Genomic DNA, 55,413 nt, shown 5'->3' on the forward strand with positions numbered 1-55,413 from the left:
GCTCTTCGAACTGCTCTACGGCTCCGGGCTGCGCGCGACCGAGCTGGTGTCGCTGCCGCGCGCCGCGATCCATCCCGACCGCCCGTTCCTGATCCTGAAGGGGAAGGGCGGGCGCGAGCGGCTGGTGCCGATCTCCGACCGTGCGCGCGCGGCGGTGGCGGCGTGGCGCGTCCACGTGCCGCTCGACCGCGCGTTCCTCTTTCCCTCCGGCGCCACGCACCTCTCGCGCGTGCGGCTGTTCCAGCTGGTCCGTGCGCTCGCCGCCGAGGCGGGGATCGCGCCCGAGCGGATCAGCCCGCACGTCCTGCGCCACGCCTTCGCCACCCATCTGCTGGAAGGCGGCGCGGACCTGCGCGCGCTCCAGACGATGCTCGGCCATGCCGACATCGCGACCACCGAAATCTACACGCATGTCGACAGCCGCCGGCTGGTCGAGCTGGTCAACGAACGCCACCCGCTCGTTGACGCGTTGCGAAAGCGCGCCTAGCTGCGCCCGATGCGAATTTTCCTCGACTTCGAGAAGCCCATCGCCGAGCTGCAGGCGCGCATCGACGAACTGCGCGAGACCGGCGCCGAGGGCACCGTCGACATTTCCGCCGAGATCGCCAAGCTCCAGGCGAAGTCCGACAAGCTGCTGCGCGATACCTTCGGCAAGCTGACCCCGTGGCAGAAGACGCAGGTCGCACGCCACCCCGAGCGTCCGCACTTCAAACATTATGTCGCCGCGCTGTTCGACGAGTTCGTGCCGCTGGCCGGCGACCGCGCGTTCGGCGACGACCAGGCGATCCTCGGCGGCTTTGCCACCTTCCGCGGACAGCGCGTGATGGTGCTGGGGCATGAGAAGGGCGACGATACGGCCAGCCGGCTGCGCCACAATTTTGGCATGGGCAAGCCGGAGGGCTATCGCAAGGCGATCCGGCTGCTGGAGCTCGCCGATCGATTCGCGCTGCCGGTGGTGACGCTGGTCGATACCTCGGGTGCCTTCCCCGGCATCCAGGCCGAGGAACGCGGCCAGGCGGAGGCGATCGCGCGCTCGACCGAGGCGTGCCTCGCGCTCGGCGTGCCGCTCGTCTCGGCGGTGGTGGGCGAAGGCGGCTCGGGCGGTGCGATCGCGCTGGCCAGCGGCAACCGCGTGCTGATGTTCGAGCATGCGGTCTACTCGGTGATTTCGCCGGAGGGCTGCGCCTCTATCCTGTGGCGCACCGCCGACAAGGCGCCCGATGCGGCGGAGGCGATGAAGGTCACCGCGCAGGACCTGAAGGCGCTGGGCGTGATCGACGCGATCGTGCCTGAGCCGCTGGGCGGCGCGCATCGCGACCATCCGGGCGCGATCCGCGCACTGGGCGACGCGATCGAGCGGAGCTTGCGCGATCTGAGCCCGCTGACCGCCGATGCGCTGCGGCAGGACCGCCGGACGAAGTTTCTGAAGATGGGGCGGCTCGGATAAGCCGAAAATGAGAAGGGCGGCGGAACCGAAATCCCGCCGCCCTTGCTATATCAGGTCGTTGCCGATCAGCCCGGGTTGTTCTGCATCTTGGTCTGCACGTTGCTGAAGGTGTTGTTCAGCTGCGTGCCGATGCCCTTCATGGCGGCGATCGCGGCAACGGCGATCAGCGCAGCGATCAGGCCGTATTCGATCGCGGTCGCGCCCTTGCTGTTCTTCAGGAACGAACGAATCTTCTGCATGTCGGTCTCCGTTTGACTTCGTAGATTTCAGTACCCGCCGACGTCCCGTTCACAGGTCCATCAAGGATGTTTCTAGGGGCGCAGGGTTGATAAAGACTTAAGTGAGTCCGTAGATTTTTGTCCGAACCTTTCAGCGTGCGGAGAGCAGATTGGCGCTGATCGATGCGAACATGCCGGTCACCGGCGCGCCGAGTGCCGACAGCGCCCCGGCGGCGCTGAGCGCGATCACGGCGACGATCAGCCCGTATTCCACCGCCGTCGCGCCGCGTGATTCCCGTAGCGCGAGCAGGAGGGCGACAGGCGAGCGAAAGAGGGGCATGCGCGGCATGGGCGCACGATAGCGGCGAAGGGTTAAGGAAGGATCGAACGCGATGCTGGTGGTCGCCGCCGCACTGATCGACGATCACGGTAAGTGCTTGATGCAGCAGCGTCCCGCCGGCAAGCACCACGGGGGGCTGTGGGAGTTCCCGGGCGGCAAGGTCGAGCCCGGCGAGCATCCCGCCGCCGCGTTGGTCCGCGAACTGGCCGAGGAACTGGCGATCACCGTCGCCCGGGACGCGCTGGTGCCGCTCGGTTTTGCGACCGACATGCCGGTGACGATGCTGCTGTATCGATGCCGCCGCTGGACCGGCACGCCGCGCGCGCTGGCCGCGCAGGCGCTGCGCTGGGATCTGCCCGCTGCGCTCGCGGCGCTGCCGATGCCGCCGGTCGACGTGCCGCTGCTCGCCGCGCTTGCCGCCCCCGCGCTGCCGGCAGCGCTTGCTGAGCCCGCGCCGCACGGCTAGGCGGGGCTGGCGATCAGGAAAGGGAATCCGGCCGGAGCCGGAGCTGCCCCCGCAACTGTGACCGGCGAGCCCTTCGCCCCCCGTGCGCCACTGGATCGCTCGCGATCCGGGAAGGCCGGGCGAAGGGCGGCGACCCGGGAGCCAGGAAACCTGCCCGGTCGCGGTTGTCCTTCGCGCGGACGGGGTGTGCCGGGCGATCGGGGGAAACCCGTGCGACGACGAACGGCGCGGGGGTGATGGCATGATTCGAAAAGGGCTGACGACGGCGAGTTTGTCCTTCACTCGCCCCTCGCAGAGCGGAGAGGGACGGGGAGACCTGGGCTTTGCGCAGCAACGTCTCGGTCGAAGCCGGGTGAGGAATGGCGCTCGCGAACGCGAGCGCGCGAGCTTGTGGCTCGCTCGACCCCTCACCCAAGCTGCGCTGGCCGGCGAGTTGGCAAGCTCCGCCAAGCCCTTCCCTCGTCCGGGACACCAACCCCCGTTCGTGCCGAGCCTGTCGAAGCACGGGTCACAGGCGGCGTGCCCGGCGAACGATGCGCCTCGCGGCACGTGCTTCGACAGGCTCGGCACGAACGGTCGGTCGGGTGCGCGCCACGCGGACGATGCCGGACGTTGCGCCCCCACCCGCCGCGCCCTCCGCGCCGCCGCCACCCTCGCGCTCGCCGCGCCCCTGCTGCTCGCCGCCGCGCCGCCGCACACCCCACGCGTCGTGTCGATCAACCCGTGCCTCGACGCCATCCTGATGCAGGTCGCCGACCCGGCGCAGATCGTCGCGATCAGCCATTATTCGCAGGACCCCCGCGCGACCTCGATCCCGCTCGCGCAGGCGAAGCGCTTCGCGGTCACCGCGGGCACGGCCGAGGAGGTGGTGGCGCTGCGCCCGGACATCGTGGTCGCCGGCGGGCATGTCGCGCCTGCCACCGTCGCCGCGCTGGCGCGGCTGCGTGTGCATCTCGTCCAATACCCGGTGCCGGTCACGGTCGAGGAAAGCGCGCAGCAGGTGCGCGAAGTCGCCGCCGCGATCGGACACGCCGACCGTGGACGCGCGCTGGCCGACCGCATCCTCGCCGCCGCGCGTCCGGCGGCGGGCGCACCCGTGCCCGCGCTGATCTGGGGGGCGAGCGGGCTGGTGCCCGGCGGCGGCACGTTGCCCGACGATCTCCTGCGCCGCGCCGGCTTCGCGAACGCCAGCGTCGCTTACGGCCTGAAGAGGTGGGACGTGCTGCCGCTCGAATATCTGGTCGCGCGTCCGCCGCGGGTCCTGCTGTCGGTCGCCGCGGCGGAGGGCGGGGGGGAGCGCGGCGAGCGCCACCCCGCGCTCCGCCGCCTCGCGGGGCGCGTCGCGGTCGCGCCCTTCGCCGCGCGGTTGATGAATTGCGGCGGCCCGTCGATCATCGCGGCAATGGCGCGGCTGCGCAGCGTTCGCGCGAGGGTGGCACGATGACGCGCATCTGCTGGTGCTTGCTGGCGGGCGTGCTGCTCGCCGCCGCGCTGTCGCTCGCGGCGGGCAAGGTGTGGGTGCCGCTGGACGCCTGGACCGCCGCCGACCCGCGCTCGATCATCATCGTCGAACTGCGGCTGCCGCGCACGCTCCTGGCCCTGGCGGTCGGCGCGGCGCTCGGGCTGTCGGGTGCGGCGATGCAGGGCTATCTCCGCAATCCCTTGGCCGACCCCGGACTCTTCGGTGTCTCGTCGGGCGCTGCGCTCGGGGCGGTCTGCGCGCTCTATTTCGGCTATGCCGCGCAGGCGTGGCTGCTGCCCGGCTTCGCGCTGGCGGGCGCCGGCATCACCATGGCGGCGCTGGCGGTGATCGCGGGTCGCTCGGGCAGTCTGATCCTCTTCACCTTGGCCGGCATGATCCTGACCAACATCACCGGGTCGTTGACCGCGCTGGCGATCAGCCTGGCGCCGACGCCGTTCGTCGCCTCGGAGATCGTGACGTGGCTGATGGGCGCGCTCACCGATCGCAGCTGGAACGACGTGCGCGTCGCAGTGCCGCTGATTGCGGTCGGCGTTGCGGTGCTGGCGCGGACGGGACGCGCGCTCGATGCCCTGACGCTGGGCGAGCAGGCCGCGCGCTCGATGGGGGTCGATCCGCGCCGCTTGCAGCTGATGATCGTCGCCGGGATCGCGCTGGCGGTGGGCGCGTCGGTGGCGGCGGCGGGCGTGATCGGCTTCGTCGGGCTGATCGTGCCGCATCTGGTGCGCCCGTTCGCCGGGCATCGCCCGTCCGCGACGCTGCTGCCCGCCGCCTTGGGCGGGGCGCTGCTGCTGACGCTCGCCGACAGCCTGGTGCGGCTGGCACCTACCGTCAGCGAGCTACGGCTCGGGATCGCGATGTCGATGCTGGGCGGGCCGTTCTTCCTCTATCTCCTGATCGCGATGCGGAGGCGACTGGCATGAGCGTGCTTGCGGCACACGGTCTGTCGCTCTCGCTAGGCGGCAAACCGGTCCTCGACGCGGTCGACGCGCAGTTCGCGAGCGGGCGGGTGACCGCGCTCCTGGGGGCGAACGGTGCTGGCAAGAGCAGCCTGCTCGCCTGTCTCGCCGGCCTGCGCCATCCCGATGCGGGAGAGGCGAGGCTGGGCGGCGACGATCTGCGCGCGATCCCCGCGCAGCAGCGCGCACGCCGGATCGGCTTCCTTCCGCAGGCCGCCGACGTGCACTGGAACGTCGACGTCGCCACCCTGGTCGGGCTCGGCCGGCTGCCCTGGCGCGGGCGCTGGGGCGAGACCACTGCGGATCGTGCTGCGGTCGATGCGGCGCTGGCCGCGACCGGCATGACCGCCTTCGCGCGGCGCGGGGTCGAGCATCTGTCGGGCGGCGAGCGCGCACGCGCGCTGCTCGCGCGCGTGCTCGCCGGCACGCCAGAGTGGCTGCTGGCGGACGAACCGCTCGCCAGCCTCGATCCCGCGCACCAGCTCGAGGTCGGCGCGCAGCTGCGCACGGTGGCGGCCGCCGGGGGCGGGGTGGTGCTGGTCGTCCACGACCTCAACCTCGCCGCGCGGCTGGCCGACGATGTCGTGCTGCTGCGCGACGGCGGCGTGGTGGCGGCGGGACCGGTCGATGCGACGCTGGATGCGGAACGGATCGGGCGGACGTACGGTGTGGCGGTCGAAACCGGCACCACCGCGACCGGACAGCGCTATATCGTCCCGGTCCGCGCGTCCTAGACTGCCATTTTTGGGCGAGTCCGCGCACCGGGCGGTACCGGACCTTGGAAAGACGGTGGAGGCCCGACCGGGAATCGAACCCGGGTGCAAGGATTTGCAGTCCTCTGCGTCACCACTCCGCCATCGGGCCTCGATTGCGGTGAGCGCGGGCCAATGCTGGGGATTTCGAGGCGCGTCAAGCCCCGATCACCGCGCGCGCCTCCGCCGCGGTGCGCGAGCGCGGCTTCAGCAAGCGGATCAGCGGCCCTTCCACGACGAAATAGCTCAGCGCCGAACCGACAATCGCCAATACCGTCAATAGCATCAACAGCGCATCCGGGGGCACGTCGGTCAGCAGCCCGCGCTTCAGCACATTGCCGGCCACCAGCATCGCGAACGGATGCGCCAGGTAGATCGTGTAGGAGGCGGTGCCGAAGAACAGCAGCACGCGGTTCGTCCGCGACCGGGCATCGATCGGGATCAACAGGCTGCCGGCGACCAGCAGGACGCCCGGAATGCCCCACCACAGCACCCGCGCCTGCATCGCGTCGGAGACGGTCGCGGAAGCGGCGAACACCGCGATCGCGGCGAGGATCATCGCCCAGCCGGCACGCGGCGCGACACGGCCCGCGACGAAGCGCGCGAGCGCCACCCCGGCCACGAACTCCAGCAGCAGCGGCGAGGCGAGCACGCCGCCAGCGACCGATGCCGCGCCGGCGGTCGTCGTCGTGACGGCGGCGACCACGCCCAGTGCCGCCAGTACCCACGGCCAGATTCGGCGGCCGCCGGCAAAGGCGATGATGACCGTGCAGATCGCGTAGAAATACATTTCGAACGTCAGCGTCCAGCCGACGTCGAGGATCGGGTGGTAGCTGACATGCCCGTCCAGCGTCTGTTTGGGATAGGGGATCAGCAACAGCGACGAGGCGACCAGCCCGAGGGTGACCCGCAATTCCTTGAAGCCGACGCCGACCAGCCAGAGCAGCAGCAATGCCGCGGTGAAGACCCAATAGGGCGGCAGCACGCGCAGGATGCGGCGAAGCGCGAAGGTGCCCGCCGCCGGCAGCCCCGGCGGGATCGCACGCGCGGCATAAGCGATCACGACGCCGCTGATGCAGAAGAAGATATCGACGCCGCCCGCGCCCAGCTCCGCCAGCCCGCGCTGCCCGGCCAGCACCGAGCGCGCCGGGTGGTAGGTGTTGATAACCCAACAGGCGTGATGGAACACCACCATGGCGGCGGCGATCCCGCGCAGGACCTGAAGCCCCTCGAACGTCATGCGTGCGGCCGGGCGATCGCCGCCGGTTTGAATGCCCCCTGTCGGCATGGATGCCTGTCCTTTTGCGCGATCGCCGCCGATGCTGCGGCGCGGCGGCGTACCATGGCGCCTCCGCTTTTGCCTAGCGGCGCAACCGTGTGCTTTCGCCGCACATCTTGCCGCGCCATCAACCGGCGTTGGTTGACAACCATGGAACGACACATCCAGTGCCGTGTTCAAGCGTTGGTCGCGGGGATTATCAACATGCCACAAGTCGGTTACCCTGGCGTCGCGAGCGGTCGGGCGGCGTCGTCGAACAGGGGGCGGGTGGCTTCCTATCAGCAGCGCGCACGCGGCTTCGTCGGGATGTATGCGCTGCACTTCCTGCTGGCGGGCATCGCGGCGTTCGGATCGCAGGCGCTGCCGTCGGCCGCCTGGGCCTATGCGGCGCTCGCGATCTACATATCGCTTTGCCTGGGCATTCTGCGCACCTCGCCGGCCACGTTCCTGCTGTTCGTCCCGCTGCTCGCCAACCGCGCGACCGAGTTCATCTCGGGGGGTGCGATCGAGAGCGGCGCCTATATGATCGAGACGACGACCACCGGTCAGCCGACCGGTGCGTTCACGCGGCTGCTGCTGATCTACATGCTCTTCCTGCTGACCGCGACGTTCGCGGTGGAGGCGATGTGGCCGCGGCTGAAAGCGATGTTCCGCGACGCGCCAGCGCGTTGGGAGCGGCAGGCGCCGCTGATCTGGAAGGGGCTGCTCGCGGTCGTCGTCGTGGTGTCGCTGTACTTGATCCGGCTCGGCATCAACAACGGCTTTCCGTTGTTCAGCGGGATCGATCGGTTCGTCTACCTCGAAAAGCTCGACTCGCCACTCTATCAATCGTGGATGTCGAACCGGCTTGTCGTGGTGCCATTCGTGGGTGCGCTGTTTGCGCTTCCGGCCTATCGCGCGCGCGCCGGCCTCGTCATTCTGTGGATGCTGGCGACGTCGATCATCTTCGGCGAAAAATTCGGGTCGCTTCTGATGATCCTGAGCGTCTTCGGGATCCCGGCGGGCCTGGTGCATATCGCCAACGACCGCAAGATCCCCTTCAACTTCATCGCCGGGGTCTGCACGGCGATCATCGTCACCACCATCCCCGCGGTGCTGATCGCCTATGGCGCGCTGAACGATTTCGATGCGGCGGCGGAGCGATACGGACAGCGCGTTGCGCTTCAGGGTCAGCTGTGGTACGTGACCGACCTCAAATATATGTCGGCGACCAATTTCGACGACCGTGCGCTTGCGGCCGACATGTCGACGTGGTTCGATCCCGGGGCGCAGGAATCGACAAAGGCGGGAACGCGCTTCGGCCTCTATTACGTGATGCAGCGGTTCGCGTCGTCGCGGTTGCTCGGCTGGACGATGGAGGGCGGCAACGGCTTCATCGGTTCGCTCTACCCCTATCTGCTGATGACGATGGGCGTCGTGGGCATGCTGATCCTGTCGTCGATCATCGCGCTGTACCATGCCGTGGTCATGCGAATGCTGGCGGCGTCGTTCGCACAGTCGATCTGGATCGCAGGCTTGCTGTACAGTCGCGTCATGTCGTCCTTCTACGCGACCTATACCACCGGTTATTTGTGGAACATCTTCGGAATCAAGACGATCGCGACGTTGCTGGTCGCGCTGTTCCTGACCTGGGAATATGGTCGATCCACCAGCGTCAGCCGCCGATGGCTGGCCAAGGGGGCCGCAGCGAGCGCTCGGTCGCGTCGAGCGGCATGATGACGCCGCCACGCGATCGGCGCTCGTCTGTCGCCTGAAGCGACGCTCCGACTGGTCGCGACGGCGATCGCCTTGCATCCCAGCGCAGATTCACTCCGTTAGCGCGGGGTTCATGCGCCGCCGGTCCGCCGGCATCGTCGGTCGGCAAACGCGCCGAGTCGCGTAACACCCCGTAGGCATAGTTTGGGTCTGCTCGCCGATTGCAAAGCACGGCCGGCGCGCGATACAAGCCGGACAGCGCAACGTGTGTTGCATCCATAAAACAGCTATGCCACAGGATGGTTCATGACCCTCTCCGCCCCCGCTCTCCGCAACGACGATTTCACCGCGATGCGCCAGGCGATGGTCGCCAGCCAGCTGCGCACCACCGCGGTCACCGACCCCCGTGTGGTCACCGCCATGGCGGAGGTGCCGCGCGAGCGCTTCGTTCCCGCGCACGCGGTTTCGGTCGCCTATATGGATCGCCCGATCGATCTAGGGCAGGGGCGCGCGCTCAACGTGCCGCTTGCGACCGCGCGGCTGCTGGTGCAGGCGCGACTGCTGCCGACGGACCGCGTGCTGCTGATCGGGGCGGCGGGCGGCTATGCCGCCGCGGTTCTGGCGTCGCTGGTGGCGGAGGTCGTCGCGGTGGAGGCCCTCCCGGCGCTGGCGGCGCATGCGCGCGAGGCGATGGCGGGAACGCCGAACGTCACCGTGATCGAGGGTCCGCTGGAGCACGGCCATCCGGAGGGCGCGCCCTATGACGTGCTGATCGTCGATGGCGCGATCGAGGAACTGCCTTCCACGCTCGCCGGCCAGGTCAAGGACGGCGGGAGGATCGTAAGCGGGGTGATCGAGCGCGGCGTATTCCGTCTCGCGTCCGGCACGCACCGCGGCGCCGCGACCGCGCTGACGCCGTTCGCCGACATCGATTCGGTCCGCCTTCCCGGCTTCGCGCGCCCGCGCGGCTTCACCTTCTAAGGATCACGCCCTTGCGCCTTCGCCTGTCGTCGCTGTTGTCGTCGGTTGCGGTTCCGCTGGTGCTGGCCGGAGCGTTCCCGGCCGCGGCGGAGACGCTGCGCGAGGCGCTGGTGCGCGCATACCGGGACAATCCGACGCTGAACGCGCAACGCGCAGCGCAGCGCGCAAATGACGAGAACGTGCCGATCACACGCGCGCAGGGACGGCCGAACATCAGCGCGCAGGGCGGGCTCACCGACAATTTCCTGCGTGGCGGCAACAGCTTCACCACCCCGGAGCGCCGCCTCGACGCCCAACTCGGCGTCACGGTGCCGCTGTACCAGGGCGGGCGGGTGCGCAACGGCGTACTGGCGGCCGAGACGCGCGTCGATGCCGGTCGCGCCAACCTGCGCGGGACGGAGGCGACGACCTTCACCGATGTGGTCAGCGCCTATAACAACGTGATCCGCGACGAGGCGATCGTCGGGCTCAACACCCAGAACGTCCGCGTGCTGGAAACCAACCTGCGCGCCAGCCGCGATCGCTTCGAGGTCGGCGACCTCACGCGCACCGACGTGGCACAGTCCGAAGCGCGCCTCAGCCTCGCGCGCGCGCAGCTGCAATCGGCGCAGGCGACGCTGATCTCCAGCCGCGAGAATTACGTGCGGCTGGTCGGGACGCCGCCGGGGACGCTGGAGCCGCCGCCGCCGCTACCGCAATTGCCCGGCTCGCCGGACAACGCCGTCGACGTGGCGTTGCAGGACAATCCGAACCTGATCGCCGCGCGCCGAGTCCGCGACGCCACCGATTACGACATCCGAGTCGCGCGCGCCAACCGCCGCCCGACCGTTAATGCGACGCTGGGGCAGAACTACTTCAACTTCCTCGGTTCGCTGGGGCAGGGCAGCGCGGCGGGGCTGGGCAGCGTGCAGACCGGCAACGCGAGCAGCGCGGGCGTGACGCTGAACGTGCCGCTCTACCAGGGTGGGCGTCCCGGTGCACTGGTGCGGCAGGCGCAGGAATTGCGCGGACAGGCGATCGAGCAGGCGACCGCAGCCGAGCGGCAGGTGATCGCCTCGGCCCGATCGGCCTATGCGGTGTGGCGCTCCTCGCTGGAGGTGATCGCGTCGGCGGAAGCGGCCGTCAACGCCAACAAGCTGAGCCTTGAGGGCGTGCGCGCCGAGAACAGCGTCGGCACGCGCACCGTGCTCGACATCCTCAACGCCGAGCAGGAACTGCTCAACAGCCAGGTGACTCTCGTCTCGGCGCGCCGCGACGCCTATGTCGCCGGCTTCGCTTTGCTGGCGGCGATGGGGCACGCGGAGGCGGAAGACCTGGGACTGGACGGCGGGCCGCTCTACGATCCGACGATCAACTATGCGAAGGTGCGTGGCAAGCTGAACGACTTCGATGATGGTCGCCGTGCCGAGCCGGTGTCGAGCAGCACCGCGAACAGCGTGGCGCAGACCGCGGTGGTGACGCGCCCGCTCGACCCGCTGCTCGAAAGCAATGTTGACAGGACGCCCGCATTGACGACAGGTGTCGACACACCCCGTCCGTAAGGCATGGGGCCCGTGAGGTACGGGGGCAGCGTTGTGAGGACGACCCGATGGCGGATTTGAGCGGCGAGCCGTCGATGGAAGACATTCTCGCCTCGATTAAGCGGGTCATCAAGGAAGGCGAGGCGCCTGCATCGCGCCGGCCTGCCGCGCCCCCGGCGCCTGCGCCGCGTCCCAGCATCGACGATGACGAGGGGGCGGGCGATCAGATCCTAGAACTGAACGAGCCGCTGTCGCCACCGCCGCCGGAGTTTCCGCCTGCGCCGCCATCGGTCGCGCCGCGCGGAATGGAAACGTTCGCCGAGCAGCGGGCCGCGCCGCCGGTGGCGCCGCCGCCCGCTCCCGTCGCCGCCCGGACGCCCACGCCTACGCCGGTGCCGACGCCAGCACCGGTCGCGTCCGCCCACGACGACGATGCGCCACCGGTCGTCTCGCCCGCGACGCTCGAGGCGACGCGTGGGGCGCTCGGGGCGCTGTCGCGGCTGATCGTCAAGCCCGAACCGGAGAGCGACGGGACGCTGGAGGGGCTGGTGCGCGACATGCTGCGCCCGATGCTGAGCGACTGGCTCGACCAGAATCTGCCGCGGCTGGTGGAGCAGATGGTGGCGCGCGAGATCGCAAAGATCACGCAGCAGAACTGATCGGGTGGCTCCCTCTCCCTGGTGGAGAGGGGTGACGCCGATTGTCTCGCGTGCGACCTTCTGCTCTATTTCGCGCCATGAAGACCTTTTCCGTCGCGACCCTGCTCGCGCTTTCCGCCTTCGTTGCCGCACCTGCCGTCGCGCGGCAGCTCACCATCGACGACGTCGCCGCGCTGAGCCGCGTGGGTGCGCCCGCCGTGTCGAAGGACGGGCGCTGGCTGGTGTGGGCGCAGCGGGAAACAGACGTCGCCGCGAATCGCGGTCGCTACGATCTGTGGCGTCTCGATCTGTCTCGCGCGAATGCGAAACCGGTGAAGCTGGCCGCCGACCCGCAACTCGACGAGAACGACCCGCAGCTGATCGGCGACATCGTCTATTTCACCGCCGATGACGCGATCTGGTCGGTGCCGGTCACCGGCGGGACCCCTCGCCGGCTGACCGACTTCAAGGGCGGCTTCGGCGGCTTCAAGGTCGCGCCGACCGGTGACCGGCTCCTGATCTGGGCCGATCGTCGCCCGGGGGCGCCGACGCTGGAGCCGGCGACCGACAAGAAGGCCGCGAACGCCGGGGCTGGGCGCACCTACGACCAGCTGTTCGTCCGCCATTGGGATACATGGGCGGACGGGACGCGCTCGCAGCTGTTCGTGCTGCCGCTGACCGCCGCGGGTGCGCGGGGCAACGGGCGCGCGCTGGCCCCGACGTTGCTGGGCGACACGCCTTCCAAGCCGTTCGGCGGCGGCGAGGAAGTGACGTGGAGCCCGGACGGCCGCACCGTCTATTTCGCGTTGCGCGAGCCGGGGCGGATCGAGCCGCTGTCGACCAATCTCGATATCTTCGCAGTGCCGGCGGACGGCAGCGCGGCCCCGACCAATCTCACCTCCGCCAACCAGGCGACCGACACGCAGCCAGCCGTCTCGCCGGACGGACGCAAGCTGGCGTGGCTCGCGATGCGGCGGCCCGGGTATGAGGCGGATCGCTATGTGGTGACCGTACGCGATCTGGCGACCGGCAAGACGGTGTCGCTGACCGAGCGCTGGGACCGCTCGCCGGCGTCGCTGCAATGGGCACCGGATTCGCGATCGCTGTATGTCACTGCCGACGATACGCAGGAAACGCCGCTGTTCCAGGTCGATGCCTCCGACGGGCAGGTGACCCGGCTGACCGCTGAAGGACATGTGTCGGGCGTCGCGATCGGCGCGCGCAGCGTCGTGATCGCGATGAGCAGCCTGACGGCGCCCGACGATTTCTTCCGCGTCGGCCCACAGCGAAGCACGACGCGGCTGACCAGCGTCAATGCGGCGAGGCTGGCGGGGATCGACATGCCGACGGTCGAGCGCTTCAGCTTCAAGGGCGCGAACGGCGACACCGTATGGGGCTACGCGGTGCAGCCCTATGGCGCGCAGGGGAAGGTGCCGGTCGCGTTCATGGTGCATGGAGGGCCGCAGGGGTCGAGCAACAACAGCTGGTCGTACCGTTGGAACCCGGCGGTGTTCGCCGGGGCCGGCTACGGGCTGGTCGCGGTCGATTTCCACGGCTCGACGGGGTACGGGCAGGCGTTCACCGATGCGATCCGCAACAACTGGGGAGGGTGGCCGCTGGAGGACCTCCAGAAAGGGCTGGCCGCCGCGACGACCCGGTTCTCATGGCTCGACGGCGACAATGCCTGCGCGCTCGGCGCCAGCTACGGCGGCTATATGATGAACTGGATCGAGGGGCGGTGGCCCGACCGCTTCAGGTGCATCGTCCAGCACGACGGCGTCTTCGATGCGCGCGCGATGGCGTACGAGACCGAGGAGTTGTGGTTCGACGAGTGGGAGCACGGCGGAAAGGCGTATTTCGAGGACCCACAGGCGTTCGAGAAGTGGAACCCGGTCAATTACGTCGACAAGTGGAAGACCCCGCAACTGGTTATCACCGGCGAGAAGGACTTCCGTATCCCCTATACGCAGGGGCTGGCGGCGTTCACCGCGCTCCAGCGGCGTGGCATCCCGTCGCGGTTGCTGGTGTTCCCGAACGAGAACCACTGGGTGCTCAAGCCGTCCAACTCGCGGCAGTGGTACGGCGAGGTGATCGGGTGGATGGATCGCTGGACGAAGGGCGCCGGCGCGCGCTGATCCGCGGTCAGGCGGCGGTGAGGCGCGGGTGCAGTTCGCGCTCCTCCCACGCCAGCCGCATGCGCAGCCGCCGCTGGAGCGTGTGAACCGCGTCGCAATAATCGTCCCATTCCGCCGGGATTCGCGCAGGCGGCCACGCGCCGATGTGCGCGCTATAGTCTCGCAGGATCGCCTGCATGTCGGTCGTCATCGCCTCGGCGAGCGGCGCGCCGGGCAGCGCAGCCTGCGTCTGCGCCTCCTCGTCCGCACGGTGGCGTTGCAGCAGTTGCGAAAAGGCGAGACGTTCGCGCAGCATCGCGGCGCCGGTCGTCGCATGCCCCTGCGTCAGCAGCGCCGCGAAGCGTTGCATCGCTGCGCGTATGTCGTCGTGATCCTCTTGCAATTGCCCCATGGGTCCGCCCGCTCTTTACCGAAGGCGGCACTAGGCGCGATGGGTTAAGCAACTCTTGGCGGGCGGCTTCTCAGCGCGGGACGCTATGGCTACAGACACGCTCATGACCGAGCTTCCGAAGACCTTCGACCCTGCCGCCATCGAATCCAAATGGTATGCCCATTGGGAGAGCAACGGGCTGTTCCGCCCCGATCGTCCGACGGCCGAGCCGTGGACGATCGTCAATCCGCCCCCCAACGTCACCGGCTCGCTGCACATCGGCCATGCTCTCGACAACACGTTGCAGGACATCCTGACGCGCCACGCGCGATTGAAGGGCAAGGATGCGTTGTGGGTGGTGGGAACCGATCACGCGGGCATCGCGACGCAAATGGTGGTCGAGCGGCAGATGGCCGCCAAAGGCGAGAAGCGCACCGACCTGACCCGCGAGGATTTCGTCGCCAAGGTCTGGGAATGGAAGGCGGAAAGCGGCGGACAGATCACGCGCCAGTTGCGCCGGCTCGGCTGCTCGATGGACTGGGCGAACGAGCGGTTCACGATGGACGAGGGCTTCAGCAAGGCGGTGCTGAAGGTGTTCGTCGAGCTGCACGCGCGCGGCCTGCTGTACCGCGACAAGCGTTTGGTGAACTGGGACCCGGGCCTGGGCACCGCGATCAGCGACCTGGAAGTCGAGACGCGCGAGGTGCGCGGCAGCTTCTGGCACCTGCGCTATCCGCTGGCGGATGGTTCGGGGCATATCACGGTCGCGACGACGCGGCCCGAGACGATGCTGGCCGACATGGCGGTCGCGGTGCATCCCGACGACGAGCGCTACCAGGCGCTGGTCGGGCAGCAGATCCGGCTGCCGATCACCGGGCGGCTGATCCCGATCGTCGCCGACGAACATGCCGATCCGGCGCTGGGATCGGGCGCCGTCAAGATCACGCCGGGGCATGATTTCAACGACTTCGAAGTCGGCCGTCGCGCGGGGATCGAGGCGCGCGACATGCTCAACATGCTCGATGCGCAGGCGCGCGTGGTGCAGACCGCCGACGGGTTGATCCCGGAGGCTTTCCTCGGCCTCGGCACGGCCGAGGCGCGCAAGGCCGTGGTCGCGCGGCTCAAGGAAGAGGGCGTGCTGATCCCGCATGTCGACAAGGACGGCGTCGAGCACGACGCCGAGGCTCGCACGATCCAGACCCCCTATGGCGACCGCTCGGGCGTGGTGATCGAGCCCTGGCTGACCGACCAATGGTATGTCGACGCCGCGACGCTTGCCAAGCCCGCGATCGAGGCGGTGCGGACGGGCAAGATCAAGATCGTGCCGAAGACGTGGGAGAAGACCTTCTTCAACTGGATGGAGAACATCCAGCCATGGTGCGTCTCGCGGCAATTGTGGTGGGGGCATCGCATTCCGGCGTGGTTCGCGGACGATGGCCGCATCTTCGTCGCGGAAAGTGCCGAGGCGGCGCAGGCGCAGGCCGGCGAGGGTGTCGCGCTGCGGCAGGACGAGGACGTGCTCGACACGTGGTTCTCCAGCGCCTTGTGGCCGTTCGCGACGATGGGGTGGCCCGAGAACGGCGACCCGACGCTTGGCGGGCGTTATCCCAACGACGTCCTGATCTCGGGCTTCGACATCCTGTTCTTCTGGGATGCGCGCATGATGATGCAGGGCGTCGAGTTCATGGGCGACGTGCCGTTCAGGACGCTCTACCTGCACGGGCTCGTCCGTGCGGCGGACGGCGCGAAGATGTCGAAGTCGAAGGGCAATACCGTCGACCCGCTCGGCCTGATCGACGCGTACGGCGCGGACGCGCTGCGCTTCTTCATGGCGGCGATGGAGAGCCAGGGTCGCGACATCAAGATGGATGAGAAGCGCGTCGAGGGTTATCGTAACTTCGCGACAAAGCTGTGGAATGCCAGCCGCTTCGCCCAAGCCAATGGTATCGGCGGATCGACCACGCTGGAGCCGCCGGTGGCGACGCTGGCCGTCAACAAGTGGATCATCGCCGAGACGGTGCAAACCGTGCAGACGGTCGATCTGGCACTCGCCGACTATCGCTTCGACGCGGCGGCCAACGCGATCTATCAGTTCGTGTGGAGCCGGTTCTGCGACTGGTACCTGGAGCTGATCAAGCCTGTCTCGAGCGCGGTCGAGAGGGGCGTTATCGATGCGGAGACGAAGGCGGTGGCCGGCTGGGTGCTCGACCAGATCCTGGTCCTGCTTCACCCGTTCATGCCGTACATCACCGAGGAATTGTGGCACGCGCTCAGCACCCGCGAGCACGATCTGATCGTCGCGCATTGGCCGATGGCGGATGCGCGGGCGCTCGACCCGGCCGCGACGATGCAGATCGGTCGCGCAATCGACCTGATCGAGGCGGTGCGCGGCGCACGCGCGGAACTGAACGTGCCGCCGGGGGCGAAGATCGCGCTCCACACCGGCGCCGGCTCGGTGCCGGCGGATATCGCGCCGTATGTCGAGCGGCTGGCGCGCGTCACGCTGACGGGGGGCGACGCGCAGGGCGCGCGCGCACCGATCCTGTGGGGGGCGGAGACGTTCGCGCTCGCACTGGAGGGTGTGATCGATCTCGAAGCCGAGCGGCAGCGGCTGGGCAAGTCGCTGGCGGCCGCGGAGAAGGAGCGCGATGCACTCGCTGGGCGGCTGGGCAATGCCAGCTTCGTCGAGCGCGCCAAGCCGGAAGCGGTCGAGAAGGCGCGTGCCGATCATGCCGAGAAGAGCGCGGATGCGGAGCGCTTCGCGGCGGCGCTGGCGCGGCTGGGGTGAGGACTGCTTTCACCCTCACCGTCATTCCCGCGAAGGCGGGAACCCAGACGCGCAGGTCTTTCGATAGAAGCGCGACGTCGGAGGTTCTGGATCCCGCCTCCGCGGGGATGACGGGGATGACGGGGGTGGCGGGACATCGTCACCGTCACGACACCCCCGTCGTGCTCACCGATACAGGCTCGCCGCGTCGGCCTTGAACGACGCGCCGCTGTCGCTGCGGCTATAGAACATATGCCCGCCCGGGTAGACGCGCAGCTGCACACGCTCGGGCGCGCCAAACGCCGGCATCTGGTCGACGATCAGCCGCGAGGCGAAGAACGGGCAGGACAGGTCGTCCCAGCCGTGGACGATCATCACCTTCATCTTCGGATCGTTGGCGATCGCCTTGCGCAGGTCGGTAACCGGTGTGTCGGCAGGCTGGCCGCGGTCCCAGGCGGCGTTCACCGCATAGGATAGCGCATTGTAGCGGGCGTCGGTCTTCCAGCCGACCTCACGCGTGACGAAGTCGACCATCGCGCTGGTAGTCGGGGCAATCAGCGAGTCGAGCAGCGGATCGTTCGATTCCTGCCGCGGCGACCACGGGAAGGGATCGAAGGCGGTGACGTTCGAATCGTAGATGCTGCCGATCGTCCCATTCGCGCGGTGGATCTCGCGCAGGTAGGTGCGGCTGTCGACGCGCCCGCCCATCTTCTGCACCAGCGCGGGGTCGAGCCCGGTCAGCCGGGTGACGTTGGCGACGACGCGCTGCACCGCTTCCGGGTTCGCGCGACCGAGCAGCAGGTCACGGGCATAATCGCCGCGCACATAGGCCTCGACCTCCGCCATCGCCGCCGGGGTCAACTGACCCTTGCGCTCCAGATTGGCCGCGGCCATCGACGGCAGGTCGATCATCCACGGCAGCGGCGACAGCGCGGTGCCGTTGTCGCCCGAGGCGGGGTCGAGGTAGGGCGACACCAGGATCAGCCCGTTCAAGCCGACGCCGATCTGCGATTGCAGCTCATAGGCGATGCGCGGGACGCGGTAGCCGCCATAGCTTTCGCCCATCACGTACTTGGGGGAGCGCAGCCGGCCTTCCTTGACCAGCCAGTCGTAGACGACCTTGGAGAGGTATTTGATGTCGGGATCGTTGGCGTAGAAGGCTTTTTTCGTCTCGTCCTTGTCGACGAGGCTGCGGCTGAAGCCGGTGCCGATCGGATCGATGAAGACCAGATCGGTCATGTCGAGCCAGCTGTTGGGATTGTCGCGCGCGATCGGCGCGTCGGAGGGGGCGTCGCCCTGCGCGCCGAACTGCACGCGCTTCGGCCCGACCGCGCCCATGTTGAGGTAGACCGAGGCCGCGCCGGGGCCGCCGTTGAACGCGAAGGTGACCGGGCGGGCGACCTCGCCGCCGGGGACGGTATAGGCGGTGTAGACGACCTGCCCAATCTCCTTGCCCTTCTCGTCGCGTACCGCAATCGTGCCGACCGTCGCCTTGTAGGTGATCGTGCGGCCGCCGATCCGCGCGGTCTGCGTGATCGTCTTGTCGTCGGGCAGCGGCGGCAGCTTGAGCTTGTCGTCCTCCTGCTTCTTCTCGACGGTGGTGGTGGTCTTGTCGGTCTGCGCGACCGCGGGCGACGTGGTGGCGAGCAGCAAAGCGGCGAGGGAGAGCGAACGGGCGATCATCGGCGGGAAGGCATCCGGAATGGAGCGCCGGCGGGGTGCCGGGGCGGATGCGGTGCATGCTACAGGCTGCGCGGCGTGGCGCAATCGGTCGTCTATCGCTGATGGACGGCGGCGCGGTAGGTGACGACCTCGTAGGTGGCGCGGCGGCATTCGGCGACGAGGCGCTCCTCGGCGAGCCGGAAGCGGGCGCCGTCCCAGGCGAAGGCGCGCCGTGTGCCGCATCCGCTCGCGCCGATCGGCGGCAAGATCGCCGTATAGCGTCGCTGTGCGGCGTCCCATGCGCCGCCTGTCGGTACGCCGTCGTCGAATATCGCAGGCTGTGCATCGCCCTTGTCGGGCAGGACGTACGGCCGCGATCCGGTGCAGGGGCTGTCGAGCGCGAGCAGGCTGTGTTGCGCGTCCAGCCGCTCGGCGCGGGTCACGAAGGGGCGACAGCGCTTGTCGGGGGCGGACGCCAGCTTTTCCAGCATCTTGCGGGGCGGCAGTCGCGGTGAGCGCGGGTCGGGCGCGGTTGCCTCGATCGTCGCTGGCGGCGGCGCGGGGCGTTGCGGCGCGTGGGCGATGGCGTCCGCGGCGGCTGTTACGCCTGTCAACGACACGCGGCGGAGGTGCTCGCCCGCGCCGATCGTCAGCATGCGCCCGCGACGGATCGCGGCTGCCAGCTTGCCTTCGAACGGCAGCGACAGACCCGCTGCGCGGCCGGGCGCGACCAGCTCGGCCACGATTTTTCCGTCGATGGTCAACGGGATGCGCGTGCCGGGGGCGATCGTCGCGTTGATGGGGAGGTCGAGGACGGTCGCGTCGTCGGTTCGGCGGAGAACCGCGAGTGGGTAGAGGGTCGGGTCGCCGCCCGCCGGTACTTGCGACAAGGCGTGGCATTGGGCGCGATAATCGCACACGATCAGCCAGTTACCCGACGTGACCGGCGGTGCGCCTGCCAGGGCCGCGGCCTGCATTGCCAGGAACGCGGCGGTCATTCGCGGACGACCCTGGCGCGCCACACGGTCAAGTAATTGGGATTGCCGCGACATTCGCCCATGGATTGCTGCTCCACCAACCGCAGGCGGGTGCCGTCCCAGACGAAGCTCTGGCGGACGCCGCAATCGCCCAGTCCGCGGCCCTTGGCGTAGCTGGTCAGCACGCCGCCGTCGACGTCGCCGTTGATGACGCTGTGCACCGGTGTTCCGGAATCGGCGCCGGTCTCCTCGAAGCCGGAAGGCGCATCTACTTGCGCAGGCTCGGCTTTTCCGTCGCGGACGACGAACAGCGCGTCGATCTCGTTGTACGCGCCCGAGGAACAGGGGAGCAGCACGAGCGTGGCGCCGTCGGCCAGCGCGTGGGCGCGCGGCGCCTGGCCGGGGAGCGGGGGATCGCAGCGTGCGGTGCGGGCCATGGCGGCGAGCAGCGCCGGCGGCAGGGTCGCCGCGGTGCCGGAAAAGGCCACCGAACGGACCCGCGGTAACGCAGCTGCGCCCAAAATAGCAGCCCCGGGACGCTCACCACGCGCGACAAAGGCGGTGACGGTGCCAGCGCGTTGCTGTTCGGCGTCGATATAGCGCAATGCCGCCGACGCACCCGCCGGCGAGACCGTCGCGATCCGCGCGCCACGCCCATCCAGCACCTCGATCGCGCGCGCTTCGACCAGCGCCCGCGCCAGCGCCGCGGCGCTGGGTCCGCTCAACCCGTCGCCCGCCACGGTGAAGCGCCGGCCGTCGATCGCGAGCGCGGCGGGGGGCGGCACGTCGTCCTGCGGCGAGGCCAGCGCGATCTCGACCGCGCCGGCCGGGCCAGCGGCGCGCGTGACCTGGATCGTCACGCGCGGGAAGTCGGCGCCGGTGCCGAGCGACGCCATCGCGCAGGTGCGGACGTTGTCGCAGGCGACCGTCCAGTCGCGGAAGGTCTTCTGCTCGCCGGGGCGCGGGATAGCGTGATCGTCGCGTGGGAGCGGCGCGGATGCGGGCGCGGAGTTCGGTGTGGAGGCGGTCGCACTGGGCGTGGCAGTGGGACGCGCCGGATCCGGCTGCCCCTGCGAACAGGCGGCCAGTAGCAGGCCGGCGGCCAACACGCTTCTTTTCATCGCCGTCCCCCTGGCTGCTGGCGCATTCTCGCGGCACCGGGTTAAAGGCGCGTCAACATGAACGGGAGATGGCAATGCAGGTGATCGGCGTGATCGGCGCGGGACAGATGGGTGCGGGAATCGCGCAAGTGTCCGCAGCGGCCGGGTTCGACGTGCTGCTGGGCGATGTCGACCAGGCGCGCGCCGAGGCGGGCAAGGCGGGCATCGCCAAGCGGCTGGCGCGCGCGGCCGACAAGGGGCAGATCGACGCCGCGGCGCGCGACGCGACGCTCGATCGCATCCGCGCGGTGGCGGGCACCGCCGAACTGGCGCCATGCGACCTGGTGATCGAGGCGGCGACCGAGCGCGAGGAGATCAAGCGGCGGATCTTCGCCGATGTCGGTGCGGTGCTGCGCGCGGAGGCGGTGCTGGCGTCGAACACCTCGTCGATCCCGATCACGCGGCTGGCGCAGGCGACTCCGGACGCAAGCCGCTTCATCGGCGTGCACTTCTTCAATCCGGTCCCGGTCATGGGACTGATCGAGGTGATTCGCGGGCTTGCGACCTCCGACGCGACCGTCGCCACGATCGAGCGCTATGCCGAGCGGCTGGGCAAGGCGGTGGTGCGCGCCAACGATGCGCCGGGCTTCATCGTCAACCGCGTGCTGATGCCGATGCTGAACGAGGCGTGCTTCGCACTGGGCGAGGGCGTGGCGACGATCCGTGACATCGACCTGGCCTGCCAGCTGGGGCTCAACCATCCGATGGGGCCGCTGACGCTGGCCGACTTCATCGGGCTCGACACCTGCCTGGAGATCACGCGCGTGCTGTTCGAGGGCACCGGGGATCCGAAGTTCCGCCCCGCGCCGTTGCTGGTCAAATATGTCGAGGCCGGCTGGTACGGGCGCAAGACCGGGCGCGGCTTCTACGACTATACGGGCGCGGAGCCGATGCCCACGCGCTGAGGGCGTTTTCTCCCGTTCGCTCAACCGGGCGCGACCATTCTTGCGCCCGGCGGTCGGTCGCCGTACCAGCCACGATATGAGCGACAACGTGCAGCCGTCCGATCCTAACAAGCACGACGATGTCGACCCGACCGGACTGGCGGCGGGTCGTCCGGCCAAGGGGACGATGGACGTCGGGGCGAGCGAGCCGATCGAACGCCCCGGGCTGCACCATTGGCGCGAGAGCACGATCACCGACCCCGATCTGCAGGATCGCGGCGGCGTGTTCTTCGCCGCGATCGAGATGACGCGGATGCCGATGCTGCTCACCGACCCGAACCAGGACGACAATCCGATCGTCTTCGCCAACAAGGCGTTCCTCGACCTGACCGGTTACGAGGAAGCCGAGGTGATGGGGCGCAACTGCCGCTTCCTGCAAGGCGCGCAGACCGATCGCGCCGCGGTGGCGGAATTGCGGGATGCGGTGGACTCGCGGTCGTCAATCGCGCTGGAACTGCTCAACTATCGTCGCGACGGCTCGGCGTTCTGGAACGCGGTGTTCATCGGCCCGGTCTATGACACCGCCGGCAAGCTGCAATATTTCTTCGCCAGCCAGCTGGACGTCACGCGCCGCCGCAATTCGGAGCAATCGTACCGGCAGGCGCAGAAGATGGAGTCGATCGGGCAGCTGACCGCGGGGCTGGCGCACGACTTCAACAACCTGCTCCAGGTCGTGAACGGCAATCTGGAACTGGTCGCGCACACCAAGGACCCGGAGCGCGTCAAGCGTTACGTCAGCGCGGCGCAATCGGCGGCCGAGCGCGGGGCGAAGCTGACCCGCCAATTGCTGGCCTTCGCGCGCAAGACGCGGCTGGAGCCGCGCCCGCTCGACCTGACGAAGCTGGTGTCGGACTTCAGCGATTTGATCGAAAGCTCGGTCAACAAGCAGGTCGAGATCCACCTGAGCCTGCGCCGCGGATTGCAGCATGTGGTGATCGACCCCGATCAGCTCGAGATGGCGCTGCTCAACATCGTCAACAACGCGCGCGACGCGATGCCGGACGGGGGGCTGGTGACGATTTCGACGATGCCGCGCCACCTGAACGGCGACGCCGCCGCGCACGACCTGCCGTCGGGCGACTACGTGGTGCTCCAGGTCGAGGACACCGGCCACGGGATGAGCGCGGAGGTGGTGGAGCGCGCGACCGAGCCGTTCTTCACCACACGCGGGACCGGCAAGGGCACCGGGCTGGGGCTCGCCATGGCCAGCGGGTTCGTGCGGCAGTCCGGCGGGCGGCTGGAGATCGAGAGCACGTTGGGCAAGGGCACGCTGGTGCGGATGCTGTTCCCGGTCATGCAGTCCGGGCGCAACCACGTGGCGGACGCGGCGCAGGTGGCCACCGCCGACGTAGCGCCGGAGCCGGGGGGCGCGCAGCACATCCTGGTCGTCGAGGACAATGACGAAGTGCTGGCGATCGCGCGCGAGATCCTGGAAAGCTCGGGCTATCGCGTGTCGACCGCGATCAGCGGCGAGGAGGGGCTGAAGTTCTTCGAGGCGACGCACGGCGAACAGCGTATCGACCTGCTGTTCACCGATCTGGTGATGCCGGGCGGGATGAACGGGTTGATGCTGGCCGATGCGGTGGTCGAGCGCGATTCGAGCGTCTCGGTGCTGATGACGACCGGGTATAACGAGGAACTGGTGGTCGGCGGGCCGCGCGCGCGCGCCACCGACGTGCTGAGCAAGCCCTATCGGCGCGCCGAATTGCTGGACCGGGTGCGGCTGGCGCTCAACCGGCGTGGCGAGGGCGCGGCGCGGCGGCCGCGTTCGGATTTCGGGGCGGTGCAGGAATAGGGCGGGGGTGTTCCCTCCCTCGCCCCTCTGCGAGGGAAAAGGGAGGGAAGGCCGCTCAGCGCAGGCAGGCGTCGAGGCCGGAGCGGCGGACGATGCCGACGTAGCGGGCGATCTGGTTGCCGCGGCGGCGCACGAAGCCGGTGGGGGCGACCGCCTCGCGCTTCTTGGGGAGCGGGAGTACCGCGGCGATGCGGGCGGCCTCGGTCGGGGACAGCGTGGCGGCGGAATGGTGGAAGTAGCGCTGCGCCGCCGCCTCGACGCCGTAGGTGCCGATGCCGGTCTCGGCGATGTTGAGATACACTTCCATGATCCGCCGCTTGCCCCAGATCGTCTCGATCAGCAGCGTGAACCATGCCTCCAGCGCCTTGCGGACGTAGCCGCCGCCCTGGAAGAGGAAGGCGTTCTTGGCGGTCTGCTGGCTGATCGTCGAGCCGCCGCGGATGCGCCTGCCGTTGGCGTTGCTGGCCGCGGCGCCGGCGATCGCGCGCCAATCGAACCCGTGATGGGTGCAGAAGTGCGCGTCCTCGCCCGCGATCGCGGCGCGGGGCATATCGGCGTCGATCGCCGAAAGCGGCGTCCAGTCCTTCGTCACCGAATGGCCGCCGACGAGGTCGCCCGCCATCGTCATCGTGAAGGGCACGGGCACGAACTTGTAGATCGTCACCCAGAGGAGCGAGAGAAGGACGAAGCCGAGGCCGATCTTCAGCAGCAGGCGGAGCGCGGTGAACATGGCGCTGGTGCTAGCGGGCGGGGGGCGGGTGGCTCAAGTCCGACGTGCGGCGACCGGTGCGGTTGAGGTTGGGTGCGATTGGCCCGACCAGCGCTGCGCCCGATCGATAATCAGGTCGGCGGCCCGAGCCGCTCCCGCCGTCATTCCCGCGCAGGCGGGGATCCAGACGCGCGTCGCCCCGCTTGTAGAGCCGAAACGCCAGAGGTTCTGGATCCCCGCCTTCGCGGGGATGACGGAAGAGGGCGGGGATGACGGAAGAGCGGGGGATGCTTTCGATCGGCAGGGTAGGCGCCTGGGGCACGCCCTTCGACAGGCTCAGGGCGAACGGTACCGAGAGGGCAGGCAATACGCCTGCCCGCCCCGCTCGCCGATCACGCGGTCAGCAGCCTTTTGTCGCCGGCCAGCCGCATCATCGCGCGCTGGAGCTTCTCGAACGCGCGCACCTCGATCTGGCGGACGCGCTCGCGGCTGACGCCGTAGACCTGGCTGAGTTCCTCCAGCGTCTTGGGGTCGTCGGTCAGGCGACGCTCGGTCAGGATGTGCTTCTCGCGGTCGTTGAGGTCGCCCATCGCGTTCATCAGCATGTCGTGGCGGACGTCGGCCTCCTGCTGGTCCGCGACGACGCTGTCCTGCAAGGGGGCGTCGTCCTGCAGCCAGTCCTGCCACTGACCCTCGCCATCCTCGCGCATCGAGACGTTGAGCGAGGTGTCGCCGCCCATCGCCATGCGGCGGTTCATGCTGACCACGTCCGCCTCGGTCACGCCGAGGTCGGTGGCGATCTTCTGGACGTTTTCGGGCGTCAGGTCGCCGTCCTCGAACGCGTCGAGGCGGGCCTTCATGCGGCGCAGGTTGAAGAAGAGCTTCTTCTGCGCGGCGGTGGTGCCCATCTTCACCAGGCTCCACGAGCGCAGGATGAATTCCTGGATCGAGGCGCGGATCCACCATATCGCATAGGTGGCGAGGCGGAAGCCGCGATCGGGCTCGAATTTCTTCACGCCCTGCATCAGGCCGATATTGCCCTCCGAGATCAGTTCGCTGACCGGCAGGCCGTAGCCGCGATAGCCCATCGCGATCTTCGCGACGAGGCGCAGGTGGCTGGTCACCAGCTGCGCGGCGGCATCGGTGTCGCCGTGCTCCTGAAAGCGCTTGGCGAGCATATATTCCTGCTCGGGCGCGAGGATCGGAAACTTCTTGATCTCCGACAGGTACCGATTGAGGCTCTGCTCCCCGCCGAGCGCAGGGATCGTCGCGGGGACGTTGCTGCGGGTTGCCATGATCCTTGATCTCCCTTCCTTGCGGAATACGCGGGGGCGCCCCAGCTGATGCGCCGACAGCGTTCCGTTCCTATACGATAAGCTGACTGAACAGTTCCTGCATGTCCGGCGGCATCGCGCTGTCGAAACCCAGCGTTTCGCCGGTGATCGGATGGACGAAGCCGAGATGCGCCGCGTGGAGCGCCTGTCGCCGGAAGTTCAGCGCGTCGAGCACGCCTTTGTGCGCCTGTTTTGTTCTACCATAGACCGGGTCGCCCAGCAAGGCGTGGCCGATCGACGCCATGTGGACGCGCACCTGGTGCGTGCGGCCGGTTTCCAGCCGACATTCGATCAGCGTGGCGTCGCGCAGCAGCGTGACCGTGCTGTAGTGCGTGACCGCGCGCTTGCCGCCCTGGACGATCGCGACCTTCTTGCGGTTGTTGGGCGAGCGCGCGAGGGGAGCGTAGACGGTGCCGGCGGGCGGAACCGGGCGGCCGCCGGCGATCGCGCGGTAGCGGCGGTCGATGCTGTGCGCGGCGAACTGCTTGGCGAGGCCTTCGTGCGTGCGGTCGGTCTTCGCCGCGACCATCAGCCCGGAGGTATCCTTGTCGATGCGGTGGACGATGCCGGGACGCGCAACCCCGCCGATGCCGGACAGCGAGCCATGGCAATGGTGGAGCAGCGCGTTGACGAGCGTGCCGTCGAGATTGCCCGCGGCGGGGTGGACGACCAGCCCGGCGGGCTTGTCGACGACGATCAGATGCTCGTCCTCGTAGGCGATCACGAGCGGGATGTCCTGCGCCTCGTTATGCGCGGGGGTGGGGGCAGGGACGGCGACCTGGAAGGCCTCGCCGCCCTTCGCCTTGCGCGACGGGTCGCGCATCGCGGTGCCGGCCTGCGTGACCTGTCCGGCGTTGATGAGCACCTTCAGCCGCTCGCGCGACAGGGTCGGCACCGCGTCGGCGAGCGCACGATCGACCCGCCAGCCGTCGGACGCCGGCGCGATCGTCGCTTCGATGATGATGACCCCCCGGTCCATTGCTAGGCTAGATGGCGATGATGTTGGAAATTACAATCGCCCAGCGAAACGATCTCGTCGCACAGGCCGCGGCGTCGGCGGACGAGGTGTGCGGACTGCTGCTGGGAACCGGGCTGCGGGTCGAGCGGCTGGCGGCGTGCCGCAACGTCGCCGCGACGCCGGCGGTGCGGTTCGAGATCGACCCGGCGGCGCTGATCGCGGCGCACCGCGCCGCGCGCGGCGGCGGGGCGGGGGTGATCGGACATTATCATTCGCATCCGTCGGGGCTGGCGCGCCCGTCCCCGCGCGATGCGGCCGATGCCGCGCCCGACGGCAGCGTCTGGGTGATCGTCGCGGGGACGCAGGTGACCGCATGGCGCGCGGTGGACGGGGGCGCGGTGCACGGGCGGTTCGATCCCCTGCCGCTGAACCTAGGCGGTTGCGCCGGCCCCGGCGACTCGGCACAAGATGCCGACTTTACTCGCGCGTAGGTACACCCCCGCCATGACCATCAGCCCGGTCGACTTCGCTTCGCTGCTCTGTTCGCGGCTGTGCCACGATCTGCTGTCGCCGGTCGGTGCGCTGAACAACGGGCTGGAACTGCTGAACGACGAAACCGACCCGGAGATGCGCGCGCGGTGCATCGAGTTGCTGAACGACAGTGCGCGGGTGTCGGCGAACAAGCTGAAGTTCTTCCGGCTGGCGTTCGGCGCGGCGGGCGGGTTCGGCGAGCGTGTCGACGTGCGCGAGGCGCGGCAGGCGATCGAGGGGCTGCTGGGCGACAACAAGCGCCTGCAACTGCACTGGATGGTCGAGGAGGCCGAACTGCCCAAGGCGGCGGTCAAGGTGCTGCTGAACCTGGCGATGATCGCGGGCGACACGCTGGTGCGCGGCGGCACGGTGACGATCGGTGTGGAGGAGGGCACGGAAGCGACCGAGATCGTGCTGCGCGCCGAAGGGCCGCGTATCGTGCTGGACCCCGAATTGCGCACGATCCTGACCGAGGGCGCCGCGGACACGGCGGCGGTGACCCCGCGCGCGTCGGCGGCGTTCCTGGTCCATACGTTGGTCGCCGAGGCGGGCGGATCGGTGGTGGTGAGCGAGGATGCCGGCGACGCGCTGATGTTCGGAGCGGCGCTGCCGCATCGTTGATGCGGGGGACTGCTTTTCTTTTTGCCCTCGCCCCGTGACAGGGGAGAGGGATAGCGGAGCTTGCCAGCCTGGCTGGCTAGCGCAGCTTGGGTGAGGGGTCGAGCGAGCCTGTGGCTCGCGCGGTCGCGCGTGCGAGCGCCACCCCTCACCCAGCTTCGACTAAGCCTTCGCTTTTGCGAAGACCAAGTCCGCGCATCTATCTCCCCTCTGCGAGGGGCGAGGGAAGGGCGCGCAACCGCCTGCGGTAAAGACCCTTTTAACGACTGACGTGCGATGCCGCCCCGACAGCGAAGGCGACGGGACCGCATGGACGATCTGCTGCAGGAATTCATTGCCGAGACGCGCGAGACGCTGGAGGCGATCTCGGGCGAGATCGTCGGCTGGGAAGCCGATCCGAGCGACCGCGCGCGGCTCGATTCGATCTTCCGCTTCGTGCACACGATCAAGGGCAGCTGCGGCTTCCTGGACCTGCCGCGGCTCGCCCGGCTGAGCCATGCCGCCGAGGACGCGCTGGCGGCGGTGCGCGCGGGCGAGCGTGCGCCCGACCAGGCGCTGGTCACCGTGATCCTGGCGATCATCGACCGGATCGGCGAGATCGTCGAGGCGATCGACGCGGGCGAGGCATTGTCCGAGACGGGCGAGGCGCTGCTGATCGCGGCGCTGGACGGCGCGCTGGCGGGCGATACGGTGGAGGTCGCCGAGGCGGCGGTCGATGCGCCGACGACGACGCAGGCGGCGCGCGCCGCCCCGAAGCGCTCGGTGCGGCTGTCGGTCGATCTGCTCGACCGGATGATGAGCGGCGTGTCCGACATGGTGCTGGCGCGCAACCAGCTGGCCAGGCACCTTCGCATGATCGACGACCCGCGGCTCGAATCGATGCTGGAGCGGTTGAGCATCTCGGTCGACGAACTGCGCGACACGGTGACGCGGACGCGGATGCAGCGCGTCGAATCGCTGTTCTCGGCCCTGCCGCGGCTGGCGCGCGACGCCGCCGCCGCGCTCGACAAGTCGGTGGCGCTGACGATCGAGGGCGGAGACGTGGAGCTTGATCGCGAGATGATCGAGCTGCTGCGCGATCCGCTGGTCCACCTGGTCCGCAACGCGGTGGACCACGGGATCGAGGATCGCGCCGGGCGGTTGCTGGCGGGCAAGCCGGTCGCCGGGCAGCTGCGGATCGTCGCGCGGCAGGCCGGCAACCTGATCATCATCGAAATCTCCGACGACGGACGCGGGATCGACAGTGACCGTCTGCTCGCCAAGGCGCTGCGGGAACAGCCGGCGCGCGCCGCCGAGCTGGCGATGCTCGACGAGGACGGGCGGCTGCGGCTGATCTTCGAGGCCGGACTGTCGTCGCGCGACGAGGTCACCGCATTGTCGGGGCGCGGCGTCGGCATGGACGTGGTGAAGGCCAATGTCGAACAGGCCGGCGGGCGCATCTCGCTGACCAGCCGGCCGGGGCAGGGGCTGACGATCGCGCTGGAGGTGCCGCTGACGCTGGCGATCCTGAACGCGGTGCTGGTCGATGCGGCGGGCACGCGTTTCGCGATCCCGCGCCAGTCGGTGGACGAGATCGTGGCGGTGGACGGCGGCGCGGTGCGCGTCGACCGCGTCGCGGGCGGGGCGGTGGTGCTGCTGCGCGGGCAGCGGTTGCCGATGGTGTCGCTGCCGGTGCTGCTGGGGCAGGCAGGCAACGGGCCGGCGCCGCGCTATCTCGCGATCGTGTCGCTGCGCGAGGGGCGGTTCGCGCTGGCGCTCGACGGCGTGCGCGATACCCAGGAACTGGTGGTCAAGCCCGCCGCGCCGGCGGTGATGTGCGCGGGGCTTTATGCCGGGCAGATGCTGCCGGACGACGGCGCGCCGATCCTGCTGCTGGATTGTTCGGCGATCGCGACGCGCGCGGCACTTACGTTCGAGCGCGCCGATGTCGCCGCGGCCGAGGTCGAGACGGTCGAGCCGGTGCGCGCCTTGCTGTTCGACGATATCGACGGCGTGCGCCGCATGATCGTGTCGGATGCGGTCGACCGGATCGAGGGCGTCGCCGCGGGTGCGGTACGCGCGCTGGCCGGCGGGCTGTGGCTGACGATCGGTGATCGCTCGATCCCGGTCTGGGCGGGCACGGGTGCGATCGCGGGGGCAGTGCGCAAGGTGCTGCGCCTCCAGCTCGACGGGCAGGAACTTGCCTATCCGATCGCCGACCCGATCGAGATCGTGCCGCTGCCCCCCGAACTCGCGCCCGCCGCCGACCCGCACGGCGTGATCGCGGGGCTGGCGGTGATCGACGGCGAGCCGATCGAGCTGGTCGATCCGCTGGCGCTGTTCGCGGATGCCACCGCCGTCGCCGAGCGGCCGTTGTGCCTGCTGCACGGCGCGGAGAGCGGGTGGATGGAGGCGTTCCTGAAGCCGGCGATCGAGCAGGCCGGCTACCGCGTGGTCCGCAAGGCGCCGCCGGGCGTGCCGGTCGCGCTGGCGCTGGCGATGGACGACGATGTCGAGGTGCCGCCGGCGCCCGCGCTGCGGCTGAGCCGCGAGCGTGGACGCCCGCTCTACCGGTTCGATCGCGCCGCGTTGATCGCCGCGCTGAAGGGATATGCCGCATGAGCGGGACGTTGCATCTGGTCGCGCGGGTCGGCGATTGCGGGTTGCTGTTCGATGCCGGGCGCGTCGATTCGGTCGTCGAGGTCGGCAGCACGGTGCCGGCGCCGGGCGCCGCGCCGGCGGTGATCGGGCTGGCGGCGATGCGCAGCCGCGTGGCGACGGTCATCGACGTGCGGCCGCTGTTCGGCGGCGAACCGGTGGTCCGCGACGGACGCGGGGGACGCGCGGTGGCGACGCTGGTCGACGGGCATCTGTATGCGATCGCGGTCGACGCGCTGGAGGATGTCGCGACGTTCAACCTGGCGCCCGCGGCGATCGCCAATGCGCACACCGGCGACTGGGACTTCGTCACCGCGGTCGCCGAGGGCGCGGGCGAGACGTTGCTGGCGGTCGATATCGACCGGCTGGTCGCGCGCGCCAGCGGGCTGGGCTGAGCACGACCATTAACTCCATCGTTACTGCGCCGCGCGCATGGTGCGGCATCACCAGGATAACGGAAGCATCATGAAGACCTGCCTGATCGTCGACGATTCCAAGGTGATCCGCAAAGTGGCGCGCCACATCCTGGAGGCGCTGAACTTCTCGGTATCGGAAGCCGGGGACGGGCGCGAGGCGCTGAGCCTGTGCCGGCAGTCGTGCCCGGACGTGATCCTGCTCGACTGGAACATGCCCGTCATGAGCGGGATGGAATTCCTGCGCGCGATGGGCGAGGAGCCGCTGCCGCACCGCCCGAAGGTGGTGTTCTGCACCACCGAGAACGGCATGGCGCATATCCGTGCCGCGATCGAGGCGGGCGCCGACGAATATGTCATGAAGCCGTTCGATCGGGAGACGCTGCACAGCAAGCTCCAGATCGTCGGCGTCGCGTAACCCCGCCCCCGACCGCGCGGCGCGCCCAGCCATGACCCAGCGTCCCCATTGCGACGCGGCCGAGCGCGACCCGCCGCGCGTGCTGATCGTCGACGATTCGGCGGTCGCGCGCGCCGCGCTGTCGCGGTTCGTGACCGCTAGCGGGCGGTTCGCGCTGGCCGGCGCGCTGCCCGACGCGGCGCGGGCGCTGGCCTTCCTGCGCCACGAACGCGTCGACTTCATCCTGCTCGATCTGGTCATGCCGCATCAGAGCGGGATCGAGGCGCTGCCCGACCTGCTGGAAGCCGGCGGTGGCGCGCGGGTGCTGGTGGTGTCGAGCTCGGCGGCCGAAGGCGCGGCGGTGACGATGCGCGCGCTGGCGCTGGGGGCGGCCGACACGCTGGTGAAGCCGGGGATCGGTGCCTTCGCATCGCGCTTCGGCGAGACGTTGCTGGCGCGGCTCGACATGCTGGCGGCCGGCGGAGAGGCGCGCCCCGCGCCGCGCCGCGCGACCGTGCTGGCGCCGCCGCCGTTCGACGCGATCGCGATCGGCGCCTCGACCGGGGGGATCCATGCGCTCGCCTCGCTGCTGGAGCAGGTGCCTGCGCATGTCGCGCAGCCGATCTTCATCACCCAGCACCTGCCGCCGTCCTTCTCGCCCTATTTCGCGGTGCAGGTGGGCGTGTCGGCACACCGCCCGTGCGCGATCGCGCAGGAGCGCGGGGGCGTGCGCGCGGGCGAGGTGCTGATCGCGCCGGGCGACGCGCACCTGCTGGCGGTTTCGGGCCCCGACGGGCAGGTCGCGACGCGGCTGTCGCAGGCGCCCAGTCCGACCGGCAATCTGCCGTCGGTCGACCCGATGTTCGCCAGCCTGGCGCAGGTCTATGGCCCGCGATTGCTGGCGATCGTGCTGACCGGCATGGGACGCGACGGGCTGGAAGGCGCGCGGGCGGTGCGCGCGGCGGGCGGCACGGTCGTGGTGCAGGATCGCGAGTCGTCGGTGGTGTGGGGGATGCCGGGGGCGGTCGCCGCCGCCGGGCTGGCCGACGCCGTGCTCGCCCCGCACGAGATCGGCGCGATGATCGCGGCGCGGCGCAGCGGGGCGCGCGCATGAGCAGCGGCGAGCTCGATCCCGGCTCCGCGCGCGTCTTCGCCGCGTTGCTGGAGGCGCGCACCGGGCAGCGGATCGCCGCGGGGCGCAGCTGGCGGTTCGAGGCGGCGCTGGGGCCGCTCCTGCAGGCGCAAGGGCTCGAGAGGATCGAGCAGCTGGCCGCGCGGCTGATCGAGGGGAAGGACAAGCTGCTGGCCGACCGGATCGTCGACGCGCTGCTCAATCAGGAGACGTCGTTCTTCCGCGATGCCGGGGTGATCGAGGCGGCGGTGGAGGCGTGCCGCGATCGCGCGCCGCTGCGCGTGTGGTGCGCGGCGTGCGCGACCGGGCAGGAGCCGCTGTCGGTGGCGATGCTGTTCGCCGAGGCGAAGGGGGCGATGCCGGAGATCGTCGCCACCGACGTGTCGAACGCCGCGATCGCGCGCGCGCGCGACGGCAGCTATACGCAATTCGAGATCCAGCGCGGGCTGCCGGTGCGCAGGATGGTCAGCTGGTTCGAACCGGCGGGCGAGCATCACTGGCGCGCCGCCGCGACGTTGCTGGGGGCGATCCATTACCGGCGGCACAATCTGGTCGTCGATGTCCCCCCCGCGGGCGAGTTCGACCTGATCCTGTGTCGCAACGTGCTGTTCTATTTCGCGCCGCCGCTGCGCGAACGGGTGCTGGAGCGGCTGGCGGGGGCGCTGAAGCCGGACGGGCTGCTGCTGCTGGGGGCGGGGGAGACGGTGATCGGCCAGTCCGACCGGCTGCGCCCCAGCCAGCGCGCGCGCGGCTTCTACGAGCGCGTCGCCGGCGACGACGACCGCAACCGGGTTTACACGGGCCGCTGATTTCGCGACGGAACGCGCCACGGGTGAACGGTGGCGAGGTGAGTGGTGGTGGCGTGGGTGGTGCCGGGAATCAGCGCGTGAGGTGCCGGGAGGCGCCGTCGCCGAACTTCAACGATCGCGCGTTGCCGATCTCGATGATCGTGCTCCATTATACGGGGATGCCGACCGCCGCGGAGGCGCTGGCGCGACTGCAGAATCCGGCGGCGGAAGTGTCGTGCCATTATTTCGTCGACGAGGACGGCACGATCACCCGGCTGGTTGACGACGACAGGCGTGCGTGGCACGCCGGCAAGGCGCATTGGCGCGGGGTGACCGACGTGAATTCGGCGTCGATCGGCATCGAGATCGTCAATCCCGGCCACGACCACGGCTATCGCGCCTTTCCCGAGCCGCAGGTGGAAGCGGTGATCCGGCTGGTCGCGCACCTGAAGGACGCCTACGAGATCACGCGCGGCAACATCGTCGGCCATTCCGACGTCGCGCCGGTGCGCAAGCGCGATCCGGGCGAGCTGTTCCCGTGGCATCGGCTGGCGCGGCTGCGGCTCGCTCTGCCGCGCCCGACCAAGAACCTGGTCGATCCGATGTGGGGCGAGGCGGCGTTCTGCCTGGCGCTGGAGCGGTTCGGCTATGACGTGAGCGACCGGATGGCGGCGATCATGGCCTTCCAGCGGCGGTTCCGCCCCGAGTTGATCGACGGCGAGATGGATGCCGAGTGCCGGATGATCCTGCTCGCCTTGCTGCTTCCCAAGCCGCAGGGGGACGAGTGAGTCCTTGCGCGCCTGACGGCGCGTAGGGGTACCGGCCCCGCTTCCCTAACGCGCAAAGGCGCGTTAAGGCGAAGACGCCAGAGGGCCGGGCGGCCGCGTCGCGCATCATGCGTGCCGAGGAAAGTCCGGGCTCCACGGAACAACGGTGGCGGGTAACGCCCGCCGGCCAAGGGCGCGAGCCCGCGGTCAGGGACAGTGCAACAGAGAGCAGACGGCGTGCGGCTTCGGCCCAATGCTTCGGCAGCGCCACGGTGAAAGGGTGCGGTAAGAGCGCACCGCGCGGCCGGTAACGGTCGCGGCACGGTAAACCCCACCGGGAGCAAGACCGAATAGGGGCGGCATGGCGGCGCTTGCGTCGCCGGGGTGTGTTCCCACCCGCTGCCCGGGTTGGTTGCTGGAGCGCGTCGGCAACGGCGCGCCGAGAGGAATGGTCGCCTATCCCCGCATGCGGGGTGGACAGAACCCGGCTTACAGGCCCTCTGGCAAATTACCGACGCGCTCGGTTGGCGCGGGCACCCGGCGTGCCTATGTGCCGCAGGAATGGCACGTACTCCGACCCGATCGAACGACTGGGGCTTTCCCCGCTGGCGCGGTTACGGCGCCAACCGCGAGGCGGCGACCGTGCGGCTGTGCGATCGCCACGGCTGCAACGAGCCGGGGAACTGCCCCGCGCCCAAGTCGCCCAACAGCCCGGAGCGCTGGTATTTCTGCCAGGCGCATGCCGCCGAATACAATCGCGGCTGGAATTATTTCGAGGGATTGTCGGCGGAAGAAGCCGCGCAGCGCGAGGCCGACGAGCGGCGCGATGCGGGCGGCTTCTCGCAGTCGAAGCATCAGGCGTGGGCCGGGTCGGGCGACGGCACGCGATCGCGCGACGAGCTGCGCGCGCTGGAGGTGCTGGAGCTGGATGTCGACGCCTCGTTCGAGGATGTTCGGCTGGCGTGGCGCCGGCTGGCGAAGTCGAACCACCCCGACGTGCGCCCCGGCGACAAGGACGCCGCGGCGCGTTTCCAGGCGATCCAGGCGGCGTACGACGTGCTGCGTGTCGCGGAGGAAGCGCGGACGTGGAAGCCGAAGGCCGACGCATGAAGGATCATGTGCGGGCCGGCTGGACGGGCGCGGTGCTGGTGTGCGGAAAGTGCTCCAAGAAGCTGGACGGCGGGTTCGGCGCGAAGGGGCGGGTGTCGCTCGCCAAGGCGTTGCGCGGCGAGGACGGCTTCGGCAAGGGGCGCAAGGCCGAGGTCGGCGTCGTCGAAGTGCGGTGCCTGGGGATCTGCCCCAAGAGAGCGGTGACGATCGTTGACAGCCGGACGCCGGGGCGGTGGCGGATCGTGCCGGCGGGGGCGGATGTCGAGGAGTTGGCGAGCGTGTTGAGGGGGTGACGCACGTCTCCTCCGTCATTCCCGCGAAGGCGGGAATCCAGACGCGCAGGTTTGTCGACAGAAGCGCGGAGGTCAGAGGTTCTGGATTCCCGCCTGCGCGGGAATGACGGGATGGGGGGACGGCGTTCACCGGCCCCCCCACCGCCCCTTACGCCAGCGGCATGTCCTTCAGCAGCTTGTCGAGCGTTAGCGGATAGTCGCGGATGCGGACGCCGCAGGCGTTGTAGACCGCGTTGGCGACCGCCGCCGCCGCGCCGCATAGCCCCAGCTCACCGACGCCCTTGGCCTTCATCGGCGACGTCTTGGTGTCGAGCGTGTCGAGGAACACCACCTCCTGATGCGGCACGTCGAGGTGGACGGGCACGTGATATTCGGCGAGGTCGTGGTTGACGAAATAGCCGAAGCGCGGGTCGACCACCGCGTCTTCCATCAGCGCCGCCCCGATCCCCATCGTCATGCCGCCGATCACCTGGCTGCGCGCCGAATTCGGGTTCAGGATGCGGCCCGCGTCATAACAGCCCGACATGCGGCGCACGCGGATCTCGCCGGTATAGGCGTTGACCGCCGCCTCGACGAAGTGCGCGCCGAAGGTCGCCTGTGCGTACTCCTTCTCCAGCGTGCCATATTCCATCGAGTCCTCGCCGCTGATCCCCTCATCGCGGGCCGCCTTGGCGAGATCCACCGAGCGGTTGCCGCTGGCGACCTTGCCGTCGGCGAAGGTCACGTCGTCGGAGTTGAAGCCGAGCTTCTGCGCGATGCGGCGGCGCAGGTCGACGCAGGCGGCATAGACGCCCGCGGTCGAGCTGTTCCCACCCCATTGGCCGCCCGACCCCGAGGACACCGGGAAGCGGCTGTCGCCCAGCAGCACGACGACCTTGTCGAGCGGCACGCCCAGCATCTCGGCGGCCGTCTGCGCGATGATCGTGTAGCTGCCGGTGCCGATGTCGGTCATGTCGGTGGCGACGGTGACGACGCCCTTGCGATCGACCCCGACGCGCGCGCCCGACTTCATGTTCATGTTGTTGCGGAAGGCGGCCGCCATGCCCATGCCGACCCACCAGTCGCCGTCGCGCACCTGCGCCGGCCTGGCATTGCGGCGCTCCCAGCCGAACGCTTTCGCGCCTTCCTCCAGGCAGCGGACGAGGTTGCGGTCGGAGAATTTGCGCTCCGGCTGCTCGGGATCAACCATCGTGTCGTTGATGACGCGGAAGCGCACCGGGTCCATGCCCAGCTTTTCCGCCATCTCGTCCATCGCGACTTCGAGCGCCATCATGCCGGGTGCCTCGCCCGGCGCGCGCATCGCATTCGCCTCGGGCAGGTCGAGGACCGCCAGATGCGTTTCGGTCAGCCGGTTGGCGCCGGCATAGAGCAATTGCGTCTGGTTGGCCGCCGTCTCCGGGCCGCCGCCCGGCAGGTCGCCCGACCATGTCTGGTGCGCGATCGCGGTGATCTTGCCCGCCTTGTCGGCGCCGATGCGGATGCGCTGGATCGTCGCCGGGCGATGCGTGGTGTTGTTCATCACCTGCGGCCGGGCGAGCGCGACCTTGACCGGGCGGCCCGCCGCCTTCGCCGCCAGCGCGGCCATGATCGCGTCGGAGCGAACCCACAATTTGCCGCCGAAGCCGCCGCCGACGTACGGCGACACGACACGGATGTTCTCCTTGGGGATCAGCAAGGTCTGGCTGATGTCGCGCACCGCCCAGGCGATCATCTGGTTGCTGGTCCACAGCGTCAGCTGGTCGCCGGTCCACGCGGCGATGGTCGCGTGCGGCTCCATCATCATGTGGCTCTGGTCGGGGGTGGTGTAGGTCGCGTCGAGCTTCACGGGGGCGCTGGCGAAGGCACCGGCGAAGTCGCCGCGCGCGGTCTTCATCTTGTCGCCCTTGGCGATCGGTGCGGAGTCCTTCACCGCGGCAAGCTCGTAGGTACCCTTCTCGCGCGCATAGTCGACGCGGACGCGCTTGGCCGCGTCGCGCGCGCGCTCGAAGGTGTCGGCGACGACGATCGCCACCGCCTGATCGTAATGCTCGACCATCGGGCCGGCGAGCATCGTGGCGGTGTGCGCCTTGGCCTTGCCGAGCTTCCCGGCATCCTCATGGGTGACGACCGCCAGCACGCCGGGCGCGCGGCGCGCGTCGGCGGTGTCGATGCGGGTGATGCGGCCCTTGGCGACCGCCGATCCGACGATCACGCCGTAAGCATGGTCGGGCGCGACATCGTTGCGTTCGAACGCGTACGGCGCGCTGCCGGTGACCTTCAGCGGGCCGTCGATGCGGTCGGTCGGGCGGCCGACGACCTTCAGCTGGTCGATCGGGTTGGCGCCGGCGGGGGTATCGAACTTCATGCTGCGCGTCCTTCGGCGAGCACCGCGGCCAGCGTACGCTCGACCAGCGGGATCTTGTAGGCATTCTGGGCGGTCGGGGTGGCGCCGGCGAGCGCGGCGGCGGCGATCGCCTTCGCGCCGCCGTCGATCCGCGTCTCGGCGGCGGCGACCCGCCACGGCTTGTGCGCGAGGCCGCCGAACGCGAAGCGCGGCGCTCCGCTGTCGGGCAGGACCGCCGCGACGGAGATCGTCGCGAACGCATAAGACGCGCGGTCGCGGACCTTGCGGTAGATGTGCGTGCCGCGCACGGGAGCGGGTAGCGTCACCGCGGTGATCATCTCGCCCGGCTTCAGCGCGGTCTCGATCCACGGCGTGTTGCCGGGCAGGCGGTGGAAGTCGGCGATCGGGATCGCGCGCCTGGCGCCCGCGCCGTCGATCGTCTCGACCGTGGCGTCGAGCGCGCGCATCGCCACTGCCATGTCGCTGGGGTGGGTGGCGATACAATCCTTGCTGGTGCCGATCACCGCGAGCGCGCGGCTGTAGCCGCCGAGCGCGGCACAGCCCGAGCCGGGCTTGCGTTTGTTGCACGCCTGGTTGGTGTCGTAGAAATACGGGCAGCGCGTCCGCTGGAGCAGATTGCCCGCGGTCGTCGCCTTGTTGCGCAACTGGCCCGAAGCGCCCGACAGGAGCGCGCGGCTGAGTACGCCGTAGTCGCGGCGCACGCGCGCGTCGGCGGCGAGCGCGGTGTTGCGGACCAGCGCGCCGATGCGCACGCCGCCGTCGGAGGTCGCCTCGATCGTGTCGAGCCCGAGGCGGTTGACGTCGACGAGATGCGTCGGCGCCTCGATCTGGAGCTTCATCAGGTCGAGCAGGTTGGTGCCGCCCGCGACGAATTTCGCGCCCGGCTTCGCGGCGACCGCCGCCGCTGCTGCCGCGGGGGAGGTGGCGCGTTCGTAGGTGAAGGGCTTCATGCCACGTCCTCCGCACCCGCGACATCGCCGATCGCGGCGACGATGTTCGAATACGCGGCGCAGCGGCAAATGTTGCCGCTCATCCGCTCGCGTACCTCCGCGCCGGTCAGCGCCGCTGTGGCGTTCAGATCGGTCGAGACATAGCTGGGCACGCCGTCCTTCACCTCCTGCAACATCGCCACCGCCGCCATGATCTGGCCGGGGGTGCAATAGCCGCATTGATAGCCGTCGTGGCGGACGAACGCGGCCTGCATCGGGTGGAGGTCGCCGGGCTTGCCCAGGCCCTCGATCGTGGTGATGCTGTCGCCGTCGTGCATCACCGCGAGCGTCAGGCAGGAATTGATGCGCTTGCCCTCGACCATCACCGTGCACGCGCCGCACTGACCGTGGTCGCAGCCCTTCTTGCTGCCGGTCAGGTTCAGATGCTCGCGCAGCACGTCGAGCAGGGTGACGCGCGGATCGAGGTTCAACTCGCGCTTCCGGCCGTTCACGGTGAACGTCACCGGGACGGTCGCCGCGGGTGCCTCGGGCGGCAGCGACTGCGCCTCGACGGGGAGGGCGGCGGTGGAAGCGGCGGCGGCGCCGCTGACGAGCGCCCCGCGGCGCGTGAGGCTGATTCCGTTCGTGTCGGTCATGTCGGTCCTGCTGAAGACGCGGGCAGGAACCCCGCGCTCGACGATCAAACGCCCCCGATCCATGTTATATCCGGGCGGCAACATATTGATACCCATGTAGCTGGCGAACGGCCAGCGCCTGTATTAACATTGATGTCAAGATAGCGGAGAGGATGGCGATGGCTTCGGTGGCGACGATGGGGTCCACGGGCATGGCGCCCGGCGAACGGGAGGCGCGCGTCGATCTAGCCGCCGCCTATCGGCTGGTCGCGCTCTACGGGTGGGACGATTTGATCTTCACGCACCTGTCCGCACGGGTGCCGGGGCCGGAGCACCATTTCCTCATCAATCCCTACGACATGATGTTCGAAGAGATCACCGCATCGTCGCTGGTGAAGATCGACGTCGACGGGCAGCCGGTCGGGCCGAGCGCGCATCCGGTCAACCCGGCCGGGTTCACGATCCATTCCGCGATCCACATGGCGCGCGACGACGCGCAGGCGGTGATGCACCTCCACACTCCGCACGGGCAGGCGGTGTCGGCGATGGCGTGCGGGCTGCTGCCGCATACGCAGACCGCGATGATCGCGGCGCATGACGTCGCCTATCACGACTACGAGGGGATCGCGACCGACCTGGAGGAGCGCGAGCGGCTGGTGGCGGACCTGGGCACGCGACATGCGATGATCCTGCGCAACCACGGCACGCTGACGGTGGGCGACAGCGTCGCGTCGTGCTTCCTGCGGCTGTATTTCCTGGAGCGCGCGTGCGAGGCGCAGGTGCTGATGCTTGCCGCCGGGCGGGATGGATTGAACACACCGCCACAGGGCGTGGAGGACAAGGTCGCGCGGCAGACGCCCGCCGCCGGCGTGGGGATGCTGGCGCGCGGGCTGGCGTGGCCGGCGCTGTTGCGCAAGCTCGACCGGATCGATCCGTCATACCGCGATTGACGCTTGGCGCGCATGTACGGGGTGCGGTACGGGAGCGCTAACAATCGATGGAGGGGATGATGGCGATGTGGCGCGTTCTGGCGGCGGTCTCGGGGGCGGCGGTGGCCGTGGCGGCGGCGGCGCAACCGGCGGCGCCGGCCCCGCGCTTCGCCCACATCTTCGCGGATCATGCGGTGGTGCAGCGCGATCGGCCGATCGCGGTGTGGGGGCAGGCGGCGGCGGGCGCGTCGGTGACGGTGCGGCTGGGCGAGCGCAGCGCCACCGCCACGGCCGATGCGACTGGTCGCTGGCGCGCGACGCTGCCCGCGATGGCGGCGGGCGGGCCCTATACGCTTGCCGTCGATGGCGGGCAGTCGCTGAGCGATATCATGATCGGCGACGTATTCCTGTGCGGCGGGCAGTCGAACATGGAGTTCATGGTCAAGCAATCGACCAATGCCTGGGGCGCGTTGCAGACGCCGGCCGACCCCGACCTGCGCTATGCCACGATCCCCGACACCACCCGCGCGGTGCCGCTCGCCGACCTGGAGGCGCCCGCCAAGTGGCAGCGCGTCGGCCCGGAGACGGTCGGGGACGCCTCGGCGGTCTGCTATTACATGGCGCGCGCGCTGCGGAAGAGCGAGAAGGTGCCGATCGGCTTCATCAATTCCGAATGGGGCGGAACGCGGATCGAAAGCTGGACCAGCCCGGCGGCGCTGGCCGCGATCCCGCGGCTGAAGGATGGCGTGGCCGCGGTGGCGATGTACGGCCGCGATCCCGCGAAGGCGGTCGCGCAGGACGGCGCTCGGCGCGAGGCGTGGTGGCGCGCGCACGATCCCGACGCCGCGAAGCAGGCGGCGTATCGCAACGCCGACTTCCGCGATGCCGGCTGGGCGACGCTGCCGGCGGGGGCATGGAAGGAAGCGGGGATCCCGGCGCTGGCGCAGTTCGAGGGCGCGATGTGGCTGCGCGCGACGCTCGACCTGAGCGCGGCGCAGGTCGCGGCGGCCAAGACGCTGCAGCTCGGGCCGATCGACCAATATGAGGATACATGGGTCAACGGCCGCTTCGTCGGCGGGGGCAGCGTCAACTGGGCGTGGCGACATTACGACGTGCCCGCGGGCACGCTGCACGCCGGGCGCAACGTCGTCGCGATCCGCGTGCTGGGCGGGGCGAACGGCGGCGGGCTGACCGGCGCGGCGCCGCGCGGGCTGGAGCTGGCCGACGGGACGTTGGTGCCGTTCAGCGGCGCGTGGCGCTACCGGCAGGGGCGCGCGATGACGGGCGAGACGATCGCGCCGGCGCCGTGGGACGTGCCCAACAGCCTGGCGACCCTGTACAACGGCATGATCGCGCCGCTCGCGCCGTACGGGCTGAAGCTGGCGGCGTGGTACCAGGGCGAGTCGAACGCAGGCGAGGCGGGGACGTATCGCGAGCTGATGACCACCCTGATGGCGGATTGGCGGCGGACGTTCGCGGCGCCGCAGCTGCCGTTCTTCGTCGTGCAGCTGACCTCCTACGGCAAGCCGTCGACCGCGCCGGGCGAGTCGGGCTGGGCGGCGTTGCGCGAGGCGCAGGCGCAGGCGGTGGCGCAGGATCGCAATGCCGGGCTGGCGGTGACGATCGACGTCGGCGACCGCTTCGACATCCACCCGACGCAGAAGACGGTAGTGGGCGAGCGGCTGGCGCGGCTGGCGCAGGTGATCGCATACGGGCACCCGGGGCTGCGCAGCGGGCCGGAGGTGGCGGGCGTTTCGCGACGTGGTGCGGACTTGGTGGTGCGCTATCGCAACGTCATCGGGGGGATGCATACCTATAGCGCGGGGCAGGCGATCGGGTTCGAGGCGTGCGCGGGTGATGCGTGCCGGTATGTGCCGGGCGAGGCGCGTGGCGATACAGTGGTGCTACCCGGGGCGAACGCGGGCGGCGTGACGAAGGTGCGCTATGCGTGGGCGGATGCACCGTTCACGAATTTGTTCGACGGGGCGGATCTGCCCGCGGCGCCGTTCGAGCGGGCGGTGGAATAGCGGCGGGCGCTTGGCTTGCAGCGGATCGGGTCTGTTTCCGCGCGTAGCGTGAGATTCGCGTAAACTGATCCGCTCATTCGTTCGTACTGAGCTTGTCAAAGTACGTGTTTCAAGCGGCCCGCCATTTACACGTGCTTCGACAGGCTCAGCACGAACGGTGTGGAGCTTGCGAGCAGCGCCTTAGTAGCGTCGGTAGTGTGCGCGCCTGACCGCAAGCCGCGCTTAGGATCGTGCCGGTGACTGTCGCGGGCGGGCGTGGTCGCGTCGGGCGTATGTCCAGCATAACCCGAAAACGAAAACGGCCCCGGCATCGCTGCCGGGGCCGTTCGCCTTGCTGCACGCAAAGGCGGAAGATCAGTCGCGGTCGCCGGTCAGGAAGGCCGGGGCGAACGCGGGCGCATCGCCCTCGTCCTTGCCGCCTTCGCTGCGCTCGCGACGCGGGCCGCGGCCCTCGCGCCGCGGGCCGCGGTCGCCGCCACGATCGCCGCCGCGATCACCACCCCGGTCGCCGCCGCGCCCGCCGCCCTCACGGCGGGGGCCGCGATCGCCACGGTCGCCGCGCGGCTCACGCGGTTCGCGCGCCGGGCGGGTGTCCTCCAGCTCGGCACCGGTTTCCTGGTCGACGACGCGCATCGACAGGCGGACCTTGCCGCGCGGGTCGATCTCGAGGACCTTGACCTTCACTTCCTGGCCCTCGGTCACGACGTCGCCCGGCTTCTCGACACGCTCGTTCTTCATTTCGCTGACGTGGACGAGGCCGTCCTTGCCACCCATGAAGTTCACGAACGCACCGAAGTCGACGATGTTGACGACCTTGCCGGTGTAGATCTTGCCGACCTCGGCCTCTTCGACCAGGCCCTTGATCCAGTTGATCGCGGCTTCGATCTGCGACGCGTCTGACGACGACACCTTGATGACGCCCTCGTCGTCGATGTCGACCTTCGCCCCGGTGGTGGCGACGATCTCGCGGATCACCTTGCCGCCGGTGCCGATCACTTCGCGGATCTTCGACTTGTCGATCGTGAACGTCTCGATGCGCGGCGCGTGCGCCGACAGTTCGGTCCGGGTCGAGTCGAGCGCCTTGGCCATTTCGCCCAGGATGTGCGCGCGGCCCTCATGCGCCTGCGCCAGCGCGACCTTCATGATCTCTTCGGTGATGCCCGCGATCTTGATGTCCATCTGAAGGCTGGTGATGCCTTCGCTGGTGCCCGCCACCTTGAAGTCCATGTCGCCGAGGTGATCCTCGTCGCCCAGGATGTCGGACAGGACCGCGAAATCCTTGCCCTCCAGGATCAACCCCATCGCGATGCCCGACACCGGGCGCTTCAGCGGCACGCCGGCGTCCATCATCGACAGCGAACCGCCGCAGACCGTCGCCATCGACGACGAGCCGTTCGACTCGGTGATGTCGCTGGTGACGCGGATCGTGTAGGGGAATTCCTCCTTCGACGGCAGCACCGGGTGCAGCGCGCGCCACGCCAGCTTGCCGTGGCCGACTTCGCGGCGACCCGGCGCGCCGAAGCGGCCCACTTCGCCGACCGAATAGGGCGGGAAGTTATAGTGTAGCATGAAGTGCTGGTACGACAGGCCGTTGAGGCCGTCGATCATCTGCTCCGCGTCGCGCGTGCCCAGCGTCGTGGTCGCGATCGTCTGCGTCTCGCCGCGGGTGAACAGCGCCGAGCCGTGCGCGCGCGGCAGGAAGTGAACCTCCGCCTCGATCGGACGGATCTGCGTCGTGGTGCGCCCGTCGATGCGGCGGCCGTCCTTCAGGATCGCGGTGCGGACGATCTCCGCCTCCAGCTTCTTGACCAGCTTGCCGGCGGCGAGCTGCTCCTGCGGCGTGCGGTCGGCCATCGCCGCCTTCGCCTTGGCGCGCGCCTCGCCCAGCGCGGTCTGACGCTGCTGCTTGTCGGTCAGCTTGTAGGCGGCGGTGATGTCCTTGCCGATCAGCTTCTTCAGCTCGGCCTTGACCGCCTTCTGGTCGTCGGCCTGCTTCAGCTCCCACGGATCCTTCGCGGCCTGTTCGGCGAGATCGATGATCGCGTCGATGATCTGGCGCGACGCCTTGTGCGCGAAGACGACGGCGCCGAGCATCACCTCTTCCGACAGCTCCTTGGCCTCGGATTCGACCATCATCACCGCGTCGTGCGTCGCGGCGACGACCAGGTCCAGGTCGCCCTCCAGCACCTCGGCATCGGTCGGGTTGAGCTGATACTCGCCGTCCTTGTAGCCGACGCGCGCCGCGCCGATCGGGCCCATGAAGGGCACCCCCGAGATCGTCAGCGCGGCCGACGCCGCGACCATCGCGACGATGTCCGGCTCGTTCTCGCCGTCATACGACAGCACCTGGCAGATGCAGTTGATCTCGTTGTAGAACCCTTCCGGGAACAACGGGCGGATCGGGCGGTCGATCAGGCGGCTGACCAGCGTCTCACGCTCGGTCGCGCCCCGCTCGCGCTTGAAGAAGCCGCCGGGGATGCGACCGCTGGCGGAGAACTTCTCCTGATAGTGGACGGTGAGCGGGAAGAAGTCCTGCCCTTCCTTCACGGTCTTGGCGGCGGTCACGGCGCACAGCACCACCGTTTCGCCGAGCGTCGCGATCACCGCGCCGTCGGCCTGGCGGGCGACCTTGCCCGTCTCCAGGGTCAGCGTCTTGCCGCCCCACTGGATTTCCACCTTCTTGGTATCGAACATATCATTTCCTTCACTCCCCGCGCCCGATGCGCGAGGGGCCTGCGTGCGGACCGAAATTGGTCCGGGAAGATCGGGCCGTATTGCCGTCCCTTCCATCCCGGCTCCAGCGGGCCGGGGAGGGCGCTTTCGCGCCGGTAGGCTGGACCCCGATTGCGTCCGGGGGATGACAAAAGGGGCGACCTTGCGGGCCGCCCCTTGTTGTTACTTGCGGAGGCCGAGCTTCGCGATGAGCGCCAGATAGCGGTCGCCGTCCTTCTTGCGGAGATAGTCGAGCAGCGAGCGCCGCTTGTTGACCATCATCAGCAGGCCGCGACGCGAATGGTTGTCCTTGGCGTGGCCCTTGAAGTGCTCGGTCAGGTTCTTGATCCGCTCCGTCAGGATCGCGACCTGGACTTCCGGCGACCCGGTATCGCCTTCGGCGCGGGCGTTGTCCTTGATGACTTCCTGACGGCGTTCAGCGGTAATCGACATGTGTTTTCCTACGACATCTTCTACAGGTTGAAGCCACGGACGACGCGGGCGGAGCCGTGCTCCACCTCCACCAGCGCGACGGGCGTCCCGTTCAGCATGGCGAAGGCCTGACCGTCGTCGGCGGCGATCCCGGCCAGCACACGCCCCTGTCGGAGCGCTCCTGCCTGGTCGGGGGTGAGTGCGAAAGCCGGGATGTCGTCCAGCCCTGCGCCCAGCGGCAGGAGAGAGTGTTCAAGGCTGCGCGCCTTAGCGATTTCGTCCAGTTTGTCCAGCGTAATCGCCTGATCGAGCGTGAACGGCCCCGCCTTCGTGCGGCGCAGATGGGTGACGTGCGCGACGGTGCCGAGCGCCAGCGCGATGTCGCGCGCGAGGCTGCGGATATAGGTGCCCTTCGAGACGTGCGCGGTGAGCGTCGCCTCTTGCAGCGGTTCGTCGCCGGGTGCGGTCGCCAGCGTCAACGCGTGGATCGTCACGTCGCGGCTCGCCAGCACCACGTCCTGGCCGGCGCGGGCCAGGTCGTAGGCGCGCTGGCCGTCGATCTTGAGCGCGGAATAAGCGGGCGGCACCTGCGCGATCGGGCCGGTGAAGCGGGGGAGGATCGCCTCCACTTGCGCGGCGGCGGGGCGGGCGTCGCTGGTCGCGATCACCGCGCCTTCGCGGTCGAGCGTGTCGGTCTGTTCGCCGAAGCGGATCGTGAAGTCATAGACCTTGTCGCTGTCGAGCATCCGCCCGGCGAGCTTCGTCGCCTCGCCGATCGCGATCGGCAGAACCCCGGTGGCCAGCGGGTCGAGCGTGCCGCCGTGCCCGACCTTCGCCTTGCCATAGCCGCCGGTGCGCAACGCGCGCTTCGCCGCCGATACGCCCTGCGTCGAGCCGAGTTCGAGCGGCTTGTCGAGGATCAGCCATCCGTGCAACGTCACGCGCCGATCGCCCCCGCCAGCGCGAGATACCATTCGGCGAGCGCCTGCGCGGGCGGCTGCACCAGCCGCTGGACGATGTTCGCGCCGGGGATCAGCGACGGGAGCACCAGCAGGAGCACGATCAGCAGCGGGAAGCCGAAGCGAGCGAGCGCGTCCCAGCGCTGCGCCAGTCGCTCGGGCAGCAGACCGGCCACCACGTGCCCGCCGTCGAACGGGGGCAGGGGGATGAGGTTGAAGATCGCCAGGAAGACGTTGATGATGACGAAGTTGAGGAGGTTGGCGGCGACGAACGCGGTCACGCTGCCCGGTGCGACGCCGTAGATGTCACGCGTGAACAGCCCCAGCAGCACCGCGCCGACCAGCGCCAGGATCAGGTTCGAGCCCGGGCCGGCGAGCGCGACCAGCATCATGTCGCGGCGCGGGTGCGGCAGGCGGCGCGCGTCCACCGGCACCGGCTTTGCCCAGCCGAACACCGGCGCCTTGGCGAGCGCGAGCAGCAGCGGGAGCGCGACGGTGCCGACCGGATCGACGTGGCGCAGCGGATTGAGCGACAGCCGCCGCTGCTCCTGCGCGGTCGGATCGCCGAGCGCGCGCGCGGCCAGGCCATGCGCCACTTCGTGAAAGACGATCGCGATGACGAGCGGAATGATCCAGATCGCCGCCGACCAGATGATGCCGTTCGGGTTCATGGTGGCGCAGATAGGCGCGGGGCGGGGGGATGGCTAGGTCGACCGTCGCAGGCGGCGGCCGTCAGCCGCGATCCAGCGCCGCGCTGAAATGCCGTCGACATAGCGCGACGTAGCGGTCGTTGCCGCCGATCTCGGTCTGGCGGCCCTCGGCTACCGGGCGGCCATCGGCATCGACGCGCAGGTTCATCGTGGCCTTGCGGCCGCAGTCGCAGACCGACTTGATCTCGATGAGTGCGTCGGCCAGCGCCAGCAGCCGGGCCGAGCCCTCGAACAGCGCGCCGCGGAAATCGGTGCGCAGGCCATACGCCAGCACCGGGATGCCGGCGCGATCCGCCAGCGCGGCGAGCTGGTCGACCTGCGCAGCCGTCAGGAACTGCGCCTCGTCGACCAGTACGCAGGCGAGCGGGGTGCCGGCGTGTCGCGCCAGCGCGCAGGCGGCGATGTCGGTATCCGCATCGAACATCGTCGCGGGCGCCGACAGGCCGATCCGCGACGCGATCGTGCCCGCGGCGAAGCGGTCGTCGACCGCGGCGGTGAACAGCATCGTGGCCATGCCGCGCTCGCGATAGTTGAAGTCGGCCTGCAGCAGGTTGGTCGACTTACCCGCGTTCATCGAGGCATAATAGAAATAGAGCTTCGCCATCAGGCGAGCGTCTCGATTGGCAGCGGCGGATCGCAAGCGATCCGCTCGATTGAGCGGTCGAATGTGACGAAGCACTCCGAGATATCGCGATTGACGATGAGGTGAATCATGTCGCCCCAATCCGCCCCGTCACGAAATCGGTCGATCGCCCAAGCAATGCCATCGCGATCGGATACGTGGACGCTGACCATCGTCAGCAGCGTCGACAAAGCGTCGGCGACGATGGCACGCTCAAGCTTGAGACGCTTTCCGAGGACCCAGCCAAGTTCGAGCCACACGGAAACCGACACCCAAACCGGCTCCCGCATCACGGTCGCGGCCAGCGCTGCCTGTCGCGCGTCATCCTGGAGGATGAGCCGTGCAAGAATATTGGTGTCGATCGCCTTCATGCTTCGTCTTCGGCGTCGGCGGACCACCCGAGCCGCTCCAGGGGCACTGGAGGACCGTCGTGCTGGTAGATACGTCGGAAGCGCGCGACTGCCTCGTCGATGCTGAGGTGCCCTTCTGAGCGGCGCGGCCGCAGCGTGATCGAATTGCCTGCTTCGACAACCTCCAGATCGAGGCCGGTTCGCCAGCCAAGCCGGTCACGCACCGCCTTCGGCACGACGACCTGACCCTTGCCGGACAATCTCGTAAAGGCATTCATACAGGTAAGATGCGTCTTACCTCACTCGCCGTCAAGATCGCGCGCCACCTCCGGCCGGCGCAGCAGCGCGTCGATGTGGCTGCCCTCGTCGAAGCTTTCGTCGGCGAGAAATTTCAGGCGCGCGGCATATTTCATCTTCACGCGGGTGGCGACCTCGCGTTGCAGATAGGCGGTGTTGGTACGCAGCGCCTTGAGCACCGCTTCCTCGTCGCGGCCGAGCAGCGGCTTCACGAAGACGGTGGCATGGCGCAGGTCCGGAGACATGCGCACTTCGGTGACGCTGACCATGTGGCTGGCGAGCGTCTCGTCATGCACGTCGCCGCGTTGCAGGATCTCCGACAGGATGTGGCGGACCTGCTCGCCGACGCGCAGGGTGCGGACGGATTTTTCTTGAGGTTGGTTCATTCTGCTCCCTCTCCCCTCTGGAGAGAGGGGGTGAGGTCTCACCGAGTGCAGCGCCTGGGGCTGCCCCTCTCCCAACCCTCTCCCCGCCGGGGAGAGGGCTAAGAACAACAAGTTACAGCGTGCGTTCGCGCAGCTCGACCTCGAAGGTTTCAAGATAGTCGCCGGCACGGATGTCGGTGAAGTTCTGCGTGAAGGTCACGCCGCACTCCAGCCCCGCACGTACCTCGGCGACATCGTCCTTGAAGCGACGCAGCGACGCGATCTCGCCGTTGTAGATGATGACGTCGTTGCGCGTGATGCGCGCCTTGAGCGCCTTGCGGATGACACCGTCGGTGACCAGCAGACCCGCGGCCTTACCGTGCTTGCCCGCCGAGAAGACCTCGCGGATTTCCGCACGACCGACGACGGTCTCGAACGCCTCCGGCCCGAGCTCGCCCGCCATGCCTGCGCGGATCTCGTCGATCAGGTCGTAGATGACGTCATAATATTTCAACGCCACCTTCTGCCGCTCGGCGATCTCGCGCGCCTTGGCATTGGCGCGGACATGGAAGCCGATGATCGGCGCGCCGCTGGCACCTGCCAGCGTCACGTCGCTCTCGGTGATCCCGCCGACGCCAGAGTGCAGCACGCGCGCGCGGATCAGATCCGTCGAGATCTTGTTGATCGACGCCACGATCGCCTCGACCGTACCCTGCGTATCGGCCTTGACGACCAGCGGATACTCGATCGCGGCATTCGCGCGCAGCGCCGAGAACATGTTCTCGAGGCTGGTCGGTGCCGACGTCGTGCGCTTCTGGAGCAGCACGCTCTGGCGATACTCGGCGACCTCGCGCGCCCGCTGCTCGTTCTCGACGACCTGCAACTGGTCGCCCGCCGACGGCGTGCCCGACAGACCCAGCACCTCGACCGGCATCGACGGCCCCGCCTGCTTGAGCTGGCGACCCTTGTCGTCGACCAGCGCACGGACCTTGCCGCTTTCCGCGCCGACGACGAACACGTCGCCGACCTTCAGCGTGCCGCGTGTCACCAGCACGGTCGCGACCGGGCCGCGTCCCTTGTCGAGCTTGGCCTCGATCACGCTGCCCTCGGCGGCGCGATCGGGGTTCGCCTTCAGGTCGAGCAGTTCGGCCTGAAGCTGGATCTTCTCGATCAGCTCGTCCAGCCCGGTCTTCTTCAGCGCGGACACCTCGACGTCCTGCGTCTCGCCGCCCATCATCTCGACCTGGATGTCGTGCTCGAGCAGGCGCTCGCGGACCCGCTGCGGGTTCGCGTCGTGCTTGTCGACCTTGTTGATCGCCACGATCATCGGCTTGCCCGACGCCTTGGTGTGGTTGATCGCCTCGATCGTCTGCGGCATCAGCCCGTCGTCGGCGGCAACCACCAGCACGACGATGTCGGTCACGTCGGCGCCGCGCGCGCGCATCGCGGTGAACGCTTCGTGGCCCGGCGTGTCGAGGAAGGTGATCTTCGACTTGTCCTTCAGCGTGACCTGATAGGCGCCGATATGCTGGGTGATGCCACCGGCCTCGCCGCGCACCACGTCGGTGCCGCGCAGCGCGTCGAGCAGGCTGGTCTTGCCGTGGTCGACATGGCCCATGATCGTGACGACCGGCGGACGCGTGACCAGCGTCTCGGGCGCGTCCTCGGTGGTGTCGATCGCGAGGTCGACGTCCGAGTCCGACACGCGGACGATGTTATGGCCGAATTCGGTCACCAGCAGCTCGGCGGTGTCCTGGTCGATCGTCTGCGTCATCGTGACGGGCATGCCCATCTTGAACAGCGTCTTGACCAGATCGGCGCCGCGTTCCGCCATGCGGTTCGCGAGTTCCTGCACGGTGATCGCCTCGGGCACCTGCACGTCGCGGACCTGCTTGGCCTGCGGCTCGCGCGGGCCGCCGAAGCCACGCTTCTCCTTCTCGCGCGCACGCTTCAGCGCGGCGAGGCTGCGCGCGCGCGCGCCGTCTTCGTTGAGCGCGCGGTTGACGGTCAGCTTGCCGCCGCGACGCTCGTCACCCTTGCGGTCGCGCTGCTGCGGACGCGCCGGGGTGGCGTTGCGCGGGGTGGCCTGGCCGCTCGGCAGGCTGCGCGGCGCGCTGCTGCCACCGGCCGACGCGCTGGCGGTCGGCGCCGGAGCCGGCGTCGCCGCCGGCTTCGGTTCGGGCTTGGGCTGCGGCTTGGGAATCTCGGGCCGCGCGACCGGCGAGAAGCGGCGCGGCGCCGGCATCGACGGGTCGCGGCCGAGCTCGACGACCGGCGGCGGGGTTGGCGCGGCGGGGCGCGGCGCCGGGGCGGGCGTCGGTGCCGGGGCAACGGGCTTGGTCTCGGCGACCGGAGCGGGAGCGGGCGCGGGCGTCGGCGCAGGGGCAGGCGCCTCTGCAACCGGAGCAGGCGTCGGTTCCGGTGCCGGTTCCGGCGCCTTTACCTCGGCAACCGGTTCAGGTGCGGGGGTCGGAGCGGGTGCCGGCTCCGCGGCCTTGGCGGCAGCTTCCGCCTCGGCGCGCGCGCGCTCTTCGGCACGGCGACGTTCTTCGTCGGCTACACGCTGGCGCTCGGCGTCCTCGCGGCGCCGCGTTTCCTCCAGCGTGTGCATCCGATGGTCCTCGGCCTCGCGCAGCAGGCGGGCCTGACGCTCCTGCGGGGTCTCGTTCGAGGGCGCGGGACGGCGCGGCGCGGCGGCGACCGGCGCGGGCGCCGGTGTCGGAGCCGGGGCGGGAGCGGCGGGCGCCGCCGTCGTCTCGGGCGCAGCGCCCTGCGGACCGAGCACGCGGCGACGCTTCACCTCGACCACCACCGTATTGCTACGGCCGTGGCTGAAGCTCTGCTTCACCTTGCCGGTCTCGACCGTGCGCTTCAGCCCCAGCGGCTGGCGCATTCCGAGTTTCGGCTTGTCGTTGTCGGTCTCGCTCACTCAAATTCCTCGTGCAGTCTCACGGCCGGTGCGGTCGTCCCGGCGGTGCCGGGCGCCGATGCGCCTTGCGCGGCCGTAGCGCAAGGTGCGGAGTTCAGATCAGGGCCGATAAAGTGCAGCCAACGATCGAGCGCTTCGCTGAGTCGTTGTGCCGCAGCGCGGTCGATGACGCCGATGTGTACCACATTTTCGCGGCCCAGCGCCAACGACAATATGGGACGCGGCACCGGCAGTGCCAAGCCCCTGAGGTCGGATCCTTCGCGATCCGAGCCGACGCGCCACGCCTGCGCCAGCTTGCGCCGCCCGTCCTCCGACGCGTCGGCGGCATGGTAGAGCGCGTGGAGCTTGCCCCCGCGCGCCGCGGTTTCGATCCGCTCCGCGCCGGTCAGCACGGCGCCGCCGCGCGATTCGAGCCCCAGCCGGTCGAGCGCGTTGCGCTCCAGCGCGGTCGCGATCAGCGCCGGCAGGTCCGCGGGGATCGTGAACTCGGCGGTCTTGAACGCGCGGGCGAGCGCGCCGCGCAACTTGCCCTTGGCGATCGCCTCGTCGAGCGCGGCGCGCGTCACGCCGATCCACGCGCCGCGCCCGGGCGCCTTGGCGCGCACGTCGGGCAGCACCCGCCCGTCGGGGGCGAGCGCCAGCCGCACCAGCGCCGCGGGCGACGCGCGCTCGCGGGTGAGGATGCAGGAGCGTTCGGGAGTGCCGGTCAGCGCCTCATGGTCGGGGTTCCGCATGTGCGTCTCCCTTGGCAGCGGGAGCGTCGCGGTCGGCGATCAACTGACCGCCGGCGCCGTAGTTTTCGGCCGGCACTTCCTCGATCACGATCTGCACCGCGGCCGGGTTCTTGCCGAGCCGCGCGACCAGCGAGGCGGTGACGTCGGCGACGACCCCCGCCTTCTGCTCGCGCGTCGCCGCGCCCGCCAGTCGGATCGATACGAACGGCATCAGGCGTCCTGATCCTCCGCCGCCTGCTCGGCCGCCGGCTCGTCGTCGAACCAGTGCGCGCGCGCGGCCATGATGATCTCATTGCCCTGCTCGTCGGTCAGCCCGTACTCGCCCAGCACGCCGCCCTTGTTCTCCGGCCGATCGGTGCGGCGCGGCGCGTCGTCGTTGCGGCGGCGCGGCTCGGCGCGCTTCTTCTCGACCAACTCGTCGGTCGCCAGGTCGGCGAGATCGTCGAGCGTCTTGATTCCGGCCTTGCCGAGCGTGACCAGCATCGCCTCGGTCAGATACGGCAGCTCGGCCAGCGCATCCTCGACGCCCAGCGCCTGCCGCTCCTCGCGATTGGCCTGTTCGCGACGGTCGAGCGCTTCCTGCGCGCGGCTCTGCAATTCCTGCGCGAGATCCTCGTCGAAGCCCTCGATCGACGCCAGTTCGTCGAGTTCGACATAGGCGACCTCTTCCAGCGCGCCGAAGCCTTCGGCGACCAGCAGCTGCGCCAGCGTCTCGTCGACATCCAGCTCGTTCTGGAAGGTCTCGGAATTCTTGACGAACTCCTGCTGGCGCTTCTCGCTGGCGTCCGTCTCGGTCAGGATGTCGATCGCCTTGGCGGTCAGCTGCGAGGCGAGGCGCACGTTCTGGCCGCGACGCCCGATCGCCAGCGACAGCTGGTCGTCCGGCACCACGACTTCGATACGATCCTCTTCCTCGTCGATCACGACGCGCGCGACATTGGCCGGCTGGAGCGCGTTGACGACGAAGGTCGCGGTGTCGGGCGACCAGGGGATGATGTCGATCTTCTCGCCCTGCATCTCCTGCACGACCGCCTGCACGCGGCTGCCCTTCATGCCCACGCACGCGCCGACCGGATCGATCGACGAATCGTGGCTGATGACGCCGATCTTGGCGCGGCTGCCCGGATCGCGTGCGGCGGCCTTGATCTCGATGATGCCGTCGTAGATCTCGGGCACTTCCTGCGCGAACAGCTTCTTCATGAAGTCCGGGTGCGCGCGGCTCAGGAAGATCTGCGGTCCGCGGTTCTCGCGGACGACCTTCAGGATCAGGCTGCGGATGCGGTCGTTGACGCGCACCACTTCGCGCGGGATCTGCTGGTCGCGGCGGATGACACCCTCGGCGCGGCCCAGATCGACGACGATGTGGCCGAACTCGACACGCTTGACGACGCCGGTGATGATCTCTCCGGCGCGCTCCTTGAACTCTTCATACTGACGCTCGCGCTCGGCATCGCGGACCTTCTGGAAGATGGTCTGCTTGGCGGCCTGCGCCTGGATGCGACCGAACTCGATCGGGGGCAGCGGATCGACGAGATAGTCGCCGACGGTCGCGCCCGGCTGCAGCTTCTGCGCGCCGTTGACGTCGACCTGCTTGTAGATGTCGTCGACCAGCTCGACCACCTCGACGACGCGCCACAGCCGCAGGTCGCCGTTGTTGGGGTCCAGCTTCGCACGGATGTCCATTTCCTGGCCATAGCGCGTGCGCGCGGCGCGCTGGATCGCGTCCTCCATCGCCTCGATGACGATCGCCTTGTCGATCATCTTCTCCGAAGCGACCGAATTGGCGATCGCGATCAGCTCCGCACGGTTGGCGGTGACGCCGGTGGCCATCAATGGGTTTCCTCTTCTTGGTCTTCGTCGTCCGCGGACGTATCCTGGATTATCTCTTCGTCCGCGCCCTCCATCGAGAGCGGGACGGTGGCGTCGATCAGGCGATCGGTCAGCACCAGCTTGGCATCGGCGATCAGCGCGAACGGCACCCGCTCGACCACGCCGGTGCGCGGGTGGCGGATCGCGATGGTGCCGTCGGCATCGATCCCCTCGAGGTCGCCCTTGAACTGCTTCTGCCCGTCGACCGCCTCGGTGAGCACGATGCGCGCCTCGTGGCCCGCCCAGTCGATGAAGTCCTGCCGGCGGGTCAGCGGACGGTCGATGCCGGGCGACGACACTTCCAGACGGTACGCGCCCTCGATCGGGTCCTGTCCGGCCTCCTCCAGCGCGTCGAGCTTGTCGGAGATGCGGCGCGACAATTCGGCGCAATCGTCGATGTTCAGCTGCCGCGTGTCGGGCCGCTCGGCCATGATCTGCAGCGTGCGCTCGTCGCCCTTGCCGAACAGGCGGATACGCACCAGCGCAAAGCCGAGCGCGTCGGCCTCCGGTTCGATCAGCCGTACCAGGGGAGTGATGTCGTTCAAAAGCACCTACCGCACATGCGTTTCTTGCCGCCGCGGAGCAGGCCCCGCAGCCCCTTGCACCTCGCGATGTAAGAGAAAGCACGCGTCATATAGCGCCACCCGCCGACAGCCGCAAGCACCTGCCGGAGCACCGCGGGAACAATGCTGCGGGCGCGGATTTCAGGTTGGAGATAACATAAGTGCAGGAGTGTGGCGTGTTTCATCGAATTGCGTTCGTCGCCATCGCGCTGACCGCCGCGGCCGCCTGCAACGGCGAGGACGGTGCCGCGACGCAGCCCGTGGCCGACGCGCCGGTCGCGCCCGCGCCGAGCCCCAGCCCCACTCCTGGCGCAAGTCCGACTCCGTCTCCGTCACCGACCTTCCCGGCGGGTACGGCGGTGGCCGGGACGCCGTTCGCCAGCGCGGTCATCGCCGATTTCACCGCGCCCTGGGCGATGACCTTCCTGCCCGACCGGCGGATGCTGGTGACCGAGAAGGCGGGACAGCTTCTGCTGGTCGCCGCCGACGGATCGTCGCGGCGCACGATCGCGACGATCGACGTCGATGCCGCCGGACAGGGCGGGTTGATGGACGTGGTGCTCGCGCCCGATTTCGCGACGAGCAAGCGCGTCTATCTCAGCTATTCGGCGACCGGGGAGGGCGGCAAGGGCGTGGTGCTGGCGCGCGGCACCTTGTCGGGCAACGCCGGGGCCGAGCAGCTGACCGGCATCGAGACGCTGTATCGCGCATCGCCGCTGGTCACCGGCGACGGCC

General features: G+C 69.3%; 53 protein-coding genes, 1 tRNA gene, 1 other RNA gene and 1 riboswitch (2 of these 56 only partly in view). Of the genes, 28 read left to right on the forward strand and 27 right to left on the reverse strand.

Annotated elements, in window-relative coordinates; all coding sequences use genetic code 11:
- Positions 1-487, forward strand: partial view of a tyrosine-type recombinase/integrase gene (locus J2Y58_RS14815; RefSeq protein ID WP_310104545.1) — the 3' portion only. The gene continues 410 nt to the left of window position 1, outside the view; 487 of the gene's 897 nt are visible here — the last part of the coding sequence; its start codon lies off the left edge, out of view; it ends in the stop codon at positions 485-487.
- Positions 488-496: 9 nt separating this feature from the next.
- On the forward strand, positions 497-1,447 hold the full coding sequence (locus tag J2Y58_RS14820) for an acetyl-CoA carboxylase carboxyltransferase subunit alpha (protein WP_310104548.1): 951 nt from the start codon (positions 497-499) through the stop codon (positions 1,445-1,447).
- Between the two features lie 65 nt (positions 1,448-1,512).
- Here J2Y58_RS14820 and J2Y58_RS14825 read toward each other — a convergent pair whose 3' ends face one another.
- Both J2Y58_RS14825 and J2Y58_RS14830 read right to left on the reverse strand, forming a co-directional pair.
- A complete protein-coding gene (locus J2Y58_RS14825) occupies positions 1,513-1,686 on the reverse strand; it encodes a Flp family type IVb pilin (RefSeq protein ID WP_310104551.1) in 174 nt (57 codons plus the stop codon).
- 130 nt (positions 1,687-1,816) lie between these two features.
- Positions 1,817-2,014 carry a Flp family type IVb pilin gene (locus tag J2Y58_RS14830; protein ID WP_310104554.1) on the reverse strand — a complete coding sequence of 66 codons (198 nt, stop codon included), beginning with the start codon at positions 2,012-2,014 and terminating at the stop codon, positions 1,817-1,819.
- Between the two features lie 43 nt (positions 2,015-2,057).
- Between J2Y58_RS14830 and J2Y58_RS14835 the strand changes: the two genes are divergently transcribed.
- The 4 genes from J2Y58_RS14835 (at position 2,058) to J2Y58_RS14850 (ending at position 5,644) form a co-directional block, all read left to right on the forward strand.
- Complete coding sequence (locus tag J2Y58_RS14835) at positions 2,058-2,471, forward strand: (deoxy)nucleoside triphosphate pyrophosphohydrolase (RefSeq protein WP_310104558.1); 414 nt, start codon at positions 2,058-2,060, stop codon at positions 2,469-2,471.
- Between the two features lie 18 nt (positions 2,472-2,489).
- A riboswitch (cobalamin riboswitch) is annotated at positions 2,490-2,623 on the forward strand.
- Between the two features lie 332 nt (positions 2,624-2,955).
- On the forward strand, positions 2,956-3,915 hold the full coding sequence (locus J2Y58_RS14840; protein WP_310104560.1) for an ABC transporter substrate-binding protein: 960 nt from the start codon (positions 2,956-2,958) through the stop codon (positions 3,913-3,915).
- Complete coding sequence (locus J2Y58_RS14845; protein ID WP_310104563.1) at positions 3,912-4,874, forward strand: iron ABC transporter permease; 963 nt, start codon at positions 3,912-3,914, stop codon at positions 4,872-4,874. The genes J2Y58_RS14840 and J2Y58_RS14845 overlap by 4 nt, the downstream gene beginning before the upstream one ends.
- Positions 4,871-5,644, forward strand: a complete 774-nt coding sequence (locus J2Y58_RS14850) for an ABC transporter ATP-binding protein (RefSeq protein ID WP_310104565.1) — start codon at positions 4,871-4,873, stop codon at positions 5,642-5,644. Before J2Y58_RS14845 ends, J2Y58_RS14850 begins: the two co-directional genes overlap by 4 nt.
- Before the next feature lie 56 nt (positions 5,645-5,700).
- Here the strand turns inward: J2Y58_RS14850 and J2Y58_RS14855 are convergent.
- Together J2Y58_RS14855 and J2Y58_RS14860 are read right to left on the reverse strand one after the other, a co-directional pair.
- Positions 5,701-5,774 (reverse strand) — tRNA-Cys (locus J2Y58_RS14855).
- 45 nt (positions 5,775-5,819) lie between these two features.
- Positions 5,820-6,950, reverse strand: a complete 1,131-nt coding sequence (locus J2Y58_RS14860; RefSeq protein WP_310104568.1) for an acyltransferase — start codon at positions 6,948-6,950, stop codon at positions 5,820-5,822.
- A gap of 258 nt (positions 6,951-7,208) precedes the next feature.
- On the opposite strand from J2Y58_RS14860, the gene J2Y58_RS14865 reads away from it, so the two are divergent.
- From J2Y58_RS14865 to J2Y58_RS14885, 5 genes are all read left to right on the forward strand, one after another.
- A complete protein-coding gene (locus tag J2Y58_RS14865; RefSeq protein WP_310104570.1) occupies positions 7,209-8,657 on the forward strand; it encodes a DUF6418 domain-containing protein in 1,449 nt (482 codons plus the stop codon).
- Between the two features lie 285 nt (positions 8,658-8,942).
- Positions 8,943-9,617: a protein-L-isoaspartate O-methyltransferase gene (locus J2Y58_RS14870; protein ID WP_310104573.1), complete on the forward strand. Its 675-nt coding sequence runs from the start codon at positions 8,943-8,945 to the stop codon at positions 9,615-9,617.
- An 11-nt stretch (positions 9,618-9,628) separates the two neighbouring features.
- On the forward strand, positions 9,629-11,158 hold the full coding sequence (locus J2Y58_RS14875; RefSeq protein WP_310104576.1) for a TolC family outer membrane protein: 1,530 nt from the start codon (positions 9,629-9,631) through the stop codon (positions 11,156-11,158).
- Between the two features lie 47 nt (positions 11,159-11,205).
- Complete coding sequence (locus J2Y58_RS14880; protein ID WP_310104579.1) at positions 11,206-11,796, forward strand: DUF2497 domain-containing protein; 591 nt, start codon at positions 11,206-11,208, stop codon at positions 11,794-11,796.
- Between the two features lie 77 nt (positions 11,797-11,873).
- The gene (locus tag J2Y58_RS14885; RefSeq protein WP_310104581.1) at positions 11,874-13,910 is read left to right on the forward strand and encodes a S9 family peptidase; all 2,037 of its coding nucleotides are present in this window, start codon (positions 11,874-11,876) and stop codon (positions 13,908-13,910) included.
- A 7-nt stretch (positions 13,911-13,917) separates the two neighbouring features.
- Here J2Y58_RS14885 and J2Y58_RS14890 read toward each other — a convergent pair whose 3' ends face one another.
- The gene (locus J2Y58_RS14890; protein ID WP_310104584.1) at positions 13,918-14,301 is read right to left on the reverse strand and encodes a hypothetical protein; all 384 of its coding nucleotides are present in this window, start codon (positions 14,299-14,301) and stop codon (positions 13,918-13,920) included.
- Positions 14,302-14,404: 103 nt separating this feature from the next.
- Here J2Y58_RS14890 and J2Y58_RS14895 point away from each other — a divergent pair, with 103 nt between their 5' ends.
- Positions 14,405-17,068 carry a valine--tRNA ligase gene (locus J2Y58_RS14895; protein ID WP_310104587.1) on the forward strand — a complete coding sequence of 888 codons (2,664 nt, stop codon included), beginning with the start codon at positions 14,405-14,407 and terminating at the stop codon, positions 17,066-17,068.
- A gap of 165 nt (positions 17,069-17,233) precedes the next feature.
- On the opposite strand, the gene J2Y58_RS14900 is transcribed toward J2Y58_RS14895, so the two are convergent.
- The 3 genes from J2Y58_RS14900 to J2Y58_RS14910 form a co-directional block, all read right to left on the reverse strand.
- On the reverse strand, positions 17,234-18,730 hold the full coding sequence (locus J2Y58_RS14900; protein ID WP_310104590.1) for a S10 family serine carboxypeptidase-like protein: 1,497 nt from the start codon (positions 18,728-18,730) through the stop codon (positions 17,234-17,236).
- Between the two features lie 92 nt (positions 18,731-18,822).
- A complete protein-coding gene (locus J2Y58_RS14905) occupies positions 18,823-19,707 on the reverse strand; it encodes a hypothetical protein (RefSeq protein WP_310104593.1) in 885 nt (294 codons plus the stop codon).
- Complete coding sequence (locus tag J2Y58_RS14910; protein ID WP_310104594.1) at positions 19,704-20,807, reverse strand: DUF1176 domain-containing protein; 1,104 nt, start codon at positions 20,805-20,807, stop codon at positions 19,704-19,706. Before J2Y58_RS14910 ends, J2Y58_RS14905 begins: the two co-directional genes overlap by 4 nt.
- 74 nt (positions 20,808-20,881) lie before the next feature.
- Here J2Y58_RS14910 and J2Y58_RS14915 point away from each other — a divergent pair, with 74 nt between their 5' ends.
- Together J2Y58_RS14915 and J2Y58_RS14920 are read left to right on the forward strand one after the other, a co-directional pair.
- Positions 20,882-21,751 (forward strand): 3-hydroxybutyryl-CoA dehydrogenase, encoded by an 870-nt coding sequence (locus J2Y58_RS14915; RefSeq protein ID WP_310104596.1) that lies wholly within the window; start codon positions 20,882-20,884, stop codon positions 21,749-21,751.
- Positions 21,752-21,827: 76 nt separating this feature from the next.
- A complete protein-coding gene (locus tag J2Y58_RS14920; protein ID WP_310104599.1) occupies positions 21,828-23,585 on the forward strand; it encodes a histidine kinase famiy protein in 1,758 nt (585 codons plus the stop codon).
- A gap of 55 nt (positions 23,586-23,640) precedes the next feature.
- On the opposite strand, the gene mtgA is transcribed toward J2Y58_RS14920, so the two are convergent.
- The 3 genes from mtgA to J2Y58_RS14935 form a co-directional block, all read right to left on the reverse strand.
- Positions 23,641-24,315, reverse strand: coding sequence for a monofunctional biosynthetic peptidoglycan transglycosylase (gene mtgA / locus J2Y58_RS14925; protein ID WP_310104601.1), 675 nt, complete (start codon positions 24,313-24,315; stop codon positions 23,641-23,643).
- A gap of 371 nt (positions 24,316-24,686) precedes the next feature.
- Positions 24,687-25,589: an RNA polymerase sigma factor RpoH gene (gene rpoH / locus J2Y58_RS14930; RefSeq protein ID WP_310104604.1), complete on the reverse strand. Its 903-nt coding sequence runs from the start codon at positions 25,587-25,589 to the stop codon at positions 24,687-24,689.
- Positions 25,590-25,659: 70 nt separating this feature from the next.
- On the reverse strand, positions 25,660-26,607 hold the full coding sequence (locus J2Y58_RS14935) for an RluA family pseudouridine synthase (protein WP_310104605.1): 948 nt from the start codon (positions 26,605-26,607) through the stop codon (positions 25,660-25,662).
- A gap of 17 nt (positions 26,608-26,624) precedes the next feature.
- Here J2Y58_RS14935 and J2Y58_RS14940 point away from each other — a divergent pair, with 17 nt between their 5' ends.
- The 11 genes from J2Y58_RS14940 to J2Y58_RS14990 all read left to right on the forward strand — a co-directional run bounded on the left by J2Y58_RS14940 (position 26,625) and on the right by J2Y58_RS14990 (position 35,272).
- Positions 26,625-27,077, forward strand: coding sequence for a M67 family metallopeptidase (locus tag J2Y58_RS14940; RefSeq protein WP_310104732.1), 453 nt, complete (start codon positions 26,625-26,627; stop codon positions 27,075-27,077).
- Between the two features lie 13 nt (positions 27,078-27,090).
- A complete protein-coding gene (locus J2Y58_RS14945) occupies positions 27,091-27,738 on the forward strand; it encodes a histidine phosphotransferase family protein (protein ID WP_310104607.1) in 648 nt (215 codons plus the stop codon).
- Between the two features lie 306 nt (positions 27,739-28,044).
- The gene (locus J2Y58_RS14950) at positions 28,045-30,336 is read left to right on the forward strand and encodes a chemotaxis protein CheW (RefSeq protein WP_310104610.1); all 2,292 of its coding nucleotides are present in this window, start codon (positions 28,045-28,047) and stop codon (positions 30,334-30,336) included.
- On the forward strand, positions 30,333-30,767 hold the full coding sequence (locus J2Y58_RS14955; RefSeq protein ID WP_310104613.1) for a chemotaxis protein CheW: 435 nt from the start codon (positions 30,333-30,335) through the stop codon (positions 30,765-30,767). Before J2Y58_RS14950 ends, J2Y58_RS14955 begins: the two co-directional genes overlap by 4 nt.
- Before the next feature lie 70 nt (positions 30,768-30,837).
- Positions 30,838-31,203, forward strand: coding sequence for a response regulator (locus J2Y58_RS14960; RefSeq protein WP_310104616.1), 366 nt, complete (start codon positions 30,838-30,840; stop codon positions 31,201-31,203).
- A 31-nt stretch (positions 31,204-31,234) separates the two neighbouring features.
- The gene (locus J2Y58_RS14965; protein WP_310104618.1) at positions 31,235-32,296 is read left to right on the forward strand and encodes a chemotaxis protein CheB; all 1,062 of its coding nucleotides are present in this window, start codon (positions 31,235-31,237) and stop codon (positions 32,294-32,296) included.
- Complete coding sequence (locus J2Y58_RS14970; protein WP_310104620.1) at positions 32,293-33,123, forward strand: protein-glutamate O-methyltransferase CheR; 831 nt, start codon at positions 32,293-32,295, stop codon at positions 33,121-33,123. The genes J2Y58_RS14965 and J2Y58_RS14970 overlap by 4 nt, the downstream gene beginning before the upstream one ends.
- Positions 33,124-33,257: 134 nt before the next feature.
- The gene (locus J2Y58_RS14975) at positions 33,258-33,890 is read left to right on the forward strand and encodes an N-acetylmuramoyl-L-alanine amidase (protein WP_405053113.1); all 633 of its coding nucleotides are present in this window, start codon (positions 33,258-33,260) and stop codon (positions 33,888-33,890) included.
- Between the two features lie 77 nt (positions 33,891-33,967).
- Positions 33,968-34,377: RNase P RNA component class A (gene rnpB, locus J2Y58_RS14980), an RNA gene on the forward strand.
- 53 nt (positions 34,378-34,430) lie between these two features.
- The gene (locus tag J2Y58_RS14985; RefSeq protein WP_310104625.1) at positions 34,431-34,979 is read left to right on the forward strand and encodes a DnaJ domain-containing protein; all 549 of its coding nucleotides are present in this window, start codon (positions 34,431-34,433) and stop codon (positions 34,977-34,979) included.
- Entirely contained in the window at positions 34,976-35,272 is a 297-nt protein-coding gene (locus J2Y58_RS14990) for a (2Fe-2S) ferredoxin domain-containing protein (protein WP_310104628.1), read from the forward strand. Before J2Y58_RS14985 ends, J2Y58_RS14990 begins: the two co-directional genes overlap by 4 nt.
- A gap of 148 nt (positions 35,273-35,420) precedes the next feature.
- On the opposite strand, the gene paoC is transcribed toward J2Y58_RS14990, so the two are convergent.
- From paoC to paoA, 3 genes are read right to left on the reverse strand one after another with little or no spacing between them, the layout of a single operon-like run.
- Positions 35,421-37,616, reverse strand: coding sequence for an aldehyde oxidoreductase molybdenum-binding subunit PaoC (paoC, locus tag J2Y58_RS14995; RefSeq protein WP_310104631.1), 2,196 nt, complete (start codon positions 37,614-37,616; stop codon positions 35,421-35,423).
- A complete protein-coding gene (locus J2Y58_RS15000) occupies positions 37,613-38,566 on the reverse strand; it encodes a xanthine dehydrogenase family protein subunit M (RefSeq protein WP_310104634.1) in 954 nt (317 codons plus the stop codon). The genes paoC and J2Y58_RS15000 overlap by 4 nt, the downstream gene beginning before the upstream one ends.
- Positions 38,563-39,201, reverse strand: a complete 639-nt coding sequence (gene paoA, locus J2Y58_RS15005) for an aldehyde dehydrogenase iron-sulfur subunit PaoA (RefSeq protein ID WP_310104637.1) — start codon at positions 39,199-39,201, stop codon at positions 38,563-38,565. The genes J2Y58_RS15000 and paoA overlap by 4 nt, the downstream gene beginning before the upstream one ends.
- A gap of 152 nt (positions 39,202-39,353) precedes the next feature.
- On the opposite strand from paoA, the gene J2Y58_RS15010 reads away from it, so the two are divergent.
- Complete coding sequence (locus J2Y58_RS15010; protein WP_405053112.1) at positions 39,354-40,130, forward strand: class II aldolase/adducin family protein; 777 nt, start codon at positions 39,354-39,356, stop codon at positions 40,128-40,130.
- Between the two features lie 59 nt (positions 40,131-40,189).
- Positions 40,190-42,136 carry a sialate O-acetylesterase gene (locus tag J2Y58_RS15015; RefSeq protein WP_310104639.1) on the forward strand — a complete coding sequence of 649 codons (1,947 nt, stop codon included), beginning with the start codon at positions 40,190-40,192 and terminating at the stop codon, positions 42,134-42,136.
- Positions 42,137-42,490: 354 nt separating this feature from the next.
- Here the strand turns inward: J2Y58_RS15015 and pnp are convergent, their stop codons facing one another.
- The 13 genes from pnp to rimP all read right to left on the reverse strand — a co-directional run bounded on the left by pnp (position 42,491) and on the right by rimP (position 54,660).
- Positions 42,491-44,830, reverse strand: a complete 2,340-nt coding sequence (pnp, locus tag J2Y58_RS15020) for a polyribonucleotide nucleotidyltransferase (RefSeq protein ID WP_310104643.1) — start codon at positions 44,828-44,830, stop codon at positions 42,491-42,493.
- Positions 44,831-45,031: 201 nt separating this feature from the next.
- Positions 45,032-45,301 (reverse strand): 30S ribosomal protein S15, encoded by a 270-nt coding sequence (gene rpsO, locus J2Y58_RS15025; protein ID WP_028966110.1) that lies wholly within the window; start codon positions 45,299-45,301, stop codon positions 45,032-45,034.
- 20 nt (positions 45,302-45,321) lie between these two features.
- Positions 45,322-46,254: a tRNA pseudouridine(55) synthase TruB gene (gene truB / locus J2Y58_RS15030; protein WP_310104646.1), complete on the reverse strand. Its 933-nt coding sequence runs from the start codon at positions 46,252-46,254 to the stop codon at positions 45,322-45,324.
- Entirely contained in the window at positions 46,218-46,910 is a 693-nt protein-coding gene (locus J2Y58_RS15035; protein ID WP_310104649.1) for a site-2 protease family protein, read from the reverse strand. Before J2Y58_RS15035 ends, truB begins: the two co-directional genes overlap by 37 nt.
- Before the next feature lie 61 nt (positions 46,911-46,971).
- Positions 46,972-47,553, reverse strand: coding sequence for a thymidine kinase (locus J2Y58_RS15040; RefSeq protein WP_310104651.1), 582 nt, complete (start codon positions 47,551-47,553; stop codon positions 46,972-46,974).
- Complete coding sequence (locus J2Y58_RS15045) at positions 47,553-47,942, reverse strand: type II toxin-antitoxin system VapC family toxin (RefSeq protein WP_310104654.1); 390 nt, start codon at positions 47,940-47,942, stop codon at positions 47,553-47,555. The genes J2Y58_RS15040 and J2Y58_RS15045 overlap by 1 nt, the downstream gene beginning before the upstream one ends.
- Entirely contained in the window at positions 47,939-48,199 is a 261-nt protein-coding gene (locus J2Y58_RS15050; RefSeq protein WP_310104657.1) for an AbrB/MazE/SpoVT family DNA-binding domain-containing protein, read from the reverse strand. The genes J2Y58_RS15045 and J2Y58_RS15050 overlap by 4 nt, the downstream gene beginning before the upstream one ends.
- A gap of 21 nt (positions 48,200-48,220) precedes the next feature.
- Positions 48,221-48,604: a 30S ribosome-binding factor RbfA gene (gene rbfA, locus J2Y58_RS15055; protein ID WP_310104660.1), complete on the reverse strand. Its 384-nt coding sequence runs from the start codon at positions 48,602-48,604 to the stop codon at positions 48,221-48,223.
- A 112-nt stretch (positions 48,605-48,716) separates the two neighbouring features.
- Positions 48,717-51,512 (reverse strand): translation initiation factor IF-2, encoded by a 2,796-nt coding sequence (gene infB / locus J2Y58_RS15060; RefSeq protein ID WP_310104662.1) that lies wholly within the window; start codon positions 51,510-51,512, stop codon positions 48,717-48,719.
- Positions 51,509-52,246: a DUF448 domain-containing protein gene (locus J2Y58_RS15065; RefSeq protein ID WP_310104665.1), complete on the reverse strand. Its 738-nt coding sequence runs from the start codon at positions 52,244-52,246 to the stop codon at positions 51,509-51,511. The genes infB and J2Y58_RS15065 overlap by 4 nt, the downstream gene beginning before the upstream one ends.
- Positions 52,227-52,457: a 4-oxalocrotonate tautomerase family protein gene (locus tag J2Y58_RS15070; protein ID WP_310104667.1), complete on the reverse strand. Its 231-nt coding sequence runs from the start codon at positions 52,455-52,457 to the stop codon at positions 52,227-52,229. The genes J2Y58_RS15065 and J2Y58_RS15070 overlap by 20 nt, the downstream gene beginning before the upstream one ends.
- Positions 52,457-54,076 carry a transcription termination factor NusA gene (gene nusA / locus J2Y58_RS15075; protein WP_310104670.1) on the reverse strand — a complete coding sequence of 540 codons (1,620 nt, stop codon included), beginning with the start codon at positions 54,074-54,076 and terminating at the stop codon, positions 52,457-52,459. Before nusA ends, J2Y58_RS15070 begins: the two co-directional genes overlap by 1 nt.
- On the reverse strand, positions 54,076-54,660 hold the full coding sequence (gene rimP, locus J2Y58_RS15080) for a ribosome maturation protein RimP (RefSeq protein ID WP_310104738.1): 585 nt from the start codon (positions 54,658-54,660) through the stop codon (positions 54,076-54,078). Before rimP ends, nusA begins: the two co-directional genes overlap by 1 nt.
- Before the next feature lie 194 nt (positions 54,661-54,854).
- On the opposite strand from rimP, the gene J2Y58_RS15085 reads away from it, so the two are divergent.
- A protein-coding gene (locus tag J2Y58_RS15085) for a PQQ-dependent sugar dehydrogenase (protein WP_310104673.1) crosses the window boundary here: on the forward strand, positions 54,855-55,413 show its beginning. The gene runs 668 nt beyond the window's last position; 559 of the gene's 1,227 nt are visible here — the first part of the coding sequence; it begins with the start codon at positions 54,855-54,857; its stop codon lies beyond the right edge, outside the window.

Source organism: Sphingomonas sp. BE138 (assembly GCF_031456125.1).
In the GTDB taxonomy this organism is placed as follows: Bacteria; Pseudomonadota; Alphaproteobacteria; order Sphingomonadales; family Sphingomonadaceae; genus Sphingomonas.

Coding starts and splice junctions, on each gene's coding strand:
- J2Y58_RS14935 (WP_310104605.1), bottom strand. CDS start 26,607: ATGGACCGGGGGGTCATCATCATCGAAGCGACGATCGCGCCGGCGTCC.
- J2Y58_RS15050 (WP_310104657.1), bottom strand. CDS start 48,199: ATGAATGCCTTTACGAGATTGTCCGGCAAGGGTCAGGTCGTCGTGCCG.
- J2Y58_RS15045 (WP_310104654.1), bottom strand. CDS start 47,942: ATGAAGGCGATCGACACCAATATTCTTGCACGGCTCATCCTCCAGGAT.
- J2Y58_RS15040 (WP_310104651.1), bottom strand. CDS start 47,553: ATGGCGAAGCTCTATTTCTATTATGCCTCGATGAACGCGGGTAAGTCG.
- J2Y58_RS14905 (WP_310104593.1), bottom strand. CDS start 19,707: ATGACCGCCGCGTTCCTGGCAATGCAGGCCGCGGCCCTGGCAGGCGCA.
- pnp (WP_310104643.1), bottom strand. CDS start 44,830: ATGTTCGATACCAAGAAGGTGGAAATCCAGTGGGGCGGCAAGACGCTG.
- J2Y58_RS14915 (WP_310104596.1), top strand. CDS start 20,882: ATGCAGGTGATCGGCGTGATCGGCGCGGGACAGATGGGTGCGGGAATC.
- J2Y58_RS14970 (WP_310104620.1), top strand. CDS start 32,293: ATGAGCAGCGGCGAGCTCGATCCCGGCTCCGCGCGCGTCTTCGCCGCG.
- J2Y58_RS14870 (WP_310104573.1), top strand. CDS start 8,943: ATGACCCTCTCCGCCCCCGCTCTCCGCAACGACGATTTCACCGCGATG.
- J2Y58_RS14950 (WP_310104610.1), top strand. CDS start 28,045: ATGGACGATCTGCTGCAGGAATTCATTGCCGAGACGCGCGAGACGCTG.
- J2Y58_RS14835 (WP_310104558.1), top strand. CDS start 2,058: ATGCTGGTGGTCGCCGCCGCACTGATCGACGATCACGGTAAGTGCTTG.
- J2Y58_RS14945 (WP_310104607.1), top strand. CDS start 27,091: ATGACCATCAGCCCGGTCGACTTCGCTTCGCTGCTCTGTTCGCGGCTG.
- J2Y58_RS14965 (WP_310104618.1), top strand. CDS start 31,235: ATGACCCAGCGTCCCCATTGCGACGCGGCCGAGCGCGACCCGCCGCGC.
- rpsO (WP_028966110.1), bottom strand. CDS start 45,301: ATGTCGATTACCGCTGAACGCCGTCAGGAAGTCATCAAGGACAACGCC.
- J2Y58_RS14900 (WP_310104590.1), bottom strand. CDS start 18,730: ATGATCGCCCGTTCGCTCTCCCTCGCCGCTTTGCTGCTCGCCACCACG.
- J2Y58_RS14955 (WP_310104613.1), top strand. CDS start 30,333: ATGAGCGGGACGTTGCATCTGGTCGCGCGGGTCGGCGATTGCGGGTTG.
- rbfA (WP_310104660.1), bottom strand. CDS start 48,604: ATGAACCAACCTCAAGAAAAATCCGTCCGCACCCTGCGCGTCGGCGAG.
- J2Y58_RS14940 (WP_310104732.1), top strand. CDS start 26,625: ATGATGTTGGAAATTACAATCGCCCAGCGAAACGATCTCGTCGCACAG.
- J2Y58_RS14850 (WP_310104565.1), top strand. CDS start 4,871: ATGAGCGTGCTTGCGGCACACGGTCTGTCGCTCTCGCTAGGCGGCAAA.
- J2Y58_RS14860 (WP_310104568.1), bottom strand. CDS start 6,950: ATGCCGACAGGGGGCATTCAAACCGGCGGCGATCGCCCGGCCGCACGC.
- J2Y58_RS14880 (WP_310104579.1), top strand. CDS start 11,206: ATGGCGGATTTGAGCGGCGAGCCGTCGATGGAAGACATTCTCGCCTCG.
- J2Y58_RS15070 (WP_310104667.1), bottom strand. CDS start 52,457: ATGCCGTTCGTATCGATCCGACTGGCGGGCGCGGCGACGCGCGAGCAG.
- J2Y58_RS15065 (WP_310104665.1), bottom strand. CDS start 52,246: ATGCGGAACCCCGACCATGAGGCGCTGACCGGCACTCCCGAACGCTCC.
- J2Y58_RS15000 (WP_310104634.1), bottom strand. CDS start 38,566: ATGAAGCCCTTCACCTACGAACGCGCCACCTCCCCCGCGGCAGCAGCG.
- paoC (WP_310104631.1), bottom strand. CDS start 37,616: ATGAAGTTCGATACCCCCGCCGGCGCCAACCCGATCGACCAGCTGAAG.
- mtgA (WP_310104601.1), bottom strand. CDS start 24,315: ATGTTCACCGCGCTCCGCCTGCTGCTGAAGATCGGCCTCGGCTTCGTC.
- J2Y58_RS14830 (WP_310104554.1), bottom strand. CDS start 2,014: ATGCCGCGCATGCCCCTCTTTCGCTCGCCTGTCGCCCTCCTGCTCGCG.
- J2Y58_RS14895 (WP_310104587.1), top strand. CDS start 14,405: ATGACCGAGCTTCCGAAGACCTTCGACCCTGCCGCCATCGAATCCAAA.
- J2Y58_RS14825 (WP_310104551.1), bottom strand. CDS start 1,686: ATGCAGAAGATTCGTTCGTTCCTGAAGAACAGCAAGGGCGCGACCGCG.
- J2Y58_RS14920 (WP_310104599.1), top strand. CDS start 21,828: ATGAGCGACAACGTGCAGCCGTCCGATCCTAACAAGCACGACGATGTC.
- J2Y58_RS14845 (WP_310104563.1), top strand. CDS start 3,912: ATGACGCGCATCTGCTGGTGCTTGCTGGCGGGCGTGCTGCTCGCCGCC.
- nusA (WP_310104670.1), bottom strand. CDS start 54,076: ATGGCCACCGGCGTCACCGCCAACCGTGCGGAGCTGATCGCGATCGCC.
- J2Y58_RS14975 (WP_405053113.1), top strand. CDS start 33,258: ATGATCGTGCTCCATTATACGGGGATGCCGACCGCCGCGGAGGCGCTG.
- rpoH (WP_310104604.1), bottom strand. CDS start 25,589: ATGGCAACCCGCAGCAACGTCCCCGCGACGATCCCTGCGCTCGGCGGG.
- truB (WP_310104646.1), bottom strand. CDS start 46,254: ATGGTATCTCGCGCTGGCGGGGGCGATCGGCGCGTGACGTTGCACGGA.
- J2Y58_RS14885 (WP_310104581.1), top strand. CDS start 11,874: ATGAAGACCTTTTCCGTCGCGACCCTGCTCGCGCTTTCCGCCTTCGTT.
- J2Y58_RS15015 (WP_310104639.1), top strand. CDS start 40,190: ATGGCGATGTGGCGCGTTCTGGCGGCGGTCTCGGGGGCGGCGGTGGCC.
- J2Y58_RS14910 (WP_310104594.1), bottom strand. CDS start 20,807: ATGAAAAGAAGCGTGTTGGCCGCCGGCCTGCTACTGGCCGCCTGTTCG.
- J2Y58_RS14985 (WP_310104625.1), top strand. CDS start 34,431: ATGGCACGTACTCCGACCCGATCGAACGACTGGGGCTTTCCCCGCTGG.
- J2Y58_RS14890 (WP_310104584.1), bottom strand. CDS start 14,301: ATGGGGCAATTGCAAGAGGATCACGACGACATACGCGCAGCGATGCAA.
- J2Y58_RS14820 (WP_310104548.1), top strand. CDS start 497: ATGCGAATTTTCCTCGACTTCGAGAAGCCCATCGCCGAGCTGCAGGCG.
- paoA (WP_310104637.1), bottom strand. CDS start 39,201: ATGACCGACACGAACGGAATCAGCCTCACGCGCCGCGGGGCGCTCGTC.
- J2Y58_RS15010 (WP_405053112.1), top strand. CDS start 39,354: ATGGCGATGGCTTCGGTGGCGACGATGGGGTCCACGGGCATGGCGCCC.
- J2Y58_RS14960 (WP_310104616.1), top strand. CDS start 30,838: ATGAAGACCTGCCTGATCGTCGACGATTCCAAGGTGATCCGCAAAGTG.
- J2Y58_RS14990 (WP_310104628.1), top strand. CDS start 34,976: ATGAAGGATCATGTGCGGGCCGGCTGGACGGGCGCGGTGCTGGTGTGC.
- J2Y58_RS15035 (WP_310104649.1), bottom strand. CDS start 46,910: ATGAACCCGAACGGCATCATCTGGTCGGCGGCGATCTGGATCATTCCG.